Raw genomic sequence first — 57418 nt, forward strand, 5'->3', positions numbered from 1 at the left:
GGCGTTCGCCTTCAACGAACGCACCAGCTTCAGCATGTCGCTCAGCAACCGGCTCAGTGCCCGCGCCCGCACCCGCTACGACGGACAGCCCTGGAGCAAGGTCATCGGCAGCGACGCCAACTCGGCGCTGTTCAACCTGGGCGTGACCTACGCATTGAACGACCACGCGACGATGGTCGGGCTGCTGGGCATCGGGCTTACGCCTGATGCACCCGACTTCACCCTCGGCTTCCGCGTGCCCTATTCGCTGTAACAGGCGCCACGACCTACGCCGCTCCACCCGCGGCGGCACCGGCAAGGTGCCGTCGCGGCGTCAGGTGCGCAGGGCTTCCAGTTCGAGCTGGTGTTTCTTGCACAACCGGTAGACGGTGACCCGGGAAACGCGCAGGCGGCGCGCGCATTCGCTGACATTGAAGCCGGTGTCGCGAAGCGTGGTGAGGATGGCCTCGCGTTCGGCGTGCACCCGCAGCCGGCCAAGGCCGTCGCTCTCCCCGACCGTCGCGTCCTGCAGCTGCAGGGACGCCGCGTCGATCAGCTCGCTCTCGCACACCACCGCCGCGCGCCGCACGCGGTTGAGCAGCTCGCGGACATTGCCCGGCCAGCGATGGCCATGCAGCTGGCGCCGGGCCGTCGCATCGAAGCCCCGCGCCCGTACCCGGTGCTGTTCGCGGAACTGCGCGAGGAAGTGCCGGGCCAGCAGTTCGACATCGTCGCCGCGGTCGCGCAGTGGAGGCATGTGCAGCCGCAGCACGTCGAGCCGGTAGAAGAGATCCTGGCGGAAACGCCCCTGCGCCACGGCGTCCTCGAGGTCGACATGGGTGGCGGCGACCACGCGCACGTCGACCCGTATCGACTGGCGGCTGCCGATGCGCTCGAGGGTGCCTTCCTGCAGGACGCGCAGCAGGTTGGTCTGCGCATCGAGCGGCAGGTCGCCGACCTCGTCCAGGAACACGGTGCCCCCGTCGGCCGACTCGAACAGGCCGATGCGCCGGCCGGACGCGCCGGTGAACGCACCGCGTTCATGGCCGAACAGCTCCGCCTGGACCAGGTTCGGCGGCAGGGCGCCGCAGTTGATCGCCACGAACGGTCCATGCCGGCGCGGCGAAAGGTCGTGGAGCGCGCGCGCGGCCAGCTCCTTGCCGGTGCCGGTCTCGCCGGTGACCAGCACCGGAAGCTCCACCGGCGCGAACTTGTTGAGGCTCGCACGCACCTGCAGCAGCGCCGGACTGGCGCCGATCAGGCAATCGCCATGCGTACCCGGCGAGGGCACCTGGTCGCCCTCGACGATGCGCTGCAGGCGCTGGATCTGTTCCAGCGCCAGCGGCTCCTGCAGTTCCAGCAGGCAATTCTCGGGGGCCGGCGCGCCGGCGTGGCGATGGCCGGTCAGGGCCACGAGCGGAAGGTCGGGATGGCGCGACAGCAGCTCGCGCATCGTCACCAGCCATGCCGGATCCGCGTCGCGGAGATCGACCAGCGCGGCGACCAGGTCGCCACCGCGCAGGCCGATGCGGGCGCCGCCGGCGTCCTCGACCACGCGCAATTCCCACCCCGCGGCCGCCACCACGTCGCGTTCGTGATGGCCGGGTCGGCCCAGCCAGATGATGCAGCGCTTGCGTATGTCGGGAACGGCCGCCATGTCGTGCTCCTGGATATCCATCCGGGCTACGAGGCGGATAAACGTTCCCCCGCGGCCCCCGGGCAGGCTTCAGAGCCTGCCTGCGTGCGATGACAGCGTGCTGAAAACGCGACGCGGACGCCGCGACCGCCCGGAGGGCGGAGCGGCGCAGGTCGGGTATCCAGCCGTCGTCTCTATCGGCGCTGACAGATGAAAGGCGCGGGACGAGGGCAGTGACGGGCACGCGACAGGTCATCGTGCGTGCCCGGAAACAGGAATGGAGCGTGGTTCGACAGCATGAGCGGATTCCCCCGAATCGTGTCCCGCTGGACGGGACATTGGTGCATCAGTACTCAGGAGAACGCCGGATGACGCCGTCGCAGGCCAAAAAGCTTCATTCAGTTATGTGACGAATTGCGTCGGCTCACGGCGCCTTGGCGGGATACGCGATCATCAGGACCAGGTCCTCGTCGCCGACCTGCTGGATCGCATGGGTGCTGCCGGGACGGGTCAGCATGGCGTCGCCCGCGCCGACCTCGTGCACCTTGCCGTCGAGCACGTAGCGGCCGCGGCCCTGGAGGACATAGTAGATCTCGTCCTTGTGATGCAGGTGCAGGCCGATGCCGGCACCTTTGTGCAGGACGCGCTTGCGCATGACGAAGGCCAGGCCGGGTGCATCGGCGAACAGCGGGTACGCCGTGGTCTCCCCCGGACCTCCGTGCGGGCCGGGCTGCCGGCGGGCGACGTCGCGCTCGTGCACGACCGACGACGGCTGCGCCTGCGCAGCCAGCTCGGCGCGCGCGGTGGCCGGCGCGCCGCAGTCGGTGTCGCGCACGACGTGGGCGGCGAGCCCCGGATCCAGCGCCTTCCAGTCGCGCACAACCAGGCACGCGACCATCGTCGCGCCGGCCGTGCTGAAGTGGGTGTCGTCGCGAACGTCGCGCTCCGGCACGTGCTCGAAGTACGCCCTGGAGGGCTCGTCGCCGAGCGCACGCAACCAGTCGGTGCTGCTGGCGTTGAGGTCGATCAGCGCGACCTGCTCGCGCGCGGCGAGGTCGCGCACTGCACGGGTGTAGCGGGCGTGGGTGTCGAGCAGCGAGCCGAAATCCCACACGCGCCGCGACACCGGGGTGAGCAGGATCGGCGTGGCGCCCCGCTCGCGCGCCGCGGCCACGTAGCGCATCAGCCACTGCGGATAGGCCTGCTCGGGCTCGTTGTAGCGCCGCGGGTCTTCGTACTTGGCGTCGTTGTGGCCGAACTGGATCAGCAGCACGTCGCCCTTGCGCAGCTCGCGCGTGATCGGCTCCAGCCGCCCCTCTTCGATGAAGCTGCGCGAACTGCGGCCGCCCACCGCGTGGTTGCGGACCTCGAGGCGGGACGGATCCAGGAAGCCCTGCAGCTGCTGGCCCCAGCCGTTGCGCGGCGCCCGCTCGGGCCCGTACTCGGCGGCGGTGGAGTCGCCGGCGATGAACACCCGGCGCACCTGTGCCCGGGCGTCGCCGAAAGCGGCAAGGCTGGCAACGAACACGATGATCGGCAGCACGCGCATCGACATGTCGCTCGTCCGTGGAAGAAAAAAACGCCCCGCTTGCGGCTCGGCCGGGCGGGGCGGGGTCGGGACCGGATCCGGCCACGGATGCGGAGAGAGGGTGCATCCACCAGCCCGGCGGATGCGCAGCCGCAGCCGGTACGCGTCCCGACGTGGGGTTCAGCGCGCCAGCCAGCCGCCGTCGACCGGAATCACGGCGCCGTTGACGTAGTCCGACGCGGCGCTGGACAGGAACACCGCGGTGCCGCCCAGGTCGGCCGGTTCACCCCAGCGCGCGGCCGGGATGCGGTCGAGGATCGCCTTGTTGCGGTCCTCGTCGGCGCGCAGCTGCGCGGTGTTGTCGGTGGCCATGTAGCCCGGCGCGATCGCGTTGATGTTCACGCCCTTGGCCGCCCATTCGTTGGCCAGCAGGCGGGTGATGCCTGCAATGCCGCTCTTGGAGGCGGTGTACGACGGCACGCGGATGCCGCCCTGGAACGAGAGCATCGAGGCGATGTTGATGATCTTGCCGCGGCCCTGGGCGATGAAGTGCTTGCCCGCGGCCTGCGACATGAAGAACGCGGACTTGATGTTGACGTTCATCACGTCGTCCCAGTCCTTCTCGGAGAACTCGACCGCGTCGGCGCGGCGGATCAGGCCGGCGTTGTTGACCAGGATATCCAGGCCGCCCAGGCCGGCGACGGTCTCGGCCACGATCCGCTCGACCGGTTCGATGCTGATCAGGTTCGCTTCGATGTTGAGGAAGCGCCGGCCCAGCGCCTTGACCTTCTCGCCGGTCTCGTCGGCCGGCACGATGCCGGCGGCGGCGATGTCGGCGCCCGCGGCGGCCAGCGCCAGCGCGATGCCCTGGCCCAGGCCGGTGTTGGCACCGGTGACCAGCGCGACCTTGCCCTCGAGGCTGAACGGATTCGTCATGGTGGTTCCCTTCCTCTGCATGCGGATGTGGGGTGCGCCGCGCGGCATCCGCGCGGCGCGCTGGCGGTTTACTTGAGCTGGCAGATGTCCAGCACGTTCATGTCGGTGTAGTCCAGGTTCTCGCCGCCCATCGCCCAGATGAAGGCGTAGTTGCTGGTGCCCGAACCCATGTGGATCGACCACGGCGGCGACACCACCGCCTCGTCGTTCTGCATGACGATGTGGCGCTGCTGGTCCGGCTGGCCCATGAAGTGGTAGACGCGGTCGTTGGCGCCGAGGTCGAAGTAGAAGTAGACCTCGCTGCGGCGGTCGTGCAGGTGCGGCGGCATGGTGTTCCACACGCTGCCCGGCTTGAGCACGGTCAGGCCCAGCAGCAGCTGCGAGGACTGGCAGGTGGCCGGCACGATGAACTGGTAGATGGTGCGTTCGTTGCTGGTCTCCAGCGCGCCGCGCTCCAGCGCCACCGCGTCCTTGATCGACAGCTGCTTGGTCTCGAAGCGCGCGTGCGCCGGGGTCGAGGTCAGGTAGAACTTCGCCGGATTGGCGGCGTCGGCGGAGGCGAACACCACCTCCTCGCTGCCCATCGCCACGTACAGGCCGTCCTTCGGACCCAGCGTGTAGGCGGTGCCGTCGACGGTGACCGTGCCGGCGCCGCCGCCGACGTTGATCACGCCCAGCTCGCGGCGCTCGAGGAAAGGCTTGCCCGCGGCCGAGGCTGGCTCGGTCTGCTTCGGCAGCGAGACCGTCTTGCCCACCGGGGCGGCGCCGCCGATCACGAACCGCTCGTAGTGGGTGTAGTTCAGCCGCACCTCGTCGGCGGCGAACAGCTCGCCGATCAGGTACAGGTCGCGCAGCTCGTCGTTGCTGGCGCCCTGCATGACGCCGGGGTGGGTCGCGTAATAGGTCTTCTGGTACATCGGTCGGCTCCTGGGGGCGTGCGCCGGGCCGGGTGTCCGGTGGCCTCGGCTGTGCATTGGCAGGGGATTCTAGCGAAGGACGGTAACCGGTGTCATTCCGCGGTGCGGCAATTGGCCATGCCGGTCGCGGCGCGGGCCCGGATCAGGCGGGGGGCTGGCAGGAATCGCGGACGATCAGGTGCGGACGCACGCTGGCCACCGGCAACGGCGCGTTGTCGGTGCGGATCAGCATGGTCGCGGCGATCCGCCCGGTATCCCGGGTCTGGCGGCGCACCGAGGTCAGCGACGGCCACAGGCGGGCGGCCAGCGGACTGTCGTCGTAGCCGACCACCGACAGGTCGCGCGGGATGCTGATCCCGGCGCGCATGGCGACCTTGTAGACGCCGGCGGCCATCTCGTCGTTGCCGCAGAAGATCGCGGTTGGCCGGTCCTTGCCGGCGAGCAGCTTCTCGGCCGCGGCCACGCCCGACTCGAAGGTGTAGCTGGCCTCGATGATCCGCGACTTCGGCACCTCGATGCCGCGCCGGGCCAGCGTCCCGACGAAGCCCTCGGTGCGCTCGATCGCGGAGCGATAGGCCAGCGGACCGGTGATCAGGGCGATGTTGCGGTGGCCCAGGGTCAGCAGGTAGTCGGCCGCCTCGGCCGCGCCGTCGCGGTCGTGGGTGACGATCATGCGGCCGTCGGTGTCCTCGAAGCCGACCGGCACGATGCGGGTGTAGCGGCAGCTCATCTCGGCGAGCATGTCCGCCAGGTTCTGGTCCTCGGAGGCGCGCGGGATCAGCATCACCCCGTGCAGCTTCTGCTGCTGGACGAAGCGGCGCACGCCGTCGATGTAGCCCGGGCTGCGGGTGTCGCAGGGATGCACCACCAGCTCGAACCCCGACTCGCGCAGCGCGTCCAGCGCGCCGTACTGCATGTCGACGATGTACTGGGCGGTCGGGTTGTCGTAGACCATGCCGATCAGGAACGAGCGGCGGAACGCCAGGCCGCGCGCCAGCGGATCGGGCACGTAGCCGACCTCGCGCATCAGCGCCTCGACCTTCTCGCGGGTGTCCTTACGGACCAGCGGCGAGTGGTTGATGATGCGCGAGACGGTCTTCTTCGAGACCCCGGCCAGCCGGGCGATGTCGTTGATGGTGGCCGCCTTGCCTGCGGCGGGCCGGTCGGCCTGGAGAGAAGAACGCGCGGGCATCGGGATGGTCGGCGGAAAGGTCGGTCGATTCTAGCCGTGCGGCGGGACCGGTGTCCCGCCCGGGACAACGCCGGGCGGGGGGCCGGGACAGGAGGATCAGGCCCGCAGCGCGGCCGGCAGCCACAGCGACAGCTGCGGGAACAGCGCCACCAGCAGCAGGACGGCCAGCGCGGCCAGCCAGAACGGCCAGATCGTGCGCATGCTCTGGGCCACGGTGATCTTGCCGATCGAGGTGCCGATGAACAGCACCGAGCCCACCGGCGGGGTCACCAGGCCGATGCCGCCGGCCAGAACCATCACCAGGCCGAAATGGATGGGATCGATCCCGTACGCCTTGACCACCGGCAGGAAGATCGGCGTGCAGATCAGGATCTTCGGCGCCAGGTCCATGAACATGCCGAGGATCAGCAGGATCGCCACGATCATCAGCAGCACCGTGGTCTGGCTGTCGGCGACCGACTTGAGGAAATCCACCGCCGCCGCCGGCACCTGCAGGTAGGCCAGCAGCCAGCCGAACACCGCCGCGGTGGCGATCACGAACAGGATCACGCCGGTGGTGCGGGCGGCATGGACCACGGCGCCGCGGAACTCGGCCCAGCGCAGCTGCCGGTACAGGACGATGGTCACCAGCAACGCGTAGACCACGGCGATCGCCGCCGACTCCACCGCGGTGAAGATGCCGGCGCGGATGCCGACGAAGATCAGCAGGATCAGGCCCAGGCCCGGCAGCGCCGCGACCAGGCGCAGCACCACCGCGCGCCAGCCCGGGAACGCTTCGGTGCCGTAGCCGCGGTGACGGGCGACGGCATAGCCGGTGATCATCATCGCCACCGTCATCAGCAGCGCCGGGACGATGCCCGCGGCGAACAGGTCGGCGATCGACAGGCCGCCGCCGGCCGCGGCCGAGAACAGGATCAGGTTGTGCGACGGCGGGACCAGCAGCGCGACCAGCGCCGCGGTCATGCACACGTTGACCGCGTAGTCGCGGTCGTAGCCGCGGTTGACCATCTGCGGGATCATCGTGCCGCCGACGGCCGAGACGTCGGCCAGCGCCGAGCCGGACACGCCGCCGAAGAACAGCGACGACAGCACGCTGACCTGGCCCAGGCCGCCGCGCATGCGGCCGACCAGCGCCGCGGCCAGCGCGATCAGGCGCTCGGAGATGCCGCCGCGCAGCATCAGCTCGCCGGCGAAGATGAACAGCGGGATCGCGATCAGCGACACCGAGCCGGCGCCGGCCGAGATCTGCTGGACCAGCACGATCGAGGGCACGTCCAGGTAGAACAGGGTCGCCAGCGCGGCCACCGCCAGCGCGAACGCGACCGGGATGCCGAGCAGCAGGAGCAGGACGAACAGGCCCAGAAGAATGGCGATGGCCATGGATCAGGTTCCTTCGGTGCGGGCGGGCTGCAGGACCAGCCACGCCTTGTTGAGGGCGAACACGCAGATCAGCGCGCCGCCGATCGACAGTGGCAGGTAGTTGATGCTCTGCGGCATCGCCGCGCCCGCGATCTTGATGTCGAGGCCATCGAGCAGCAGCACCGCGGCCCAGGTGGCGATCAGCGCGCCGACGGCGGCCATCAGCAGGGGACGCAGCAGGTCCAGGATCCGGCGTGCCGTGGCCGGCAGGTGCTCCGCCAGCAGGTAGAAGCCGAAATGGCGGTCGGTGTGGACGCCGGCGGCGGCGCCGAAGCTGAGCGCGGTGCTGAGCAGCAGCAGCGTCACCGGTTCGGTCCAGCTCGGCGAATCGTTGATCACGTAGCGGGCGAACACCTGCCAGCCCTGGACCACCACCAGCCCGACGAGGGCGGTGGCGGCGATGGCGATGGCGATGCCGGCGAGTCGGTCCAGGGCGCGCTGGGCGGCGGCTTCAGCGCCGCGCGGCGCCGGGACGGTGGTGGCGGTCTCGGTCATGGTCTCGGGTCAGGCGAGGTCGCGGATGCGACGGTACAGGGCTTCGATCTCGGGCTTCTGGTGGTACTCGTCCAGCAGCGGCTGGGCGGCCTTCCGGAACGCCGCCAGGTCCACCTCGTTGGCCTTGATGCCGTAGTCGAGCACCGCCTTGCGCGCGGCGCCCTCGGACTCGTCCCACCTGGCGCGCATCACCGGCACCGATTCGCGCGCCACGCGCAGCAGCAGCTGGCGGTCGTCGGGGGCCAGCGACAGGAAGCTCTCGCGCGACATGATCAGCACGTCGGGCGCGTAGGAGTGCTGGGTCTCCGACCAGAACCTGGCGGCTTCGAAGTGGCGGCTGGAATGGAAGCTGCGCATGTTGTTCTCGGCGCCGTCGATCATGTGCGTTTCCATCGCCGAGAAGGTCTCGCCGAGCGACATGGGCGTCGGGTTCGCGCCGAGCAGGCGCACCAGCTTGATGAAGATGTCCGAAGCCGCCACGCGCATCTTCATGCCGTGCAGGTCGGCCGGCGCGACGATCGGGTGCTTGGTGTTGTAGAAGCAGCGCGCGCCGGAATCGTAGATCGCCAGGCCGACCAGGTCGCGGGTCTCGAAGCTGCGCAGCACCTCGTCGCCGACGTCGCCGTCGACGACCCGGCGCAGGTGGCCGATCGAGTCGAACACGTAGGGCAGGCACAGCGCCTGGGTCAGAGGGAAGGCGTTGTTCAGAGCGCCCGAGAACACGCGGGTGATGTCGATCACCCCGTAGCGGGCCATGTCGATCGCCTCGGCCTCGCGGCCAAGCTGGCCGGAATGGTAGAGGCGGATCTTCAGGCGGCCGCCGGTCTCGCGCTCGAGCGTCTGGCCGATCCAGCGCACCGCCTCGACGGTGGGGTAGTCGGTGACGTGCACGTCGCTGGCGGTGAGCACGCGGTGGCCCGCGGCGTCGATCTTGTCCGAGGAGGCGAACGCACGGCCGGCCATGGCCATCGGCAGCGCACAGGCGGCACTGGCGCCGCCCAGCAGCAGGCGGCGTCGGGTCAAACCGGTCATGCAGGCGTCTCCTGGCGGGCGGGCACGGCGTGGCAGTCGAGCGTGCCGTATCCGGTGAACACGATGCGCGCGCCCTGGCCTGCGGCGATGTCGTGGATGCCGGTGGCGTTGCCGGTGGCGATGTACTCGCCGGCCTTCAGCGGCCGGCCGCGGCGTGCCGAACGGGACAGCGCGAAGGCGAACGCCGCGCGCAGGCCGCCGGGCAGGCGCTGCGCGCCGCCGGTGCCGACGCTGGTGCCTTCGATGAGGGTTTCGGCGAGCAGTCCGGCCTCGTCCCGCGTGGTCCAGTCCGGCACTTCCGGGCCGAGGATCAGGCCGTTGTTGTTGCCGAAATCGGACACCACCACGCGCGGGCCGAGCTGGTTGATGGTGGCCAGCGGGCTGCTGGCGACCTCGACCCCGATGTACAGGGTCGCCGGCAGGGCGGCCGCCTCCTCGGGGGTCCAGTCGAGCTTGCCGTCGGGCGCATCGGCGTCCAGGCGCAGCACGTACTCGGCCTCCACCGCGCCGAACCCGCCGACGAACACCGGAATCGGGGTACTGCTACCGGTGGCATTCCACAGCTGGCGGGCGAAGATCGGCCCCAGCAGGCGCTCGTCCCCGGAGGCGTCGCGACGCTCCGGGGCGATGTAGCCGACCTTCCAGCCGACCACCCGGTCCGGCCATTGGGCGATGGCCAGGTCCTGCACCCGGTAGGCGGTGACCAGGTCGTCCGGAATGTGGCCGGGGAAGGCGTCGAGCGCCTCGCCGCGACGACGTGCGGCCACGAAGCGGTCCGCGATGGCGGCCAGCTCCGGCGGAGCCGGCGTATCGTCCTTGTGGCCCGTGACAGTGCTCAAGGTGTCTCCCCAGGAATATGCGCGTGGTGTGTTGCGCCGCGGATCGACAGCGGGCGCGGTAGCTGTATATGGTAAACCGGTGTCATGCCGCAATGTGCACTGCCGCAAAGGGCGCCTGCACGCTGCAACGCAACATCCGGAGGAGTCCATGCAGGTGTCCGATTTGCCGCCCGCGAACGCCCGCCTGGCGCGGCTGGCCCGGCTCGCGGCCGGGCTGCTGGTCCTGGCGCTGGCGGGTGCCGCCGCCGCGTCCCCGACGACCGTGCCGCTGTGGGACGGCACGCCGCCCGGGTCCGAAGGCCTGGCCCTGACCCAGCGCACCGTCGAACGGAGCAGCGACCCGGCCCGTCCCGACCGCTACGTCGAGGGCGTCATCGCGCCCTCGCTCACCGTCTACCGCCCGGCCCGCCCCGACGGGCGCGCGTTGCTGGTGGTGCCGGGCGGTGGCTACCAGCGCGTGGTCCTGGACAAGGAAGGCAGCGCGCTGGCGCCGGCGTTCGCCGACGGCGGAGGCGTGACCCTGTTCGTGCTCCAGTACCGCCTGCCCGGCGAAGGCCACCGCGGCGCGCGCGATGTGCCGCTCGCCGACGCCCAGCGCGCGATGCGCCTGATCCGTGCCCGCGCGCCGGAATGGGGCGTGGACCCGGCCAGCGTCGGGGTGATGGGGTTCTCCGCCGGCGGGCATGTCGCCGCCAGCCTCGCCACGCGCCACGGCGAACGCGTCTATCCGCCGCGTGACGCGGCCGACGCCGTGGACGCCCGCCCGGCCTATGCGGTCCTGGTCTATCCGGTGATCGACATGGGCGCGCATGCGCATCCCGGATCGCGCCAGCGGCTGCTGGGCGACGCGCCGGATGCCGGATCGGCGCGCGCATACTCGCTGCAGGAACGCGTCGACGCGCGAACGCCGCCGGTATTCCTGCTGCACGCGCAGGACGACACCGTGGTCACGGTGGAGAACAGCCTGCTGTTCGAGGCGGCGCTTCGCCGCGCCGGGATCGAACACGAGACCCACCTCTACGCGCACGGCGGGCACGGCTTCGGCGTGCGCGAGGCGCGCGGCACACTGGCGCTCTGGCCGCGCCTGGCGCTGGCCTGGATCGATGCGCACGCACCTTCACCCGCCGTACCCGCTTCCGATCGGACCCGCCATGCCGGATACCCCTGACCCATCCCCCGCGCCCTCCCGCTGCGACCGCCAGCGCCGGCGCCTGCTCCAGGCCGCCGCCGTGACCCCGGTCCTCGCGTTCGCCGCGCCATGGGCGCAGGCGGCCGCCGGCACCACGGCGGTCGCGGCCACGCGCAGCGGCCGGGTGCGTGGCAGCCTCGAGCACGGCGTGCATGCGTTCCGCGGCATCCGCTATGGCGCCGATACCGCTCCCGCGCGGTTCCAGCCGCCGCGCGCGCCGCAGTCCTGGCGCGGCGTCGCCGACGCGCTCGCCTACGGCGCGCCGGCGCCGCAGCGTGGCAAGGACGGTGCCGAGGGCAGCGAGGACTGCCTGTTCCTCAACGTGTGGACCCCGGGCCTGCGCGACGGCGCGAAACGCCCGGTGCTGGTGTACTTCCACGGCGGCGGCTACGACACCGGCTCCGGCAGCGATCCGCTCTACGACGGCGGCAACCTGTGCCGCCGGGGCGACGTGGTCGTGGTCACGGTAAACCACCGCCTCAACGCCTTCGGCTATCTCTACCTGGGCCTGCTCGGGGGCGGGGACTATGCGGCGTCCGGCAACGCCGGCCAGCTCGACCTGGTGCAGGCGCTGCGATGGGTGCGCGACCACGCCGCCGAGTTCGGCGGCGATCCCGGCAACATCACCGTGTTCGGCCAGTCCGGCGGCGGCGCCAAGATCGCCACGCTGATGGCGATGCCGGCGGCGCGCGGGCTGTTCCACCGCGCCTGGACGATGAGCGGGCAGCAGGTGACCGCGGCCGGCCCACGCGCGGCGACCCAGCGCGCGCAGCGCTTCCTGGAGACGGTCGGCATCGACCCCGCAGCGGCCGACGCACTTGCGCGGCTGCGCGCGCTGCCGCTGGCGGCGGTGCTCGAGGGCACGAACGCGCGCGACTTCTCGCGGGTCGAGGACACGCGCCTGTACTTCGGCCCGGTGATGGACGGCGACGTGCTGCCGCGGCACCCGTTCTGGCCGGATGCACCGGCGCAGTCGGCGGCGATCCCGATGGTGGTCGGCAACACCCGCGACGAGACCCGCGCCTTCCTCGGCAACGACCCGAAGAACTTCAGCCTGGGCTGGGACGAGCTGCCCGCGCGGCTGGAGCGTGCGCAGTTCGTGGACATCCGCGCCGACCTGGTGGTGGCGGAGTATCGCCGCCTCTATCCGCAGGCCACGCCATCGGACGTGTTCTTCGCCGCCACCACCGCCGGACGCTCCTGGCGCGGCGCGGTCGAAGAGCTCGAGGCGCGCGCGCGCCAGGCCGGGGCGGTCGCGCCCACCTGGGCCTACCAGCTGGACTGGGGCTCGCCGCTGGACGGCGGCAGGCTGCGCGCCTTCCACACCCTGGACATCCCGCTGGTGTTCGACAACGTGCGCCAGCCCGGCTCGCGCACCGGCGACGGCGACGACGCGCAGGCGATGGCCGATGCGATGAGCGGCGCGTTGCTCGCCTTCGCGCGCCACGGGGATCCCAACCATGCCGGCATCGCCCGCTGGGAGCCGTACTCGATGGCGCGGCGGCAGACGCTGCTGTTCGACCTGCCCGCGACGCTGGCCGACGACCCGCGTGGCGCCGAGCGCCGTTTCTGGCAACAGGCGCCGTTCGTGCAGCGCGGAACCCAGTAGCCGCCGGCGTGCGCGTCCCCCTGCTCCTGCTGCCCGGCCTGCTCTGCGACGAGCGGATGTGGCGCGGGCCGGCGGCCGCATTGGCGACCGTGGCCGAGCCATGGATTCCCGACCTCACCGCCGACGACAGCATCGCGGCGATGGCCGCGCGCGTGCTGGCCGCCGCGCCGCCGCGCTTCGCCCTGGCCGGCCTGTCGATGGGCGGCTATGTCGCGTTCGAGATCCTGCGCCAGCAGCCCGGTCGCGTGCAGCGGCTGGCCCTGTTCGACACCAGTGCCGCGCCGGATTCGGCCGAACGCGCGCGCCAGCGGCGCATGGGCATCGCCGCGAGCGGGCAGGGCCGCTTCGCCGGGGTGACGCGGCAGTTGCTGCCGCGCCTGATCCATGCGCGCCACGTCGGGGGCCCGGTCGGCCGCGAGGTGCAGGCCATGGCGGCCCGGGTCGGCGCGCAGGCCTACCGGCGCCAGCAGGCGGCGATCCTGGGCCGGCCGGACTCGCGCCCGCTGCTGCCGTCGATCGACATCCCGGCCCTGGTGGTCGTCGGTGCCGACGACGTCATGACGCCGCCGTCCGAGTCGGAAGTGATCGCCGCCGGCATCCGTGGCGCCACGCTGCACCGCATTCCGGACTGCGGCCACCTGCCGCCGATGGAAGCGCCGGAGCGGACCGCGGCGCTGCTGCGCGACTGGCTCCTTGCCTGACCGTGCGTCAGCGCGGCGCGCGCAGCGCGGCCAGCGGCACCCGGGTCACCGCGATGTCTTCCTTGTTGACCGCGTAGGCCACGTACAGGTGGTCGTTCCAGACCACGCTCTTCGGATAGTGGTAGCCCGCGCGCTTGTAGCGGCCGGGGTGGCGCAGCGGGGGCAGCGCGTCGCGGCCGCGCAGCAGCAGGCTGCGGTCGAAGTGGCGCCCGTCCGCCGACAGCGTGAGCGCCAGCGGGATCCGGGTGCGGTCGGCACTGGCGGCATTGACCAGGAAGGCGGTGCCGTCGGGCAGGTTGCCGGCGCTCTGCTTGGCGCGCGCGTCCGGCATCGCGGTCAGCGCCGGCGTCGACCAGTGCTCGCCGCGGTCGCAGCTCTCGCTGGCGAGCTGGCGGAAACTGCTGGCCTGGTCGCGGAACACCATGACCGCGCACTGCGTGCCGTGCGTGCCCGTGCGCAGGAACACGCTCGGTTCCAGCTCGCGGCTGACCCGGCCCTCGTGCGGCAGGTTGCTCATCGACCCGCGCCGCCAGCCGGCGATGCCGAGCGGGTCGTCGGTGAAGAAGGGCGCGACGATCATGCCGGGGCGCATGTGGAAGGCGGTGACAATGCGCCCGCCGGCCAGCGCGTGCGGATCCTGTTCGATGATGCCCTGGACCGGCTGGCCATCGGCATCGAGCACCGGCCGCGGCGGGGACCAGGCCACGCCGTCCTCGCTGCGCATGTAGGCGGTAACGCCACCGTCGCCGGACTGGAAGCCGGTGGGCCAGACGTTGAGGTAGGCCACCAGCGTGCGGCCGTCGGTCCACCAGCCGCCGTTGGAATGCATGGCACCGCCGCTGCCCGCCGCCGCCAGCACGCGCGGCACGCTCCAGCGCATGCCGTCGTCGCTGTAGCTGTAGAGGACCTTCGTGTCGGGCGAGTCCTCGTCCTCGCGCGAACTCTGCCACTGCGCGTACAGCCGGCCCTTGAAAGCCACCAGCACCGCGCCGTTGTTGAAGCGGTCCTGCGTGGGGAGCGGTGCGAACACGGTGAAGTGCGCCGTGCCGGGAGCGCTGCGAAGGCCGAGGTCGGGCGCAGCGGCATCGAACAGGCCGGGAGCGACGGTGTAGGGCGCCTGGCCGCCGGCGATGCCGCCTGACGCCGCATCCGCGCCGGCCGTGGCCGGCGCCATCGCGAGCGCAGCCAGCCAGGCGACGGCGATCCGCGCCGTCCACATGCCGCGCTCAGCGCACCTGGAAATCGTCGAAGTCGGCATGGCCCACGCGGGTGGCGGTGAAGGCCGGCGTGCCGGCGGGTGCCTGCGCGAACAGGCCCAGCTGTGCCCCCACCCAGCGACCCTGGGTGACCAGCAGTTCCTCGCCGGCCGGCACGAAATCGCGCCCGTCGAGGCTGTAGCCGAACCGCACCACCGCCTGCACCGCGCGGGTCATCGACGGCCAGTAGCGGGTCGGGTCCGCCGGCGGATCGACCGGCACCACCCGCGGCTCGACCCGGACCTGCAGCCAGAGCGGACGGTCGCCGGCCGCCTCGAGCACCACCTGCACCTGTTCGTCGCCGTGGCGGTCCGCCTGCGGCCGTCGCACCTGGACCAGGCGCACGCCGGCTTCGGTCTTCTCCAGCCCGATCCAGCCATACGACGCGCCGAACATCACCAGTCCCGCGCGCTCGCCCACGGCCGCCGGCGCGAAGCGCAGCTGCGTGGTGGCGGTGAAGGACAGGCCGGGCAGCTTCTGCGCGAGCACATGGCCGGCCTCCCACAGGTTGGCGGGCGAGGAGGCCGACTTCAGCCGCAGCACCCCGCTCGCGCCGGCGTCATGCCAGTCCTCCGAGGGATTGGCGTTCCACTGCCAGCCCGCGTGGACGCCGGCGTCGAAATGGTCGTCCACCACCGGCACCGCGCGCGGCTGCGGCGGCAGCGCCGGCTTGCGATGCCGCAGCACCGGCTGGCCGTAGTGCCGGCCGGGTTGCGGCTGGCCGACCAGCTGCCAGCCGTCGTCGTTCCAGCGCATCGGCTGCAGGTGCACGCGGCGGCCGTAGGCGTCGGTGTCCTGGAAATGGACGAACCAGTCCTCGCCGCCGGGGGTGTCGATCCACGCGCCCTGGTGCGGCCCGTTCACCGGCGTGTCGCCCTGGTCCATCACGTTGCGCGCCTCGTACGGGCCGAGGATCGACCGCGACCGGAACACGCCCTGCCAGCCGCCCTTGACCCCGCCGGCCGGCGCGAAGATGTAGTACCAGCCATCGCGCTTGTGCACCTTGGGGCCTTCGATCACCACCCACTGCTTGTCGCCGTCCGACGTCCGCACCGGCGCCAGCGCGTCGCCGTCGATGACGACGTGCTCCCCGCCCACCGTCTTCGTGCCGTCGGCATCGAGCCGCTTGAGTGCGACGACGTTGATCCTGCCCGAGCGCGACTTCGCGTACGAGTACGCCAGCCAGCCCTGGCCATCGTCGTCCCAGAACGGCGCCGGGTCGATCACGCCCTTCGCGTTCTCGACCAGCACCGGGGCCGACCAGGGACCGGCCGGGTCGGCCGCGGTGACGACGAAGATGCCGAAGTCCGGGTCCGGGTAGTAGATGCGGAACAGGCCGCCGTGGTGGCGGATCGACGGCGCCCACACCCCGCCGCCGCGGCGGGGCACGCGATGGTGCCCGTCCTGCGGCAGGCGCGGCAGCGCGTGGCCGAGCAGCGTCCAGTTCACCAGGTCCCGGGAATGCAGCACCGGCAGGCCGGGGACGCTGGTGAAGCTGGAGGCGGTGAGGTAGTAGTCGCCGCCGACCCGGACCACGTCCGGATCGGACCAGTCGCCGGCCAGGATCGGGTTGCGGTAGCTGCCGTCGCCCTGGTCGGGCGACCACACGCCCGCCGGCATCGGCAGCAGGCCGTCGTGGTCGCCGCCCGCCTGGGCGACGGGCGCCAGCGTGGACAGCAGCAGGCAGAACAGGGACGTGCGCAGCATGGTCGGCTCCGGTGGTCGCCGGCGCGGCGACGCCCACGCACGGCCCGCGGTCGCGCGGGGACCGGGGTCCCCGCGATGCGCTCAGTAGTCGAGCGCGCGGTACTTGAAGTCGCGGAAGTGGACCTTGCCGCTGCCGGCGGCATAGATCGCCGGCTTCAGCGCCAGGAACTGGCCGGCCACGTTGTGGTGGTAGCCGGAGACTTCCATCTGCACCGGGTACTTCTCCCAGGCCTTGCCATCGGTGCTGGTGTGGATGGTGACGATGTGCTGGTTGTTGGTGACGCGCAGCCACAGCCTGCCGCCCTTGCCCGGGGGCAGGCCGGTGGTCGGCCGCTCCTGGCCGTAGCGGTGCATCACGAACTTCTCGCCATTGCTGCCCACGCCCACGTACAGGCGGTCGCTGTAGAACAGCAGCGCGCCGCCGACGGCGCCCGGCTCGATCTCCATCTCCACTTCGAACTGGTAGGCCTTGTCGCCGGCGATCACGGTCAGCGGCGAGCTGTCGCGCGGGGTGCTGCCCTTGCCCTGCACGCTCATCGCGCCGTTGCCGAAGGACAGGCGCGCGTACTCGTCCTGGGCCGGGTTGAAGAACGACCACTGCTGGCCCAGGCGCGGGCCATCGAAGCGGTCCGACAGCGCCATGCCGTGCTGGCCCACCGAGGCGCCGCTGGGCTTCTTCATGGGCTGGCCGAGGTCGCCACCCTTGGCCACGAACCAGCCATCGTCGGTCCATTCGACCGGATCGAGCAGGGCCTGGCGGCCCAGCGTCCAGTAGCCGTTCTCGTAGCCGTGGTAGATCATCCACCAGCGGCCGTCGGTGCCTTCGATCACGGTGGCGTGGCCGCGCGACCACCACGGCTCACTGCGGTCGACGGTGCGGGTGATCGGGTTGTGCGGCGAGTTCTCCCACGGCCCGTGGATCGACTTCGAGCGCGCGGTGATCACCATGTGCCCGGTCGGCGGGCCGGCGGTGCCGCCGACCGCGGTGGTCATGTAGTACCAGTCGCCGCGCTTGTGGATCTTCGGGCCTTCCTGGGCGTAGCCCTCCACGTCCCAGGTCTCCGGGTACTTCCAGCCGTCGTAGACGTGCTTCGGTTCGCCGACCACGCGCAGGCCGTCGTCGGACAGCTGCACGTAGTCGCCGCCGGACAGGAACAGGTAGCGCTTGCCGTCCTCGCCGACCGCGTGGCCGGGATCGATGTACTTGCCCAGGCCGATGTTCACCGGCTCGCTCCACGGGCCGCGGATGTCGTCGGCCCACACCACGTAGTTGCTGCGGGTGCTGCCCTCGGTGCCGCCGGTGCGGGCCGGGAAGTAGATGTAGTAGCGGCCCTCGTGCTTGACGATGTCGGGGGCCCAGATCGAACCGACGTTCTTCGTGATCGCGTGGCCGAGCGGCTTCCAGTTGACCAGGTCGCGCGAATGCCAGATCGGCAGGCCCGGATAGGCGTCGAACGAGGACGAGGTCAGGTAATAGTCGTCGCCGTCCTTGAGCACGGACGGGTCGGGCCGGTCGCCGGCGAACACCGGGTTGAGGAAGGTACCGTCGCCGAGGTCGGCCTGGCGCTGGTGCTCGATGCCGCGCTTCCACGGGCTGGGCGCGTCCGCCGCGGAGGCGGCCAGCGGCAGCAGGGGAAGGGCGAGCAGCGCCAGGGCGCGAAAGGGGGAAAGGGCCATGGCCGGTCCTTGTGGTCAGCGGGGGATGACGATGCCGCGATAGGCGAACGGGCGCCGATGACACCGATGGTCAGGCGACCGTAGCAGACCCCGCCGCCCGCCGGCATCCTGCGCCGCAACACGCTCCGGCGCGGGGCACCGACTAAAGTCGGGCTTCCCGGTGCGATCCCGGCGGTGTACGCATGACACCGCTGGCCATCCTGCCGCCGCGCACCTTCCGGACCCGTTACGACCCATGCCTGCCGTCTCCCGCCTGTTCCGCCCCCTGTCCTGCCTGCTGCTCGCGTTGGCCACGCCCGCCTTCGCCGCGCCCGACCCGTCGGTCACCGAGCGTCCGCCGGTCACCCCGGTGCGGGCCAGCAAGATCGTGCTGGTCGGCGATTCGACCACCGCGGTGCAGGGCGGCTGGGGCCCGTCGTTCTGCGGCGACCACGTCGCCTCGTTCGTGGCCTGCGTGAACCTCGCCCGCGGCGGGCGCAGCACCTACAACTACCGGGCCGAGGGCTCGTGGGACATCGCCCTGGCCGAGATGCGCCCCGGCGCATACGCCGGCGGGGTGTACGTGCTGATCCAGTTCGGCCACAACGACCAGCCGGGCAAGCCCGGTCGCTCGACCGACCTGGCGACCGAATTCCCGGACAACCTGCGCCGCTACGTGCGCGAAGTGCGTGCCGCCGGCGCGGTGCCGGTGCTGCTGACGCCGCTGACCCGGCGCCAGTTCAAGGACGGCGGGCTGGTCGACGACCTCGCGCCGTGGGCCGAGGCCACCCGCCGCGTCGCGGCCGACCTGCAGGTGCCGCTGGTGGACCTGCACGCGCGCAGCGTGGCCGCGGTGCAGGGCATGGGCCCGGTGCAGGCGATGCGCTTCGCCCAGGCACGCGCGCTGCCGGAACAGGTGGTGGCCGCGCAGGCCGGGACCACCATCGGCGCACCGCCGGCCGCCCCCGCCACGGCCGCGGCGGCACGGACCACCCCGCCCACCGGGCAGGACAACGCCGCGGCCGAGCCGATGGGCACGCCCAAGGCCGCGTTCGACTACACGCACCTCGGGGGCGAAGGCGCCGGTTTCTTCGCCGCGATCGTCGCCGACGAACTCGCGCGGCAGGTGCCCGCGCTGCGCCGCAACCTGATTCCGTGAGGCGCGCTTCCCACCGCCGTACGCCGCGGGCGGTCGCTGGACCGCGCCAGGACCGGAACGGACCCCGCGCATGAAGCCCACGCCGACCCCCATCACCGCCGCGCTGGCGGGCGTGTTCGCGGCGGTGGTCATGCCGGCGCTGTGGCCGCGGCTGGGCGACGACACCCTCGACTGGATACTCGCGTTCCTGCTGGTGGTCGCGCTCCCGGCGCATGCACTGGTGGTGGGCTTCGGCCCGCCCCGCGACCCCGCGTGCCGGGCCGGGCTGGACGCCGCCCTGCTCAAGCGGGTGGCGGCGTGGCTGCTGGCGGCGCTGGCCACGATCGCCGTGCGGCAGGCGCTGGTGACCTAGCCCGCTCGCCGCGGCGCACGCCGGCCCGGCCCGCGCCGTTCCCCGACGCGAGGAAAGAGGCCGGGCGGACCCGGCCTCGACCCCGGCGATCGGCAATTCCGGTGTCAGCGCACCGGGCGGCGGTTGTTCAGGCGGGTGACTTCCTCGGCTTCGCCTTCTAGCGCCACGCGCACGTGCAGGCCGTCCGCATCGCGGCCGCCCAGCGGCAGCGACACGTTCGCGGTCTTCGGCAGCAGGTCGGTCGGCGCGGCCAGGGCGGGCAGCGCCACGCGCGCCAGCTCGCGTCCGCCTCCGTCCTCCAGCACCGCATAACCGACGCCGGTCGCCACATGGCCCAGGCTGTGCACGGTCACCTCGACCGCGTCGCCGGCCACGCGCACGTCGCCCCGGCCGATGCCCAGGTCCGGCCGCGTCTCCACCGGCGTGCCCGCATGCAGCCGCTCGAACTCCATCACCACCGCCTGCATCGGCGGGAACAGCACGTCGACCGACGCGCTCTTCTCCAAGGTGAACTCGCGGCTGGACGACTTGCCGTCGATGCGGTCGTCGCCGTCGCGGTCCACGCCCCAGGTCATGCGCCAGGTGCCGGGCTCGACGTTCCACCCGGTCATGGTCGCCGGGTGCGCCTTGCGGTCGACGTTGAAGCCGACCACCTTGAAGCGGTCGCGGCGCGCGTCGGGCATCAGGATCGCCACCTGCTCGGCGCCGCCGTCGCGGGCGAAGCGCCAGCTGACGGTATGGCCCGGCCAGGACTGGTTGCGCTCCAGCGCCACGCCGCCCAGGCGCTCGCGCTGCAGCAGCTCGCTGGCAGACTCCACGCGGTCCGACCACCAGTGGCCCTCGGTGACCATGTACTCGCGCAGCGCCTTGAGCTCGATCGACTCGGCATGCATCGCCTCGAGGTACTTCTTGTCGCCGGTCTGCTGCCACGCGGCCAGCGCGGCGAAGCCGGTGTCGCCCTTGTCCGCGGCGGCGACCAGGGCCTTGCCCCAGTCGTGCTCGCGGCCGAGCACGCCGATGTAGTTCTCGCCCAGGTTGGACAGGCTGCCCGGGCCGCTGCGCCCGACGCGGTAGTCCAGCGCCTTGAGGTACTTGTCGTCGCCGGTCCAGCGCCACGCGGTCCAGAACAGGTGCATGGTGTCGCCGCCGCCCGAGCCCTTCACCAGTTCGCCGCCGCGGGTCTTGCCGGTGGCCCAGTGGATCTCGTTCGGCAGCACCCAGGCGCCGTCGTCGGCGGTGTAGGCGTGGGCGAGGTAGCTGTCGGCGAGGCCGGTGACCAGCTTGCGGCCGGTCGGATCGGCGTTCCAGCCGCCGACCAGGAACGCCGGATGCAGCGCCGGGAACGAATACGGCTTCTGCCACTGCCAGTTCGGGTCGCGGTAGACCTTGTTGCCGCCGAACCAGTTGCTCGACCACAGCAGGTGGCCCTGCGGGTTGGGCAGGATGATCTTGCGGTCGTAGTCCCTGACCGTTTCCATCAGCCGCTCGACGGTGAGCGGATCGCCCCAGTTGAGGTAGAGCATCGCGCTGTTGGCGTTGATGCCTTCCTCGTAGGCGTGCAGCTCGTCGGTCTCGATCGTGCTCAGCCCGCCGGTGAACATGCCGTTGCGGTAGATCGCATCGGAGACTGCGGTCAGCGAGGCGTTGAGCTTGTCGGGCTTGATGCCCATCAGTGCCGCGCCAGGCCACTGCTGCACGAGGTCCGAATCGTCGGACAGGCCGCCGCCGAAATCGCCGTACCCGACCTGGCGGTTGTCGATCCACCAGTCGATGAAGCGGCGCACGTACTTCAGGTCCTCGAGCTGGCGGAACGCCCACAGCGGCACGTCCTTCGGCGCCTGCGGCTGCGCGAACGGCGGCCGGCCCTGGCTGTTGTAGCTGATGTAGTTCCAGTAGCGGCGGCCCTGCTCGTGGTCCGGATCGACCCGCAGCAGGTCGCTCAGGTCGGCGTACACGCGCGCGTACAGGCGCTGGCGCTTGGAGGTGGTGTGTTCCTCGACCAGGAAGCCCCAGTTGTCGCGGACCTGGTTGAAGCGGTCGGCGAGGTGCTGCTTCTTCGCCTCGGCGCGGTCCTTGAACACCAGCCTGACCTCGGCGCCGTCGAGCGAGGCGGCGTTGAAGCCGGGCGCGGCGGAGGCGACGCTGATCCACAGGCTGTCGGCGGTCAGGATGCGGTCGCGCAGGTCCAGCCACAGCGTGCGCTTCTGCTTGGGCGCCACCGCGACCGAGACGTCGATCATGTCGCGCGCGGGCCAGATCGGGTCCTTGACCCGGATGTTGAGCGGGATCAGCCCGTCCTTCGCCGCCGGCAGGTCCAGCGCGGGAAGGTCGATGGCCACGCCGTCGAGCCCGTCGTGCATGTTTTCCCAGCTGTAGGCCCAGCTGCGGATCAGCGGCTGCGCGGCGGGCGCGTCGGCCACGCCGGACGGCACCAGCACGTGCACGACCGGGTCGGGGGAGGCGGGCAGGGTGTCCGCGCCGCGCTTGCGCGAACCGGCACCCTTGGGCAGCGCCATCACCGTGCTGCGTCCGGCGGGCAGGAAGCGGCCGTCGATGTACTGCCGCAGCGCCTGCACGTTGCCGTAGTCGGGCAACACCTTGCTGTCGATGGTGTAGGCCTGCTTGACCGTGCCGGCGGGCTCGGCCGCGTCGGTCACGTTGTAGGCCCAGATCTCCTGGATCGGGGTCTCCGGCGTGGTGTTGGTGAAGCGCACGTGGCCGCCGCGGCGCGCCGGGAACTGGGCGACGCTGCGGACGATGCCCTGCTCGCGCGTGAACAGCGGCGCCTGTTCCGCGCCGGACGGGCCGTGGCTGGCCTGGCCGTAGGCGGCGCCGCGGATCTCGAAGCGGTTGAACGGCTCGTCCGGCATCGCCAGGTCCAGCGCCTGGCCGCCTTCCACGTAGGTGTTCCAGTCCGGCAGCTGGAAGTAGTCGTCGCGGCCGGGCAGGCGCGAGCGGTTGTACACGCCGGGCCAGGTGGTTTCCGGAATGCCGTCGCTGCCCTTCCACATCCACTGCTTCTTGTCCTTCACGTCGTCGAAGCCGACGTGGCGGATCGAAGTGGTCGCCGCCACCAGTTCCGGCGGTGCTCCGTGGGATTCCCATCCATGGCGGTGGTTCCACGCGGCGCGCCGGGCGTCGTCGCCGACCGCCACCGCGCTCGCCGGCCGCGCCGCGGCCAGGTCCGCGCGCCGCGCCAGCGTCGCCACCCCGGGGCCATCGAGCATGCGGTCGTACACCCGGATCTCGTCGAAGTCGCTGCCGCGCAGGAAGTTGTAGCGGCTCTGCACCTGGTACGGCGCCATCACCCGCCCGGCCAGGCCGAGCTGGTCGAGCGCGGCGTCGTAGTCGGCGGTGGTCTCCTCCCGTGCCACCTCCCGGCCGTCCACGTACAGGCGCACGCCCCGGGTCTCGTCCCAGGCGAAGGCCAGGTGGGTCCAGTCGCCGGCGCCGGGCGCCTGGTCCAGCCTGAACGACACCCGCGTGCGGGCGAGGTTGGCGTCGGTGACGAACGCATCGAAGCCGTGGCCGTTCCAGTCGATGCGCAGCCAGGCCATGTCCCAGCTGCTGTGGTCGGCGTAGCCGACCCGGAAGATCACGAACGGCGCTTCGCCCACCGCGTAGCGCGGGCGCCAGAAGAAGGACAGCGTGCCGCGCTCGGCATAGATGTTGCCCGGCGCGTTCCAGGCCAGCACGCCGTCATCGGCCCATTCGATCGCGCCGCCCTGCACGCCGGTGGGCACGATCTTCACCCGGTCCTGGAAGTTCGGCACCGCCTCGCCCCCGGCATGGTCGGCGACGAAGCCTTCGTCGGCCGAGACCCGGAACAGCAGCTGCGGCCCGGCATCGGCGGTGCGCGCGGGCGCGGGCAGCGCCAGCAGGACGGCGGTGGCGAGGGCGGCGAGCAGGGCGGGACGCATGGGTTCAGTCATCGGATCGGTCTTCCACGTCATCAACGATAAGGCGTAACGGAGTCACGGCGCCGGCGCATGGACCTGTCGCCAGCGCGGGAGTTCCGTGGCCAGCACCGGCTCGGGCCAGGTGCCATGCCAGGCATAGCCGACGCGGCGCTCGTTGGGCAGCTCGGCGAACGCGACCGGGCGGCTGTCGCGGTCCACGAACAGCGGCTGCTGGCGCTCGAGGTCGTAGAAGCGCGCCCACAGCGACGCCCCGGGCGCGGCGACCAGGCGCACGTCCTTGCCGCTCTCCTCGCCCGCGGCCTCGATCCGCTCGACCGCCACGTCGCGCAGGCGGTGGCCGTCCATCCAGCGCGCCGCCGATTCGATCGCGGCGATCGTGCGCGCATCCGGGTGCGGCTGGCGCATCAGCAGGCGCATCACGCCGACCGATTCGGCCACGGCCAGCGACGGCAGTTCGTAGGCGCGGGCCTTGGCCGGCTGCAGCGTGTGCTCGTCGTACTGGGCGGCCCAGATCGTCGGCGTGCCGTCGAGCTGCACCTGCAGGGCGAGCAGCAGGTCGATGCCGCGCCGGGCCGCCGCGGCCGCGCGTTCGCCGTAGGCCGGCGCCAGCGCGGCCAGGCCGTCGCGGCCGGCCGCGATGTCCTGCAGCAGGGTCACCACCCGCACCATCGCATCGTCGTTGAGCGTGATCTGGTGCCGGTAGGACGAGTGGTCCGGGTAGAACTGCGGCCAGCCGCCATTCGGGTACTGGGCGCGGAGCAGGTACTCGACGCCGCGGCCTGCCGCGGCCAGGTACGCGGGATTGCCGGTGCGCGCATGGGCCTGGGCCAGGTACGCGATCTCGCCGGTGGTGGCCTTGTTGTCGATGGTCGCGTCGTCGCGGCGGCCCGGCCCGCGCAGCGCGGCGCGTTCGGCTTCGTCGTAGCGTCGCCCGTAGTCGACCTTCTTCCCGTGGTAGTGCTTGGACCAGCCGCCCGAGGCGGTCTGCAGCAGCAGCATGTTCTCGGCCACCGGGTCGGTCGGCGGCGGCGCGGCAGGCGTCGCGCCGGCGGAAGCGGAGGCGGCGAGCAGCAGCGCCAGCAGCAGGCGCGGGACGGTCACGGTGCCCATTCGAACGGTCTCCAGTGGCCCAGGATCGCTTCCCGGGAGTAGGTGGATGCCTGCGCCGGCGGGAGCGCGTGCGACCAGGGCACGCGCCCGGCGGTCGCGGCGCCCGCACCGCGGTTGCCGGCCTCGGCGAAGAAGGCGCTCGCCTGGCGTTCCGGCCTGCCCCAGTCGTGCCAGCCGGCGGCAAGTATGTGCGCGCCGAGCTCGCTGTCGAGGAACGCGACCCGCGCGTGGTCCCGCCATGGGCGCCCCAGGTAGACGGCGTCGACGCCCTCGGCGGCGGTGAGGGTGCAGTCGCGGAAGACCAGCCCGTGGGGATGGTCCCGGGGCGTGGCCGCGGCGGTCACGTAGCCGTTGCCGACCGAGTGGATCCGGCAGTCCTCGAACAGCGCGGTGCCGGCGCCGAAGATGAAGTCGACCGTGCCATGGACCTCGCAGCCGCCGAACCACGAGAGGCTGTCGTGCCCTTGCAGGTAGAGCGTGTCCTGGTGGCCGAGGAAGCGGACGTCGCGGAACGCGGCGCGGGTCCCGACCACGGCCAGGGCCACCGCCTGGCCGACCGGGCCTGCGTCGTTGGCGATGGTCAGGTGCGCGGCGCTGAAGTCGTCCGCCCGCACCGTCACCGTGGCCGAGGCGAAGGTGCCGAACGGCTTGCCGGTGCGCGGGTCGATGCGCGAGGCGTGGTTGTCGAACACCAGCCGGGTGCGGCCGCTGCCGGCGCCCACCAGTGCGATCGGCGGCGCACCCGCGGGCACGTCCACCACTTCCCGCCAGGTGCCGGCGCCCAGCCGGAGGGTGGTGGCTTCGCCGCCGGCGACCACGCCGTCGATCGCGGCCTGCACGCTGCGGTACTGCCCGCTGCCGTCCAGCGCCACCACCCGTTCGCGCGGCGAGGCATGCAGCCCCCCCGCGGCCAGGCATGCGAGCAGCGCCGGAAAGAAGCCGCCCGCCGGTCGCCACCGGCGCGTGCGCACCGGTGGGACGGACGGGCGGAAGTCCCGCCCGCCGGGGGAGGCCGGTTGCGGGCGGGTCATGCGGTCAGAACGTGTAGCGCACGCCGACGTAGTACTGGCGGCCGTTCACGGTGTAGCGGTCGGCCAGGCCGAGCGCGGAGTCCACGTAGCGGCTGTCGGCGGTGTCGGTGAGGTTGATCGCCTCGAACGTCGCGGTCAGGTGGTCGGTGAAGCGGTAGGACATGTTGAAGTCCACGTTCTGCACCGAATCCTTGCCGGTCACGTCCGCGGTCACCAGCTGGTTGCCGTCCAGGTCCCACACGTTCTCCTGGCTCAGGATCTCGCTGATGTAGCCGTCGCGGTAGCTGGTCGAGATGCGCGCGCTGAACTTGCCGTCGTCGTAGTAGAGGGTCGCGTTGTACGAGTTGGGCGACAGGTTGAGCAGCTGGTTCTCGGTGACGGTGGTGACCACGGTCGTGTTGTTGCTGCCGGCGGTGCTGAACAGGTACTGGATTTCCGAATCCACGTGCGTGTAGTTCATCTGCACGCCGAAGTTGCCCCAGAAGCCGGGCAGGAACTTGAACATCTGCTGGTAGGTCAGTTCGTAGCCCTTCAGCGGGCCGCCCGGGGTGTTGTAGTAGCTCTGGACGTTGAACTCGGTCTCCGGAGTGAAGCCCTCCGGCAGCAGGTCCAGCGAGTAGCCCATGTCCTCCCAGGTGGTGATCAGGCGGGTGCGCTGGATGTAGCTGTCGATGTCCTTGTAGAACACCGCCGCGGAGACCAGGCCGCCTTCCTGGAAGTACCACTCCGCGCTCAGGTCGTAGTTGGTCGAGCGGAACGGCTCGAGCTGCGGGTTGCCCATGTTGATCGAGTAGGTGCGGCCGTCGTCGAAGTACTGGGTCGGGCCGCCGCTCACGCCGGGCGAGAGGTACAGCAGCGCCGGGCGGGCCATGGTCTCGGCCGCGCCGAAGCGCAGGACCACGTCCTCGGTGACGTCCCAGGCCATGTTCAGCGCCGGCAGTACGTCGGTGTAGCTGTGGTCCACGGTGGTGCCCACCAGGAAGCGGTCGCCGGGCGCGGAGGTCGCGTTGGCGACGCCGAAGAACGCCTGGCAGTCCGGCGAGTTCTGCGCCGGGTTGGTGGCGTTGCAGGGCGCCCAGCCCGATGCGCTGATCTGGGTCTCGACCACGCGCACGCCGAGGTTGCCGCGGAACGCGCGCTCGAGCAGCTCGGTGTTGAAGTCCAGCTGCAGGTACGTGCCCAGGCTGGTCTCGTTGACCTCGAAGTTGTTGTTCGAGGCGCCGAAGTGGCCGACGCTGGCCAGGCGGTAGTCGCCGCCGAGCAGGCCGTTGTTGCAGTTGCAGTAGATGTCCAGCAGCTCGGCCACCTTGCCGAAGTCCGGCGCCAGCCAGCTGCCCGGCGCGCCGGACAGGTTGCGGCCGAAGCCGTCCAGGGTGGTGCTGAGGTCGCCGACGCCCACGCCGGCGGGCAGCGCCTGGGCCAGGCGGCCGTAGCTGATGTGCCGGTATTCCTCCGAGGACATGTCGTAGTCCTTGTAGGCCAGGCCGGCGCGCAGGGTGAAGGTCGGGTTGAGGTTGAACTGCAGGTCGACCTTGGCGGTGTTGAAGCTGTTCTCGACGTACTGCGGGTTGAGGCGGACCTCGCTGATGTTGCCGCCGCGCGCGGTGCCGTTGGCGTTGACCGGCGCGTTGCCGTAGCCCAGCCAGGACCAGGCCGACGGGTCGTTCAGGGCGAACGGGAAGGTCATGCGCGGCATGTCCGGGTTGCCGCGCATGTCGAGCACGAAGCCGTCGAGGTTGGAGTTGTCGAAGCTGACCAGCGAGAACACCGGGCGCTCGTAGTCCGAGCTCGAATGGCCGAGCACCGCGTCCAGGCGCACGTCGTCGTTGAACGCGTGCTCCAGGGTCAGGCTGTACTGCTGGAACTTGGTCGTTTCCTCGATCTCGGTGGCCTCGGTGCGGAAGTCCACGTTGTCGAACACGCCGTAGGTCAGGCGGTTCATGGCGTCGACCTCGGCCTCGCGCACCACGATCTGGGTCTTGCCGCCGAGGTTGGCGGCGCGGTGCAGGTTGGCGCCCAGCGAATCCTCGCGCTGGTCCTTGCCCAGTTCCGAGTACATCGCGTCGAAGCTGAGCAGGGTGTCGTCGCTCGGGCGCCACTGCAGCGCGCCGGTCACGCCGATGCGCTCGATCTCGCTGGCGGTGCGGATGTAGCGCGGGTAGCGCGGGATCCACGCGTTGGTCGCGGTCTCGTAGGCGGCGATGTTCTCGGGGGTGGCGGCCGGCCGCGGCAGGCCGGTGCCGCACGCGGTCGAGCTGATCCCGTAGGTGCCCCAGCCGTTGTTGCGGGCGATGTTGGCCGCGCTGCCGGTCTCGTTGGCGAGCGGGTTGCGCGGGGTCTGCGGGTTGTAGCCGACCGGCGAGCAGAAGCCGTAGGTGCCGTTGTTGGCCGCGGTGCTCTGGTTGGAGTTGCGGTGGTTGCCGTGCTCCCAGCGGACCGGGTTGTAGCCTTCCTCGAACACGGTGCGCTTGCTGTACGAGGCCGACAGCAGGGCGCCGAAGGTGCCGTCGCCCCAGCTGTTGCTGACCAGGGCGGAGACGCGCGGGTCGAACTCCTCGGTCAGCTCGCCGTAGCCGACCTGGGCGCTGGCCGCGGCCTTGAAGCCGTCGTAGTCGAACGGGCGCGAGCCGCGCAGGTCCACGGTCGAGCCCAGCGAGCCTTCGTCCATCTGCGCCGACTGGGTCTTGTTGACCTTGACCTCGCTGAAAAGCTCGGAGGCGAAGGTGTTGAAGTCGAAGCCGCGGCTGCGGTTGACGCCGCCGGTGCCGGTGCCGGCGGTGGACAGCGCCTCCAGCCCGTTCAGGCGCACCCGGGTGAAATCCGAGCCCAGGCCGCGGATGGAGATGCGCTGGCCCTCGCCGCCCTCGCGGTCGATCGACACGCCGGCGATGCGCTGCATCGACTCGGCCAGGTTCAGGTCCGGGAACTTGCCGATGTCCTCGGCGAAGATCGCATCGACCTGCTCGGTGGAGTAGCGCTTCTCGTCCAGCGCCTTCTGCACGCTCTGCCGGTAGCCGGTGACCGTGACCTTGTCCAGCGTGGTCGCGTCCTGGCCCGCCGGGGCGTCGGCGGCGGCGGTCTCCTGCGCCGCGACCGGGGCGGCCAGGGCGAACGCGATCGCGGTGGCGAGTACGGTAACCGGTGTCTTTCTGCCGAACGTGCGCTGTTGCATCACTCGATCCCCTCCCAGGGTATGCGTGGTCCTGCCGGACGGATGTGCCGGGGCCGGACGTGGCCGACGGACATGGCCGGTGTCGATGACACCGATGGTCAAACGGAACCGTAACAGCGCCCCGGGGCCATGGCATCTTGCAGCGCACCACGAAGGTGCGTCGTGGCTGAAGCGTTCCGCGGCCGCGTGCGGCGGGAGGCAAAAAAAAAAGCCGGGACGGCATCGCCGTCCCGGCCCGGGCGCGTGCGGCGCCGTATCAGAACTTGTAGCGGATCCCCATCAGGTACTGGCGGCCGGTCTCGCTGTAGTCCAGCGGCAGCCGCGAGCTGGCGCCGACCCACGATTCGGTCGACGGTTCGTTGGTCAGGTTGATCCCTTCCAGGCTCAGCTCGAGGTTCTCGCCGATCTTGTAGCGCACCGACGCGTCGACGAAGGTCGTGCCGCTCTGGCCGTGCACGTCGCTGGTGAAGCCCTGCTCGGTGCCGGGCACCTGGATCAGGTAGTCGTCGCGGTTGGTGGCCGACACGCGCCAGGCGAAGGCGTCGCCCTCGTAGAACAGGGTGGCGTTCCATGCATGGCGCGACAGGCCGGTGAGATCGGTGTTCAGCGAGTTGGCGCCGGTCGCGGTCAGGTACTGGATCTGCGAATCGACGAAGGTGTAGTTCAGCTGCACGCCGAGGTTGCTCCACAGCCCCGGCAGGAAGGTGAACGGCTGGATGTAGTTCGCTTCCAGGCCCTTGAGCGGGCCACCGGGGGTGTTGACCGGCGTGGAGAACACGAAGTCGTCGGTCGGGCTGACCCCGGCGTCGATGGCGATGCTGTCGGGCAGGCCGCTGGTGTTGAACGGCCGCACCTCGCGGGTGGTCTGCACGAAGCTCTCGATGTCCTTGTAGAACAGGCCCAGGCTCAGCAGCCCCGCTTCCTGGAAATACCACTCGCCGGTGAGGTCGTAGTTGGTCGCGCGGATCGGATCGAGGTTGGGGTTGCCGCCGGTGATGTTGCGCGAACCGCCGCTGACGCTCACCGTGACGCCCGGGGTCAGGCTGCCCAGGCCCGGGCGGCTCATCACCTTGGCCGCGCCGAAGCGGACCAGCAGGTCCGGCGCGACCTCGGCCACCAGGTTCATCGACGGCAGGGTGTCGCTGTATTCGCGGTCGGCGGTGATCGGCGTGAGCACGCCGGCGATCGTGGCGATGCCGGTCGAGCTCTGCTTGGTCTTGACGTAGCGCACGCCGAAGTTGCCCGAGAACGGGATGGTGCCCAGGTCGGTCGAGAACTCGCCCATCAGGTAGGCGCCGCGGTCTTCCTCCTCCACGCTGCGGGTGCTGGCCGCGAACGGGCTGAACGCCCAGGTGCCCTCGCCGCTGAAGATGCCGAACTCGTTGGCGATGGCATCGAAGTCGGGCACCACCCAGGTGCCGGGCGAGCCGTTGATGCCGGACAGGCCCACCAGCTGGGTCATGTCCACCGGCACGATCCGGGTGCCGTTGGCGAAGTTGGGCACGGTGGCCTCGTTCGCGGTGCGGCGGGTCTCGCTGGAATCGAAGCCGTAGTCCTTGGCCAGCACGCCGCCCTTGAGGCGGAAGCCCGGGCTGATGCTCCAGTCGAAGTCGAGCTGGCCCACGTCGAAGTCGTTCTGGACCTCGTTGGCGCGCATGCGGATGGTGGACAGGGTCCAGCCGTTCGGATCGGTCGGCGAGATGCCGTAGTCGAGCACCGGCGCCCACCTGTCGCCGCGGTAGTCGTAGCTGTAATTGTCGACGTTCAGCTTGTCCATCATGATCGTCGTCTGGATCGGGTTGCTGTGCTTGGACGAGGACGTCCCCAGCTTGCCGCTGATCGAGAAGACGTCGCTGAACTCGTGCCGGCCGCTCAGGCTGAGCTGCTTGAACTCCGTGTCCCACTCGTCGTAGCGGTTCTCCGCGCGGACGTCGACGTCGTCGAACTCGCCGTACAGCAGCGCGCCGGTGGCCGGGTCGACGTAGCCGTCCTTGACGATGGTCTGCGGCTTGCCGCCCTGCGAGGCGGCACGGCTGAACGAGATCGCCTCGATGTAGCGTTCCTTGCGGGTGGCGTCGATGTTGGAATACAGCGCGTCCAGCGAGAACTCGGTGCGATCGGTCGGCTTGAACTGCAGCGAGCCGGTGATGCCGGTCCGCTCCTGGTGGTGCTCCATCAGCGTGTAGCGCGGGAAGCGCGGGTGGAACACGCTCGCCGACTGGGCCTGGGTGAACGGCGAGGACGGATGGAAGCCGCCGTTGCTGGGGCCGTTGGCCCAGCGGCCGCTGCCGGTGCCCTCCTCGATCCAGTCGCGTTCCGAATAGGCCACCGAGAGCAGCGCGCCGAAGCGGCCGTCGGCCCAGGTGTTGGCGACCAGCGCGGCCACGCGGGGGCTGGCCGCGCCCGCCATCTCGCTGTAGCCGGCCTGCGCGCTGGCGGCGGCGGTGAAGCCGTCGAAGTCGAAGGGCTTGGAGGTGTTGAGGTCGACCGTCGCGCCGAGCGAGCCCTCCTCGATGTCGGCCGAGGCGGTCTTGCGCACGATCATCTGCGAGAACAGGTCCGAGGCGAAGACGTTGAAGTCGAAGCCGCGGCTGCGGTTGGTGCCGCCGTTCTGGTCGGTGCTGCCGACCGTGGTCAGCGCCTCCATCTCGTTGATGCGCACGCGGGTGAAGTCCGGGCCGAGGCCGCGGACGGAGATGTTGCGGCCCTCGCCGCCGTCACGCGTGATAACCACGCCCGGGATGCGCTGCAGCGATTCGGCCAGGTTCAGGTCCGGGAAGTCGGCCACGTCCTCGGCGACGATCGCGTCCACCACCCCGGCCTCGCCGCGCTTGATGTCGATCGCGCGTTCCAGGCTGGCGCGGTAGCCGGTCACGACCACGGTATCGAGGTCGGTGGCGTCTTGGGCCGCCGGGGGCGGGGTTTCCTGTGCGGTGGCGGGCGCCACCAGGGCCAGGCCGATGGCCATGGCGAGCAGGGAAACCGGTGTCTTGTAACGGGTCGTGGCGTGCTGCATGGATCGTTCCCTCCCAGGAATGCTCGACGCGGGTGCCGTGCCGGGACGGCCCGCCGCCGGCTGGGCCAGAGGGCGGTGACACCGATAGTCAGCCGGAACCTAGCAGCGGTCCCGGGGGGCCGCATCTTGCAGCGCAGCAGCCCGGCCGCCAGGCCGCGCCCGCCGCCGGAAAAGAAAGAGCCGGGGCGACATGGTCGCCCCGGCTCCCGGGTTGCAGCACTGCCAGCGGGTCAGAACTTGTAGCGCATGCCGATCATGTACTGCCGGCCGGTGTGCGTGTACACGCTGGAACGGTCGCCGACCGAGTCGACCCACTGGTCGTTCCACTCGTCGGTCAGGTTCAGGCCCTCGATCGAGAACTGCAGGTTCTCGTTCACGTTGTACGAGAACGAGGCATCGACCGTCAGCGTTTCCTTGGTGCCTTCCACGTCGTTGCCGTCGCGGCCCGGGAGGGTGGTCAGGAAGTCGTCGCGGTAGGCGGCCGAGGCGCGGGCCGAGAACTTGCCGTCGTCGTAGTACAGGGTCGCGTTGTAGGCGTTCTCGGACTGGCCGACCATCGGGCCCTTCGCCGCCGGCGCACCGGTCGAGCTCAGGTACTGGATCTCGGAATCGACCCAGGTGTAGTTCAGCTGCACGCCCATGTTGCTCCAGAAGCCGGACAGGAACGAGAACGGCTGCTGGTAGTTGATCTCGTAGCCCTTCAGGTCGCCGCCGGGGGTGTTGAGCGGCTGGGTGAAGTCGAAATCATCCGACGGGGTGGCGCCGGTACCCGCCAGCAGTTCCGGCGGCAGGCCCGAGGTCGAGTACGGACGGGTTTCGCGCGAGGTCTGGATGTAGCTGTCGATGTCCTTCCAGAACAGGCCGACCGAGAGCAGGCCGCTGTCCAGGAAGTACCACTCGGCGCCCAGGTCGATGGTGGTGGCGCGGAACGGATCCAGCTTCGGGTTGCCGGTGGTGACGGTGCGGGCGCCGCCGGCCACGGAGACGGTCGCGCCCGGGTTGAGGAAGCCCAGGTTCGGGCGCGCCATCACCTTGGCCGCGGCCAGGCGGATCAGCACGTCCGGCACCACTTCGGCCGACAGGTTGAACGACGGCAGGGTGTCGCTGTACTCGTGCTCGACGGTGGTCGGGGTCGGCACGCCGCCGACGAACGACCAGCCGTTGCTGGTCAGGTCCGTCTTGACATAGCGGACGCCCGCGTTGCCGTTGACCGGCACGTTGCCCAGGTCGAAGCCGAACTCGGCCATCAGGTAGGCGCCGCTGTCCTTCTCGTTGACGTCGCGGTTGTTGGCGGCGATCGCGGAGAGGTTGTCGTAGACGCTGTAGATGCCGCTGTTGCTGTAGATGTCCAGCAGCTCGTCGAACGCGCCCACGTTCGGGCCGACCCAGCGTCCGGTGGTGGTGCTGATGTCGCGCAGGCCGACCTGCTGCATCAGCCCGGCGAGGGTGGCGGCCGGGATGGACGGCACCACCGTCTCGGAGGCGCGGCGCCATTCGCGGCTGGTGTAGGTGTAGTCCTTGTAGTTCAACCCGCCCCTCAGGCTGAACGAGCTCGCCATGTTCCAGTCGAAGTCCACCTGGGCGTTGTCGAACTTGTTCTCGACCCACTGCGGACGCAGGCGGATCTCGGCCAGGGTCCAGCCGTTGGGGTCGAGCGGGTTCACCGAGCCGTAGGAGAACGACGGCAGGCGGCTGTTGTTGCGGTAGTCGTAGACGTAGCCCTGCGCGTTGTTCTTGTCGATGATGACCGTGGTCTGCACCGGGTTGTCGTAGGTCGACTTGGACTGCCCGACCAGGCCCGACAGGGTGAAGTTGTCGCTGACGTCGAAGTCGCCCGACAGGCCCCACTGCAGGAAGTCGGTGTTCTGCTCGTCGGTGCGGGACTCGGAACGCACGTCCACGTTGTCGAACACGCCGTAGACCAGGTTGCCGTTGCCGTCGACCACGCCGTCGCGGACGATGGTCTGCGGCTTGCCGGTGCCGCTGCGGCTGAAGGACACCGCTTCGAAGTAGTCTTCGGTGCGGTTGGCGTCGAAGGTCGCGTAAAGCACGTCGAGGTTGATGCTGGCGCGGTCGCTGGGCTTCCACTGCAGGGCGCCGGTGACGCCGACGCGCTCCTGGTCGTGCACCATCACGCCGTAGCGCGGGATGCGCGGGTGGAAGGTGGTGGCCAGGCGGGCCGGCGCGAACGGCGAGCTGGCGGCGAAGCCGCCGTTGCTGGTGCCGTTGGCCCAGCGCACGCTGCTGTGGCCTTCCTCGACCACCGTGCGGTCGGTGTAGGCGACCGAGAGCAGGGCGCCGAAGGTGTTGTCGGCCCAGGTGTTGCTGACCAGCGCCGAGGCGCGCGGCGCGGCCTTGCCGGCCAGGTCGCTGTAGCCGGCCTGGCCGGAGACCACCGCGGTGAAGCCGTCGTAGTCGAACGGGCGCGCGGTGCGCAGGTCGACCGTGGCGCCGAGCGAACCTTCCTCGATGTTGGCCGCGCTGGTCTTGCGCACCACCAGCTGGCTGAAGAGTTCGGAGGCGAAGGTGTTGAAGTCGAAGCCGCGGCCGCGGTTGACGCCGCCCGACGCATCGGTGCCGCCGCCGGTGGCCAGCGCTTCCACGCCGTTGATGCGCACGCGGGTGAACTGCGGGCCCAGGCCGCGCACGGTGATGGTCCGGCCTTCGCCGCCATCGCGGTCGATCGACACGCCCGGGATGCGCTGCAGCGACTCGGCCAGGTTCAGGTCCGGGAAGTCGGCGATGTCCTCGGCGACGATCGCGTCGACCACGCCGGCTTCGCCGCGCTTGATGTCGATCGCGCGCTCGAGGCTGGCGCGGTAGCCGGTGACGACGACGGTATCCAGGTCGGTCGCGTCGGCGGCGGGCGCCGGTTCCTGCGCGGCGGCCGCGTCCTGGGCGAACGAAGACGGCATGTACAGCGCCAGGCCGATCGAGGCGGCCAGCAAGGTAACCGGTGTCTTCCGGCGGATGTTCCGGGTGTGCATATCCCCTCCCAAAGGAAATACTCGTGGTTCGCGTAGGGCGAAAACGGTCATTGCCAGCGCATGACACCGCTGGTCAAACGCGAAGCTAACACTTGCCCGACGCCGCTTCATCTTGCAGCGCAGCACGCGGCCGGCGGCGCCACGCCGGCGCCGGACCCGCATCGGGGCTAGAATGACACCGCTAGCCAACGGCGCGTTGCCGGCGCGGCATGCCACCATCGCGCCTCGTGCGCGCCACAGAATCAGGAGGGGAGATGGCCCGGGTCGTGTGTTTCGGTGAACTGCTGCTGCGCCTCAGCGCGCCGGGTCGCGAACGCCTGCTGCAGAGCCCGCAGCTGGACGTGCGGATCGGCGGCGCGGAGGCCAATGTCGGCGTGTCCCTGTCCCACTTCGGCCACCAGGTCGCGGCGGTGGGCACGGTGGCGGACAACGCGCTGGGCGAAGCGGCGACCGGGGAGCTGCGCCGTTACGGCCTGGACACCTCGGCCATGCGCCGCGTGCCCGGTCGCATGGGCCTCTATTTCCTGGCCCCGGGGGCGATCCACCGCCCGGCCGAGGTCCTGTACGACCGCGCCGGCTCGGCCTTCGCCCTGGCGCCCGCCGATGCCTACGACTGGCCTGCACTGCTGCGCGGCGCCGACTGGCTCCACCTGTCCGGGGTGACGCCCGCGCTGGGCGCCAACACCGCCGCCGCCGCGCTGGCCGCGGCCCGCGCCGCCCGCGCGGCGGGGGTCAAGGTCTCCTTCGACGGCAACTTCCGGCCCAAGCTGTGGGAGGTCTGGAAGGGCGACGCGAAGGCGATCCTGTCCGAACTGATGGCCGAGGCCGACGTGCTGTTCGCCGACTACCGCGACATGGGCGTGGTCCTGGGCGGGCAATACCCGCAGGCCGGTGCGCTGGCCCGGGTCGAAGCCGCCGCGGCCGATGCCTTCGCCGCGTTCCCGCACCTGCAATGGATGGCCTGCACCATCCGCGAACCGCGCAACGTCGATGCCCATGCCCTGTCGGGCGTGCTGGTCGGGCGCGACAGCGGCACCGCGCTGGCGCCGCAGGAGGAAGTCGGTCCGATCGTGGACCGTATCGGCGGCGGTGACGCCTTCGCCGCCGGCGTGCTGCACGGGCTGGCCGGCGGCTGGGCGCCGGAGAGGACGATCCGCTTCGGCCTGGCCGCCGGCTGCCTCAAGCATTCGATCCCGGGCGACTTCAACCTGGTCTCGGAGGCGGACGTCGAGGCGCTGGTCGGCGAGGGCCGCTACGACGTGAAGCGCTGATCGCGGCGCGGCTCGAGGTGCTTGGGGTGGCTAGGACGGGCTTCCGAAGCGCACGCCGTTGAACGTGTGGGTGCAGCAGGCGCAGTCCGGCTGCATGTCGCGCGCGTCCAGGCCCGGGTCGACCAGGCACAGGACGCCCCGCGCGTCGACATAGAGCCCGCTGAAGTAGCTCGATTCACCGACCCGGACGATGCCCCGCCGCTCCGCGTCGGTCCGGGCGACCAGCAGGAACACCGGCTCGGTCGTGTCCAGCCGGGCCTTGGCCTCGGCGAAGACCTCGTCCCAGGCGCGTCCGACCTTGGACAGCAGGAAACGGAACAGCGGCGTGTAGTCGCGGCCATGCCGTTGCCGGCCGTGCATCGAGGCATGGGTGGCGTCCGCGTCGGCATCCCTGGCATGCCGGGTGTGGCGGTACTCGCCGCCCTGCCCGTGGCGGACGCCGTGGGTGCGCGTGTTGACGGAGCGGTACAGCGGTTCGCGGCGGTCGGTAGGGCGTGGCACGGCGTGGCGTCCGGTCGTCAGATGATCCGCAGCGTGATGGCCTTGAGCACCGCGCGCGTGCGGTCGCGGGTGCCGAGCTTGTCGAGGATGGTGGAGACGTAGTTCTTCACCGTGCCCTCGGCCAGGAACAGGCTGCGGGCGATCTCCTTGTTGGAGTAGCCGCCGGCCAGCAGGCGCAGGATCGCCACCTCGCGCTCGCTGAAGGCGTCGTGCGGCGGCGCCTCGTCGTGGAAGCGGTAGCGCGCCCGCACCGGGTCGGTGCTGACCGGCGCCAGCAGGGTTTCGCCGGCCGCGACGCGGACGATGGCCTGGTGCAGGTCCTCGGGGGCGGCGTCCTTGAGCAGGAAGCCCTGCGCCCCGGCCTCGCGGGCGTCCAGCAGCAGCTCGCTGTCGTCGAAGGTGGTGAGCAGCAGCACCGGCGTGCGGTCGCCGGTGGCGCGCAGGTCGCGCAGCGCGGCGATGCCGTCCAGGCCGGGCATGCGGATGTCGCTCAGGACCACGTCCACCGGCTGCAGCTGCAGCGCGTCGAGCAGGTCCTGCCCGTCCTCGGCCTCGAAGGCGACCTCGATCCCCAGGCGCTCGAGCAGCGCGCGCAGGCCCGCGCGCACCAGCGCCTGGTCGTCGGCCAGCGCGACGCGCAACCGCCGGTCCGCCGCGGTCACGCCGGCAACCGCGCCGACAGGTGCAGGCCGCCGCGCGGCGTGCGACCGACCTGGAGCGAGCCGTCGAGCGCGGACAGGCGTTCGCGCATGCCGGCGATGCCGTTGCCTTCGCGGATGACGGCGCCGCACTGGCCGTCGTCGTGGATGTCGATGCGCAACCCGCTGTCCCCGTTCTCGATCCGCAGCCACACCTGTTCCGCGCCGGCGTGGCGTGCCGCATTGGTCAGCGCTTCCTGCGCCAGCCGCAACACCGTTTCGGCGACCGCCGGATCGGTGACGCGCACCCCGGGTGCGATTGTGAGATGCAGCGACGGCCGCGGGAAGGGGGCGGCCAACGCGCGCAGGGCCGTGGCCAGGTCCAGGCCGCGGTCGTCGCGCAGCGACTGCACCACCTGGCGGATGTCGGCCAGCAGCTCCCCGGACAGGCGCTCGGCCACCGCCACTTCCTCGCGCCGGCCCAGCGCCGGGTCGGCGGCCAGCGCGCGCAGGTTCAGGCGCATGGCGGTGAGCTTGTGCCCGGCCACGTCGTGCAGCTCGCGGGCCACCCGCAGGCGCTCGGCGTCGCGCGCGCTGTCGGCCAGCAGCGCGCGGGTGGCGAGCAGGTCGGCGTTGACCCGGGCCAGCGCGTCGCGGGACTGCTCGGCCGAGCGGGCGTAGTGGACGCAGATCGCCGCCAGCGACTGGAAGCCCATGTTGATCAGCACCACCGAGAGCGGCGCGTCGAAACCCGCTTGCCGCAGCAGCACGTAGAACGCCGCGTTGACCAGCAGCGCCGCGGTCACGGCCGCGCGCGGCGGCCATACGGTGAACGCGCACGCGACCCAGATCACCAGCAGCACCTGCGTGGCGCCGACCTTGTAGCTCAACCCGCTCAGGCCGAGCACCACTGGCGGCATCGCCAGCAGCACCACGTGCTGGGTGCGTCGCCAGGCGTCCGGCAGCAGTTGCATGAGCACGAACAGCAGCAGGAAGCCGCCGAGCAGCGCGAACGAGGCCGGGCGCACCGCGGCATCGACGAAGCGGAACGAGTAGGCGACGGTGAGGATGGTCAGCAGCCCGGCCAGGGGCAGGGGCTGGAGCAGGGTACGGAGCATCTGGCGCATGGATCCATGCTCGGCCCGCCCCGCGCGGCTGGCAATGGCCTTCGATCAGATGGTGACTTCCGGCACCCTGCCGGCGCGGCTCACGCGCCGGGCAGCGACTGCCGCAGCCGGTCGATCCCCTCCCACGGATCCTTGCGCAGCCGCGACGCGCGCTGCAGCGCCTTGTCGGGGGTGAACGCCCCCGGCCGGTCGAACCTGCCCAGCTCCTCCCAGCGCAGCGGCACGGCCACGGTCGCGTGCTCGCGGGCCCGCAGCGACCAGCTGGCCACGCTGGTCGCGCCGCGGGTGTTGCGCAGCCAGTCCAGGAAGATCCGCCCGGTCCGCTGCGCCTTGCGCGCGCTGGCCAGCCAGCGCTCCGGCGCATGCGCCTCCATCGCGCGGGCGAAGGCCTCGCAGAAGTCGCGCGCCTGTTCCCACGGCACCGCCGGCGCCAGCGGCACGACCACGTGCAGGCCCTTGCCGCCGCTCATGCGCAGGAAGCTGTCCAGCCCCGCTTCGCGCAGGCGCGCGCGCACCTCGCGGGCACCGTCGCACACCGCCTTCCACGACACGCCCTCGCCGGGGTCCAGGTCGAACACCAGGCGGTCGGCGCGCTCGGGATCCTCGACCTTCGCGCCCCACGGATGGAACTCGAGCACGTTCATCTGCACCAGCTGCAGCAGGCCGGTGGCGTCGTCGATCCAGACGTAGTCCTCCACCCCGCTCTTCTGCCGCAGCGGCAGCGCATGCACCGCCTCGCCGAAGCCGGCGCCGTGGTGCTTCTGGAAGAAGCACTGGCCGGCCGCACCGTCGGGACAGCGCACCAGCGACAGCGGCCGTCCGGCGATGTCGCGCAGCAACCACGGTGCGATGGCGCGGTAATAGGCCGCGACCTCGCCCTTGGTCAGGCCGTCTGCCGGATAGACCACGCGCTCGGGATGGGTGATCACCACCTCCGCACCGTCCGCCGGGGCGGACTTCCGCGCCGTGCGGGGGCGGCGCTTGCCGGCCTCGGCGGGGGGCGCGGCCTTGCCCGCCTTCGGCCGCGTGCCTGCCTTGGCCCGTGTGGACGGCGGCTTCGACGACGCCAGGTCGGCCATGGCCTTGTCCTCCCTCAGCGCGCGGAAGCTGGCCTGCCGCAGCAGGCCTTCCTTGGCCCACCCGCGGAACGCCACTTCCACCACCAGCCGCGGCTGCAGCCACTGGACCTTGCGCGGGTTCAGCGGGATGTGGGCGGGCAGCTCGACCGTGGCGCGGTCGGTTTCGAGTTCGCGCATGCGCCGGTGCATCGACCGCAGTGCCTCGTCGCCGAAACCGGAGCCCACCCGGCCGACGTAGCGGAGGCTGCCACCTTCCGGGCGCGCCAGCAGCAGCGAACCGAAATGGCCGCGCGCGCCCTTCGGCGCGGTATAGCCGACGACGACGAACTCGTCGCCCTCCTCGTGCTTGACCTTGATCCAGTCCTGGCCGCGGCCGCCGCTGTAGCGTGCGTCCACGCGCTTGCTGATGATGCCCTCGAAGCCGGCGGTGCCGCTGGCGGCGAACACGTCCGCGCCGTGGCCGATGACGTGGTCGCTGTAGGCGAGCACGCCGGGCGTCTCGCCGAGCAGTTCGCGCAGCAGCAGCTTGCGCGCCAGCAGCGGCGTCGCGGACAGGTCGACCCCGGCCACGCCGGGCAGGTCGAACACGACATAGCGCAGCGGCTGCCGGGAGCTGCCCTCGAGCACGCGCTGCAGCGCCGAGAAATCGCTGTGGCCCCGCTCGTCGAGCACCACCAGCTCGCCGTCCAGGTGCGCCTCCGACACCGGCAGCGCCTCGATCGCACGGGCCACGTCGGGCACCCGCGCGGTCCAGTCCAGGTCGTTGCGCGAGCGCAGCCTCGCCGTGCCGTCGGCCATGTCGGCCAGCAACCGGTAGCCGTCCCACTTGATCTCGTGCAGCCAGCCGTCGCCGGCCGGCGGCGCCTCGCGCAGCGTGCACAGCTCCGCGGCGAAACCGGCCGGGTGCGGGCGGTCGCGCGCGCCGTCCAGCGCCAGCGCGCGCTTGCGCCAGCCCGCGTCGCGGCGGGACGGCGTGCGTGCCCGCGGGTTCCGCCCCGGTTCCCTCGGGCCGGCCTGCGCCTTGCGCCCGGGGGGCGCGGAGGAGGCGGCCCGCGCCCGCCCGCCGCCCCGGGGCGCGCGTGCCGTGTCCACCAGGTCGTCGGCCTCGATGTCGGCGGCGTGCTCGTCGCTGCGCTTGATCAGCAGCCACTGCGGCTGCCGTCCGGGCTTGCCGGTGCGCACCAGCTTCCACGCCCCGCGGAGCTTGCCGCCGTGCAGCTCGAAATCCAGCGAGCCGCGGGCGATCGCCGCCAGCGGCTCGTCCTGCGGGGTCCAGGTGCCCTGGTCGAAGATGTCGACGTGGCCGGCGCCGTAATGGCCTTCGGGGATGTCGCCCTCGAAGCCGGCGTAGTCCAGCGGATGGTCCTCGACCTCCACCGCCAGCCGCTTGTCGCCGGCGCGCAGCGACGGACCCTTCGGCACCGCCCAGCTCTTGAGCACGCCGTCGGCCTCCAGCCGGAAGTCGTAGTGGCGGCGCGACGCGTGGTGGAGCTGGACCACGAATATCGGTTGCCGCCTGGCGCCCCGCCGCCGCGACGCGCCCTGAGGTTCCGGCGTCGCCGCGAAGTCGCGCTTGCGAGCGTAGTCGTGCAGCGACATCGCGGCTTACCCCGCCTTGCGCCGGCCGGCCGCCTTGCGGGCCGGCGCCTTCTTCGCCGGCGCCTTGCGCGCGGCCTTCTTGGCGGCGGCCTTGGTCGCCTTGGCCGGCGCAGCCTTGGTCGCCGCCTCCTTCTTCGCCGGCGTGCGCTTCTTGGCGTCCAGGCTCTGCTGCAGCAGGGCCATGAAGTCCACCACGTTGGTGGTGGCCTCCTCCGGCGCCTCGTCCTGGTCCTCGATCTGCGCGGTGCCTTCCTTGCTCTTGATGCGCTTGCGGATGATCGCCTGCAAGCGGTCGCGGAACTCGTCCTTGTAGTCGTCCGGGTTCCAGCTGCCGCTCATCGAGTCGATCAGCTGCTCGGCCATCTGCAGTTCCTTGGCCGTGACCCGGTAGTCGGAGGCGTTGCCTTCCGGCAGCGGGTAGTCGGCCGGGTCGACCAGTTCCTGCGGATAGCGCAGCAGCATCAGGACCAGCGCGTCGCCCTGCGGCATGACCGCGGCGAGGTATTCGCGCGTGCGGATCACCACCCGGGCGATGCCGACGCGGTTGCCCTTGCGCAGGGTCTCGCGCAGCAGCACGTAGCCCTTCTCGGCCTTCTTCGCCGGCACCAGCACGTAGGGCTTCTCGTAATAGCGCGGGTCGATCGCGGTGGCGTCGATGAAGGTCTCCACCTCCACCGTCTCGTGGCTTTCCGGGGCGGCGGCCTTGATGTCCGATTCCTCCAGCACGACGTAGCTGCCCTTGTCGTACTCGTAGGCCTTGACCACGTCCTTCCAGGGCACCTCCTCGCCGGTCTCGGCGTTCACCCGCTCGTAGCGCACCGGCTTGCGGTCGCGCGAGTCCAGCATGCGGAAATGCAGGTCGGTGCGGCGTTCGCCGGACATCAGCGACACCGGGACGTTGAGCAGGCCGAAGGACAGGGTGCCGGTCCAGATCGGGCGGGCCATGGAAGCGGTCTCTCGCGCGGGCGGGAGCAGAGGGGTAGCACGCGCGCCGTGGGCCGTCCGTGATGGCTCCCCCGGCTCACGGATGCGTCACGCGGGGGTCACGCGCGCTTTCCGGGGCCGGTCCGAGCATGGCGGCATCGAGAACCCCCGGAGGCAGCCATGGCCAGTCGCGACCGCAAGGATCCGCCGCCGCCCGGCAGCGGGCCCTGCGAACCGGAAGCGCCGCACGAGCGGCGGGAGCGCAAGGAGCACGAGAGCCGCAACCAGGACGAGGCGCTGGAAGAGACCTTCCCGGCCAGCGACCCGGTGTCGCCGTTCGTGCCGGCCAAGGTGCCCAAGTAGCCCGCCGCGCCCGCGCCGTTGCGGCGCCAGAAAAAAAGGCCCGGCGATGCCGGGCCTTTCGCGTGCGGCGAAGGCCGTGCGATCAGCCGCGGCTCACCGCGGCCACCGCCTTGGCGACGTACTCCAGGTTGCCCTGGTTGAGCGCCGCGACGCAGATGCGCCCGGTGCCCACGGCATAGATGCCGAACTCGTCGCGCAGGCGGTCGACCTGGGCCTTGGCCAGGCCCGAGTACGAGAACATGCCCGCCTGCTCGCGGATGAAGGCGTATTCCGGGTGGCCCTGCTCGGCCAGCTTCTGCACCAGCCCCTCGCGGAGGGCGTGGATCCGCTCGCGCATCTCCGTCAGTTCCGATTCCCACAGGGCGCGCAGCTCCGGGCTGGTCAGCACGCCGGCGACCAGCGCGGCGCCGTGCGCCGAGGGGCTCGAATAGATCGTGCGGATGATCCGCTTGACCTGCGACTGCACCGCCTTGGCCTGCTCCGCGCTGGCGGCCACGATCGACAGCGCGCCCACGCGTTCGCCATACAGCGAGAACGACTTGGAGTACGAGCTGGCGACCACGAAGCTGTCGATCCCGGCCTCGACCAGGATGCCGATGGCAGCCGCATCCTCGGCGATGCCCTTGTCGAAGCCCTGGTAGGCCATGTCGATGAACGGGAACAGCTGCCGCTCCTTGAGCAGCGCGGCGACCTGCTTCCACTGCTCGACGGTCAGGTCGGCGCCGGTCGGGTTGTGGCAGCACGCGTGCAGCAGCACGGTGGTGCCCGGCTGCAGCGTGCCCAGGTCGGCGAGCATGCCGTCGAAGTCCACGCCGTGGCTGGCCGCGTCGAAGTAGGTGTAGTCGACGATGTCGAAGCCGGCGGCGGTGAACACCGCGCGGTGGTTTTCCCAGCTCGGGTTGCTCAGCGCCAGGGTGGCGTGCGGCAGCACCTTGCGCAGCAGTTCGGCGCCCACGCGCAGCGCGCCGGAGCCGCCCACGGTCTGGGTGGTGGCGACGCGGCCGGCGGCCAGCAGCGGCGAGTCCTTGCCGAACAGCAGTTCGCGCGTGGCCTGGGTGTAGGCCGGCAGGCCGTCGATCGGCAGGTAGCCGCGCGGGCGCGCGGCCGCGGCCAGCGACTGCTCGACCTGCTGCACCGCTTTGAGCAGCGGAATCCGTCCCTGTTCGTCGTAGTAGATGCCCACGCCCAGGTTGACCTTGGTGGCGCGGGAGTCGGCGTTGTAGGCCTCGGTCAGGCCCAGGATCGGATCGCCCGGGACCAGTTCGACGTTCGAGAAGAAGGACACGGCTTGGCTCTGTGTTCGATGGGGAGGGAAGCGGGTCGCGCCGGGTCGCCGGCGGGGGCGCAGCGCCCGGGGACCGCGCGCGCCATGCTATCAGGCCGCCGCGGCGGCCTCGACCGTTTCCGCTGTGACGAGGCCGCGGCCGGGGCCGCGCCTGCGCCTCAGAAGCGGTACAGCACGCCCACCCGCAGGCCGCTGTTGCGCATCTGCAGGCGGCCGGTGAACGCCTCGCGCTCGGTCCGCGCGTCGATGTCGCTGAGGGTGTAGTCGAGCATCAGGCCGACCCGCGCCCACGGATGCCATTCGACGCCGGCGCGCGCATAGATGACGTCGCCGTCGATGTCGTTGATCTCGGTGGAAAACCAGCCGGCATCGGCCGAGACGCGCCAGTCCTCCGCGGGCGTCCAGCGCCACGCGGCGCCGAGCGTCGGCGCGGGCAGGTCGGCGCTGACCGAATCCTCCAGCGTGCCGCCGGCGACCGGATCGCCGTTGACGTCGGCCTCCAGCTCCAGGCCCAGTTCGATCCTGTACCAGGTCACGCCCAGGCGTGGCCCCAGCGCCCAGTTCCGCTGGCTGAAGCCCCACCAGGTGTAGTACGCCTCCACCGCATCGACGTCGTAGTGGCCGCGGACCGTGGCCGCGGCCGCGTAGACGTTGTCGTCGAAGACGATGTCGCGCTCGAGCCGCCGGTCGGCCTCGACCGCGTTGCGGAAATACGACAGGCCCACTTCATGCCGGTCGAACGGCCGCCAGGTCAGCCTGGCGAAGCCGATCATGTCGTCCGCGTCCAGGCCCAGGTCCTTGGACAGGTCGATGCTGGTGCCGCCCAGCGCGTCGCCGTCGACCCGGACCCGCGTGTCGAAGCGGGTGACGTAGCCGCCGACGCTGGCGCTGAAGGTGTCCAGCGGTTCGATCGCGGCCGCGGTGCCCGGCGGGATCGCCAGCGCGGCCAGCAGCAGGCGCTTCGTGCGGTACGGTGCGTAGGCCATGTTCCCCCCTGTTGGATGGCCGCGGGGCGCGCGATGTCCCGCGCCGCCGGCGTGTTCCGACTATAGCCGCGTGGCGCTAGCGTCCGGCGGCCGCGGACGGCTGCCATTCGATGCCCACCAGCAGGCTGCGCCCCGGTCCCGGTTCGTAGTACCGGCCATTGGCCTCGTTGACGATCACCGAGCCGATGTAGCGACGGTCGAGGAGGTTGTCGAGGCGGGCGAAGCCGCGCAGGCGGCCCCGGCCCGCGGTCCAGGTCCGCGCGGCCTCCAGGTGCAGCAGGCCGTAGCCGGGCGCGGTGGCGGTGCCGCGGTCGTCGGCGCTGACCGCGGCCACCGCCTGGCCTTCCAGCGCCGCGTCCCAGGGCCCGCTGCGCCACTGCAGGCGGGCCTGGCCGAAGCGGGCGGGCACGCCGGGAATCCGCGTGCCGGCGTCGACGGTCGCGCCGGGGACGGTGAAGGCGTCGCGGAAGCGGGCGTCCAGCCAGGTGGCGGCGACCTGCAGCGACCACGCCTGCGTGAACGGCACCCGCGCCGAGAGCTCGGCGCCCTGCCGGCGGGCCCGGCCCACGTTGCGGAAGCTGCTGCGGCCGCCACTGTTGCGCGCCACCGCCAGCTCGTCGTCGGTGTCGGCCCGGAACAGCGCGGCCTCCACCGCCGCCCCCGCCGCGTTGCGCCACTTCGCGCCCAGCTCCAGGTTGCGGCTCACCGCCGGCTGCAGGTCGAAGGCCAGTCCGGCGCCGCCGTCGGCGCGGTAGGCCAGTTCGTTGAACGTGGGCGTCTCGAAGCCGCGCCCGGCCGACAGGTAGACCCGGAGGTCTTCGTGCGCGGCGAACACCAGGCCGGCCACGGGCGTGGTCTGCGAGTACTCCACCCGGCCGCTGTCGTCGGGATTGGCGGCGGTGACGTAGTGGTCGGTGGATTCGAAGCGCACGCTGCTGTGGCGGGCACCGGCCTGCAGCGACCAGCGCGGTGCGAACTGCCACCACGCCTGCGCGTACTGGTCGATGCTGTCGATCACGTCGCGCTGGTCGCGTCGCAGCGCCCCGCGCACCCCGGTGACCGTGCCGCCGTCGCTGCCGCGGACGAAGTTCTCGTAGCCGCGCCGCTGCTGGCGCTGGCGGTCGGCGCTGGCGCCGACCGTGAACTCGAGCGTGCCGCCACCGGCCTCACCCTGCCAGGACGCACGCGCATCGGCACCGCCGTAGCCGCTGTCCAGGTCGACCACGCCGCCGGCGCTGAGCGGGCTGGCCTGCGCGGCCACCGGCACCGACAGGTACTGGACCACGCCGCGGCGGCCGCCGTAGCCGGTCACGCGCAGCTGGCCGGCCTCGCCCAGCGGCTGCCTCCAGTTCGCGCCGAGCTGGTCCTGGTCGACCGACTTGCGCGTGTCGAACAGCAGCGCCGCCGCCGGCGCCTGGCGCGGATCCTCGGCCACCTGGGCCCAGGTCAGCCCCAGCGGATCCTGCGCGTCGGGCGACCGGAAGTGGTTGCCGACGAGTTCCAGCCGGCCGCCGCCGGCGAAGTCGCGGTGCAGTTTCAGGTTGGCCGATTCGCGCCGGGCCGCGCTGTGCTCGCGGTAGCCGTCGGTGTCGAACAGCGACGCGGCCAGGTGGTAGCCGGTGCCGGCGGCGATGCCGCGCAGCCGCGCGCTGCCGGACAGGCTGCCGTAGCGGGCGGCGGTGCCGCGCAGGTCGGCCTGCGGCGGATCGGTGCCATCGGCGCTCCACAGCTGGACCACGCCGCCGGAGGAGTTGCCGTACAGCGCCGAGAACGGCCCGCGCATCACCTCGACCCGGTCGCCGGCGGCGAGCGCGAAATGCGAAAGCTGGCCCTGGCCGTCGGGCATCGTCGCCGGGATGCCATCCGCGTACAGGCGCACGCCGCGGACGCCGAAGGTGGAACGCGCGCCGAAGCCGCGGATCGACAGCTGGGTGTCCTGGGCGAAATTCTGGCGGTCGCGCGCCAGCAGCCCGGGCACGCCGCCCAGCACTTCGGACAGGTTGACCTGCGCCCGCGAAGAGCCCGCGCCCACGTCCACCGCGTCGAGCGAGGCGGGCAGCTCGAAGGCGGGCGCCGACTCCACCCGCGCGGTGACCATCACCCGTGGCAGGGTCGGGGTGTCCTCGGCGGCGACCGCGAGGCACGGGACGGCGAGCAGCATGCAGGCGGCGGGCCGCCGGAGTCGTGGGGTCATGCGCACAGTGTACGGGCGGCGCGTGCATCCCCCGCGAGGCCGCACGCGCCGTGCATGCGGCGTTGCGCCCGCGTGGACTCCAGGCGCCATCGCGCGCTTATGAGCATTTGGCCTCATGCCGATCGGCCATGTGCATCTGCCGAAGCGTTGCGACGGAAACGGCCCCGGATAACCGACGCTTTACCCATCCCGGCGCCGGCGCAGGTGTACTGCGTTCCCGCCACCGCTGGAGGGCACGAGCATGCGGATCACGATCATCGGCGCCGGCTTCGCCGGCAGCGTCCTGGCCACCGAACTGGCGCGCAGCGCGCCGGCCGGCGTGGACCTGTGCCTGGTGGGCACGCCGGACGGCTACGGCCGCGGCGTCGCCTACGGCGAGGCGCGCCCCGAACACCTGCTCAACGTGCGCGCCCGCGAACTGGGCGCCACCCAGGACCAGCCGGCGGAGTTCGCCCGCTGGCTCAACCTCACCCGCCGCGCGGAGGAAAGTTTCCTGCCGCGGCTGGTGTACGGCGAGTACCTCTATTCCCGGCTGCAGTCGGCCGCGCAGGTTTCGCTGGCCGGCTTCAACCAGGTCCAGCAGGAAGCGGTGGCGGTCGACCGCGAGGGCGGCGCGTTCCGCGTGCTGCTGGCCGACGGTTCGGACTTCCTCACCGACCGCGTGGTGCTGGCGGTGGGCACCCTGCCGCCGCAGCGGCTGCAGGGCGTGGGCCCGCGCCTGCTGGTCGATCCGGGCTACGTGGCCTGGCCGTGGCAGCGCAACCTGCACGGCGAGGACGCGCTGGCGCGGGTGCCCAACGACGCGCGCGTGCTGGTGGTCGGCACCGGCCTGACCATGGCCGACACGGTCGTCACCCTGGTGCGCCGCGGCCATCGCGGCCCGATCACCGCGTTGTCGCGCCACGGCCTGCTGCCGCGCGCGCACCTGGCCGAGCCGGGCCCGGCGATCGCGTTGCCGCCGACCGTGCTGCACGCGCTCAACAGCGCCGACGTGCGCCTGCTGCTGCGCGCGCTGCGCAGCCTGGCGCCGATCGTGCCGGACTGGCGCGCGCTGGTCGACGCGCTGCGGCCGTACCTGCAGGGCTACTGGAAGACCCTGCCGGACGAGGAGCGCGGCCGCTTCCTGCGCCACCTGCGCTCCTACTGGGAAGTGGTGCGCCACCGGCTGGCGCCGAGCGTGGACGAGGAGCTGCGCCAGCTGCAGGCCGACGGGCAGCTGCGGATCCGCGCCGGCCGGCTGCTGCGGGCGCGGCGTGGCGAGGCCGCGGTCGAGGTCGTCCTGCGCGAACGCGGCCAGCCGCACGCGCTGGCCGAACAGTACGACGTGCTGGTCCGCGCCACCGGCCTGGATACCGACGTGGAGCGCACCAGCCATCCGCTGGTCGGACAGCTGCGCGACGCCGGCACCATCAGCGCCGATCCGTTCGGCCTGGGCCTGCGCGCCACCGCGCAGTTCGAGGTGCTCGACCGGCACGGGGCGACCGTGCGCGGGCTCTACTGCCTCGGACCGCTGCTGCGCGGGCAACTGTGGGAAATCACCGCCGTGCCGGAACTGCGGGTGGCCGCGCGGCAGCTCGCGCAGCAGCTGCTCAAGGCCCCGGCCGCGTCGGCGAAGGTGGCGCGCGAACCGCTGCCGCGCGCGGCGCGTGCGCTCTGACCCGGATGCGTCCGGTCAGACGTCCCCGCCGTCCGCCCAGCCCTCGCCGGTGCCGCGCTGGTGCACGGCATCGCCGTCGCGCACGTCGCCGGCGGCGATCGTGTCCTGCGTGGCCAGCCGCGCGTAGATCGGGGTGAAGTCCGGCGCGGTGGCCTGCATCAGCTGCTCGAAGCTGTCGATGACGAAGTAGGTCTTCTGGAAGGTGTCGATCCGGTAGCGGGTGCGCATGATCCGCTCCAGGTCGAAGCCGAGCCGGTTCGGCGCGGCCGACTCCAGCGAATGCAGCGATTCGCCCTTGGAGGAAACGATGCCGGCGCCGTAGATGCGCAGGCCGTCGGCCTGGCGGATCAGGCCGAACTCGACCGTGTACCAGTACAGCCGGGTCAGGTTCTGCAGCGCATCCGGGCCGATCGCGTGCGCCTTCACCCCGCCGGCGCCGTAGGCCTGCATGTAGTCGGCGAACATCGGGTCCATCAGCAGCGGCGCGTGGCCGAACAGGTCGTGGAACAGGTCAGGCTCGGCGATGTAGTCGATCTGGTCCGGGCGGCGGATCCACCAGGTGACCGGGAAGCGGCGGTTGGCCAGGTGGTCGAAGAAGTCCAGTTCCGGCAGCAGGCCTTCCACGCCCACCAGGGTCCAGCCGGTGGCCGCGCCCAGCACTTCGTTGAGCTGGTCGAAGCGCGGGATCGCGCGCGCGTCCATGCCCATCGCGTCCTGCGCCTGCAGGAACTCGTCGCAGGCGCGCCCGGCGAGCAGCTCGCGCTGCCGCCGGTACAGCGTGCCCCAGGTGGCATGGTCGGCGGCGCTGTAGTCCAGCCAAGGCTGCTCGACCACGGCCGTGGTGTAGACCGGCACGTAGCCCTTGTCGGTCTGCATGCCCTCGGCGGGCTTGTACTCGACGCGGCGCGGGACGGGGCTTTCGGACATGGCGGCGGGCTTTCCGGGGGCGAGCGCCCAGCGTAGGCCCGATCCGGCGCAACAGGCTTGCAAAGTTGCAGGAATTGTCCGGCTGCGTGCAATCTTGTTGCGTAGATGAATGTTGCGAGGCAACAAATGGCCGCGACCGCCACCTTCGACCGCACCGATCTGCGCCTGCTTGCCCTGCTGCAGCGCGATGGCCGCGCCAGCAACGCCGACCTCGCCGCGCAGGTGAACCTCTCGCCGTCGGCCTGCCTGCGCCGGATCCAGCGACTGGAGTCGACCGGGGTGGTCGCCGGCTACGCGGCCCGGCTCGATCCGCAGGTGCTGGGCCTGGGCCTGCAGGCCTTCGTCCGGGTGCAGCTGGAAAAGCACGGCGCGCCGGGGATCGAGCGTTTCATCGCCGCCGTGCAGGAGTGGGAGGAAGTGGTGGCCTGCCATGCGCTCACCGGCGACATGGACTACCTGCTGCAGGTCTACGTACGCGACCTCGAGCACTTCTCGCGCTTCCTGCTCGACCGCCTGCTCAACGCCTCCGGCGTGGCCGACGTCAATTCCAGTTTCGTGCTGCGCACGGTCAAGGGTTTCACCGGGCTGCCGCTGCCGGCGTGAGGCCCGCGCGGACGGAGGCCGTGCGGCGTTCCCGGGCGGGCCGGCGCGCTCGCCGCGGGCGGGCCGTGTTTCCCGCAGCACCCGGCGCCAGGATGCGGCGATCCCCGGCGGAGGATGGACATGCGCATGCAGGCTGCAGTCGCATTGCTGGTGCTGGCACCGCCCGTGGCCCCGGCCCACGGCCCGGAGGGCTACGAACGCGGGATCCACCAGGCCAGCGCGCTGCTGCCCGGGTGCCGGCAGGAAGCCGAAGCGCGCTATGTCGGCCGCGGCGAGACCCGGCGGCAGTGGAGTGCGCGTTACAGCGATCGCGCCAACATGCGCTCGGTCGAGGGCCGGTTGCGCGTGGACGGGCGCGACGTGACCGTCCGGTGCCGCATCGCCCGCGGCGCGCGCGAACAGTACGCGACGATCGAGTTCGACGACCCGCAGGCCCGATGCCGGGCGCCACGCCTCCGCGGGTGGCCCCGGCGCGGAGGCCGGTGGATCCGGCGGCCTCCGCGGAGCGATGGAAGGACCGCGGTGCCGGCGTGCTCAGAAGCGGTTGTCGCCGTCGAGGATCCGTCCGAGCCCGCCGAGCACCGAGCCCTCGCCCCGGTTCTGCCCGCCGCCCTGCGGCGCCGCGGCCAGCATGCGCCCGGCCAGGCGCGAGAACGGCAACGACTGCAGCCAGACCTTGCCCGGCCCGGTCAGGGTGGCCAGGAACACGCCTTCGCCGCCGAAGAACATGCTCTTGATCCCGCCCACGGCGCGCACGTCCATCGACACGCTGGCGTGGTAGCCGACCACGCAGCCGGTGTCGACGTCCAGGCGCTCGCCCGCGGCGAGCTCGCGCTCGACCACGCAGCCGCCGGCGTGGATGAAGACCCAGCCGTCGCCCTCGAGCTTCTGCATGATGAAGCCCTCGCCGCCGAACAGGCCGGTGAGGATGCGCTTCTGGAAGTGCACGCCGATCTGCACGCCGCGGGCGCCGGCCAGGAAGCTGTCCTTCTGGCAGATGATCCGGCCGCCGTGTTCGCCCAGCTTCATCGCCAGCACGGTGCCCGGATAGGGCGCGGCGAAGGCGACCCTCGCCTTGCCGGCGCCGGCATGGGTGAACACGGTGGTGAACAGGCTCTCGCCGGTGACGACGCGCTTGCCCGCCGACATCAGCTTGTCCATGAACCCGCCGCCCTGGCTGGCCGGGTGGCCATCGCCGAACACGGTGTCCATCTGCACGGCCGCGTCCTTGAACATCAGCGCGCCGGCCTCGGCGATCGCGCTCTCGCCCGGATCCAGCTCCACTTCGACGAACTGCATCTCCTGGCCGTGGATCCGGAACTCGATGTCGTCGGCGCGGCTGCGGCCGGGCGGGCGCGGCGGCGGTGGCGGGGTACCCGCGGGATCGCCGGGGACGCCATCGACCAGTTCGGCGACGCTGCGCACCGGCAGCCAGTCGCCCATGCCTTCGCGCCAGGCCAGCAGCGCGGGATTGCGCAGCGCCTGGGCGCGGGCGGCGTCCAGGTCCATCGGGCCGCTGCGGCGGTTGCTGGCGGGGTCGTGCAGGTACCACTGGCTCATCCGGCCTCCTGGGCGTGGGGACAGGGGCGAATGTAGGCGGGCGACGCCCCGGCCCGCAGGTGCCGGAAGTCGCGCCGTGCGCGCCCGCGCGCCTGCCGCGCTACAGCGCTCCGGCCAGCGGCTGCGCCAGTGCCTTCGCTTCGGCCGCGCAGTCGCGCGCCGGCGCCAGGCCCCGCGCGCGCGCGGCGGCCAGCTCGCTGGCGGCGGCCGACACGTCGGCGCGGAACGCCGGATTCGACTGCAGCCGCGCGAACGTGCCGGAGGCCATGAAGCGGCCCTGCAGCACGTCGCTCTGCCAGTGCACGTTGCACACCAGCCGGCTTTCGCCGAAGTGGCGGCCGCGCGCCAGCAGCGCATCGGTGCGTTCCGGTGCCGCCTGGGCCAGCACCAGCGCCCAGGTCCAGCCGATGGCCACGTGGCCGGACGGGTACGAACCATTGCCGCGCAACGCCGCTTCGTCGGCCGGGGTGCAGGTCGGCGCGCCGTTCTCCACGAACGGGCGCGGGCGCCGATGGCGTTCCTTGGCGGCGCGGGTGGACGTGGCCGCGTCGGTCAGGGTGCGCCGCAGCAGCCGGTAGGTCGCCGGCGTGCGCTCCGGGTCGATGCCCACGCCGAGTGCGCAGGCGAAGGTGCCGGCGGCGAAGGGAAAATCCAGGTCGGCGTCGCGCGTGGCCTGCTCAAAGCGCGGGGTGCCGCGCAGCGCGAGGGCGGCGTGCATGACCGCCCGGTCCTGTGCCAGCGCCGCGGAACCCGCGGCCGGCGGCGCCGGCACCAGCGCCGCGCTGTCCGGCACCTCCGCGGCCGCGAGGTAGCCGGCCAGCACGCCGGGCCGGATCTCGCGGACCGCGTCCTGGGCAGGCGGCTGGGTGGTCGCCGCCGGCGTGGCCGAGCAGGCGGCCAGCACGAACAGCGAACACGCCGCTCCGGTCAACCGGATCGCCCGCTCCCGGCGGACGCTGGAACGCTTCATCGGGTGGTCTCCTGGGTCGCGGCGTCCAGCCCGTCGCGCAGGGCGTCGAGCAGCTGGTCGTCGATGTCGTGGCGGTGTTCCCAGTACATCATGCCGCCGAGTCCGCGTTCGCGGACGAACGCAGCCTTGGCCGCCAGCGACTGCGGATCGTCGTAGCTGACGAAATGGCGGCTGCGCGCGTTCCACAGGTATGGCGCCTGCGCCTCGGCGTCCCAGTGGCGCACGTCGCCGTCGCGCCCCGGTCGCTCGCGCAGCACGCGCCAGGGCACCGAGTCGACGAAACGGCCGTAGGGCTGGTACAGGCCGTCGCGCGCGGGCGCCACCTCGGCGAACTCGCGCCCGTAGAACGCCACGCCGACATGGATCTTGCGCGGCGGCACGCCCGCGGCGAGGAACTCGTCCACCGCCTGCACCGTGGTGCGGCTGCCTGGCGGCGCGTGGCGCGAACGGTCCAGCCCGGTGTGGTGCCCCGTAGTGGGACCCAGGCTGCCATGGAAGTCGTAGGTCATCAGGTTGATCCAGTCGAGCACGCGCCCGATGCGGGCGAGCTCCAGTCCCTGCGCGGCTTCGCCGTCGGCCGCGGCGATGGTGAGCAGGTAGCGGCGGCCGTCCTGCCAGCCGGCCTCGTCCAGGCGCGCGCGGACCTCCTCGAGCATCAGGCTGAAGTTCACGCGGTCCTCGGGGCGATGGCTGATGCCCGGTCCCGGCAGGGTCGGGTATTCCCAGTCGATGTCGATGCCGTCGAGCCGGTGCTCGCGCATCAGCCGCACCGCGCTGTCGGCGAAGCGCGCGCGCGACTGCGGAGTCAGCGCGGCCTCGGAGAAGTGGTCCGCGCCCCAGCCGCCGATGGAGACGAGGATATCGAGGTCGGGATTGTCGCGGCGCAGCGCGGTCAGTCCCGCGAGCGAAGCGGACGCGGTGTCGCCGGGCAGGTACACCTCGCCGCGTGGATCGACCAGGGCGAAGGCGAAGTTGATCGCGTCGAGCTTGCCGGCGCTGATCGCCGGAAGCGTGGGTCCATCCATGACGTAGCCGACCAGCTTCAGCCTGGGCGCTCCCGCGCCCGGCGGCGAAGCCGGCACGGCGGCGGGCAGGAGCAGTGCCAGCGCGAGCAGCCCGCGCAGCAGCCGTGTCGCGAAGCGGGACTGCAGGTCGGTCATGGTGTCGCTCGGGTGTTCCGGGGGCGGTCACTATAGCGACGCCACGCGGGGCTCACGTGCCAGGTGCGGCGATGTCCGGTTGCTGGCGCGCGCCTGTCCAGCGCAGGTCCGTGCCGGTGGCGCGCACGGACTCCGCGCGCATGCGAGCGGTCAGGCTGCCGACATCAGCGGCGGCCCGAGGTCCACGCGTTCAGTCACGCCGGTCCCGCGGTGGCCGCTGCACGAACGGCAGGACCTTGCCCTGCCCGGGATCGCCGTCGTCGCGGTGCCACAGCACCGGCACCGTCCCCGGCGAAGGAGGCTCCAGGCCGTCGCGTTCGTCGTCGCGCCGCTGGGCGGCTTCTTCCTCCAGCTCCCAGCTGTAGCGCTTGCGTGGCGGCAGCGGGTCCAGCCGCCGGAACAGCACCCCGGCGAGGACGCCGGCGAGCGCCCCGCCCAGGTGCGATTGCCACGAGATGCCGTCGCCATGCGGAAGCACGGTCAGGACCGAGCCGCCGTAGAACAGCAGCGCCACCATCCCGGCGGCGATGGACGGCCGGTCGCGGCGCAGCAGGCCCAGGGTGGTGACCATGAACATCAGCCCGTGGGTCACCCCGCTGGCGCCAAGATGGCGGCTGCCTGCTTCGCCGAGCACCCATGCGCCGAGGCCCGAGCCGAGCCAGAGCAACGGCAGCGCACGCAGCGTCGCGCGCGGATAGACGCTGCCGGCCAGCGTGCCCAGGATCAGCAGCGCCGTCGCATTGGCGGCCAGGTGCGCCACCGATCCATGCAGCAGCGGCGCGGTGAGCATGCCGAGCAAAGACGCCGCGTCGCCCGGCGATACCGCCATCGCGTCGACCGGCAGCCGCGGCTGCAGCGCGAACACGACCAGCAGCAGGGCCACGAAGCCGAAACTGAGGTTGAAGGCCAGGAGCAGCCGGCGGCGGTCGCGCTCGGCGTCGTTCGGCGGGTGCGGGGCGCTGGTCATGATCCCTCCATGGTCTCCCTTCCATGGCGATGGGGCCGGCGCGAATCAAGGGCGGGCAAAAAAACGGGCGCGGTTCGCACCGCGCCCAAGCTTGCTCACCCTGCTGGGAGAGAGACAGGAGAGAGAGCGTCCCTACTACTTCACCTCGAACTCCTTCGACTGGACGACCGATCCGTCGAGGGAGATTTCGACCTTGTAACGTCCGGCGGGGAGGCCGTCCGGCTTGCTGATCTGGAACGCGGTGACGCCATCGCCGGTGAGGTTCAGGTCGCGGCTTTCCTCATGCACGGTCTGGCCGTCCTGGAACGTCCACTTCGCCGACAGCTTGCCCGGCACGCTGGCCGAGGCATCGGCGGTGCGGGTCGCGACCGAGGCGTAGATCGTGTCCCTGGGCGCGAACGTGGTGGCCGGGGCGGCCACGCGGTTGTCGGCGCCGACACTGTTGCCCAGGTCGACGGTGGTGACCGCGGCGGCGGGCGTGCTCGCGGCGGGCGGGGTGATGGGCGCCGGCTCCGGCGTCGTGGCGGCGGGCGCGGGCGGCGGCGTCGGCTCGGGCTTCTTGCACGCGGACAGCGCCAGGGCAGTCGCCAGCGCGGCGGAGAGCGGATACAGGATGCGGGTACGGCTCATGGGGTGTCCTTCCTTGCCTGTCAGTCGGAGAAGCGCGATCACGGCTGCGCCGGGGGAATCCGGAGGACCTGGCCGGGACTGATCCGGTCCGGGTCGTCCAGCTGGTCGCGGTTGGCCTCGAAGATCTGCGGCCAGGCGCTGGCCTTGCCATAGAACTGGCGGGCGATGGCCGAGAGCGTGTCGCCCTTCTCGACGGTGTACGTCTGCTCGGGCGGGTTCAGGATTTCCTCGGTGGAGCGGACGCCACCCTGTACGTTCGAAAAGTCGGGACGCTCGCTCTCGGTGCTGCGCACGCCGCCCTGGACGTTGGAGAAATCCGGCTTGTTTCCGCTGGCCATGCGCGCGACCCTCTTATCACCGAAGTCGCGGCCACGGTCTCACAGGCTCCGTTAACAAAGCATCTGGAGCTCGTGAAGTGTTTATTGGCCCGCGCCGTGCGGGCGCGGCACGTTATTGACGCAGGTCACGCATCGCCGTGGGCGCGGGCAGGCCGGCGGTGGCGCGCCACGGATTGATGTCCAGTCCGCCGCGCCGCGTGTAGCGCGCTTCGACCGACAGTTGCGCCGGCCGGCAGCGCGCGAGCACGTCGAGGAAGATGCGCTCCACACACTGCTCGTGGAACTCGGCGTGCTCGCGGAAGCTGACCAGATAGCGCAGCAGGCCGGTGCGATCGATGCGCGGCCCGCGGTAGCGCAGGTGCACGCTGGCCCAGTCCGGCTGCCCGGTGACCGGACAGTTGGACTTGAGCAGGTCCGACCGCAGGTATTCGTCCACGCGCGCGCCTTCGTCGGCCGACAGGTGCCCGGCGTCCGGCGGACCGTATGCATCGAAGTCGGCATCGATGCCGTCGAGGGACTCGCCCGCATCGGCCGGGGCCATCGGCGGCAGGCCGAAGGCCACCGCGACCGGCGCCCCGGCGCAGGCCGACAGGTCGGCGGCGATCCGCGCGCGCAACGCGTCGTCGTCGTCGAAGCGGGTGGCATTGAGCGAGTTGAGGTAGAGCTTGAGCGACTTGGACTCGACCAGGTTCGGCGAGGTGGCCGGCACCTGCAGGGTGGCGGTGGCGACGCGCGGCTTGCCGCGGCGGTCCAGCCAGGACAGTTCGTAGGCATGCCAGCGGTCGTGGCCGGCGAACGGCAGCGGGCCGCCGGCCACGCCGAGTTCGGCGCGGGCGCCGGCCCGGGGAATCGGGAACAGCAGCGACGGGTCGTAGCCGGTCGGGTAGGCGACCTCGCGACCGAGGCTGGAATCCTGGGGGGTGTTCATGCAGCCATTCTAGGCGCCCGTCCCCCAACCCCGGCCAAGCAGCCGTGCGGCCTTCAGCGCGGGGCCAGCGCGATCAGCCCGATCGCCGCCACCGCCAGCGCGATCGCGACGCGGTTGAGCCACGAGGTCTTCTCGCCGAACGCCAGCACGCCCACCGCGGTGCCGAGCACGACCACGCCGATGTTCATGGTCGCGAACACCACCGCCGGGCTGTCGGGCAGGGCCTGGTGCGCGCGCACGTAGAAGACGATGTTGCCGAAGTTGAGCACGCCCAGCAGCAGTCCGGCGCCGACGTGGCGCAGGCCCGGGCGCACGCCGTGGCGCAGGCGCCGCCAGCCCTGCCAGGCCAGCATGCCGCCGAAGGCGAGGACGAAGGCGACCAGCAGCGCGGCGGTCGCCGGCGTGCCCGACAGCGCCAGCCGCTTGAGCAGCACGTCCACCGCGGCGAAGCCGACCCATACCGCGAGCAGCAGCAGCCAGCCGCGCCGGTCGGCGGCGTCGCGTACCGGCCGGGCCACGATCCCGGCGACGGCGAGCAGGCCCAGCGCCAGTCCGGCCAGCTTCAGCGGCCCGGCACGCTCGCCGAAGAACACGAAGGCCGCCAGCAGCGACAGCAGCAGCGACAGACGCTGGGCCACGTCGGTGCGGACGATGCCGACACGGCGGACCGCGGCCGCCAGCACCAGGAACAGGGTCGGCAGGACCGCTGCCAGCGCCAGCAGTTCCGGCCACGGGGCGCCGGGCTGGCGCAGCGAGGCGTGGGGCGGCTGCAGCAGCCACGCGCACAGCAGCGCGGCGGCCAGGTAGTTCCAGGTCACCATCTGGCCCACGTCCCAGCCACGGCGCGGGGCCAGCTTGAGCAGGACCGACACC

The 57418-nt window shown here is 71.7% G+C and carries 45 protein-coding genes (2 of these 45 only partly in view); 10 read left to right on the plus strand and 35 right to left on the minus strand.

Annotated elements, in window-relative coordinates; genetic code table 11:
- Positions 1–253, plus strand: the final stretch of a protein-coding gene (locus ACA089_RS12385; RefSeq protein WP_372017204.1) for a transporter family protein. Its footprint begins 1091 nt before the window's first position; 253 of the gene's 1344 nt are visible here — the last part of the coding sequence; its start codon lies beyond the left edge, outside the window; the stop codon is at positions 251–253.
- 60 nt (positions 254–313) lie between these two features.
- Here ACA089_RS12385 and ACA089_RS12390 read toward each other — a convergent pair whose 3' ends face one another.
- The 9 genes from ACA089_RS12390 to ACA089_RS12430 all read right to left on the minus strand — a co-directional run bounded on the left by ACA089_RS12390 (position 314) and on the right by ACA089_RS12430 (position 9973).
- Entirely contained in the window at positions 314–1636 is a 1323-nt protein-coding gene (locus ACA089_RS12390) for a sigma-54 interaction domain-containing protein (RefSeq protein WP_372017206.1), read from the minus strand.
- A 403-nt stretch (positions 1637–2039) separates the two neighbouring features.
- On the minus strand, positions 2040–3164 hold the full coding sequence (locus tag ACA089_RS12395; RefSeq protein ID WP_372017773.1) for a GDSL-type esterase/lipase family protein: 1125 nt from the start codon (positions 3162–3164) through the stop codon (positions 2040–2042).
- Positions 3165–3323: 159 nt separating this feature from the next.
- Positions 3324–4079 (minus strand): 2-dehydro-3-deoxy-D-gluconate 5-dehydrogenase KduD, encoded by a 756-nt coding sequence (gene kduD, locus ACA089_RS12400; protein WP_372017207.1) that lies wholly within the window; start codon positions 4077–4079, stop codon positions 3324–3326.
- Between the two features lie 68 nt (positions 4080–4147).
- The gene (kduI, locus tag ACA089_RS12405; protein ID WP_372017209.1) at positions 4148–4996 is read right to left on the minus strand and encodes a 5-dehydro-4-deoxy-D-glucuronate isomerase; all 849 of its coding nucleotides are present in this window, start codon (positions 4994–4996) and stop codon (positions 4148–4150) included.
- Between the two features lie 142 nt (positions 4997–5138).
- Positions 5139–6188, minus strand: coding sequence for a LacI family DNA-binding transcriptional regulator (locus tag ACA089_RS12410; RefSeq protein WP_372017211.1), 1050 nt, complete (start codon positions 6186–6188; stop codon positions 5139–5141).
- Between the two features lie 96 nt (positions 6189–6284).
- Positions 6285–7568: a TRAP transporter large permease gene (locus ACA089_RS12415; protein ID WP_372017213.1), complete on the minus strand. Its 1284-nt coding sequence runs from the start codon at positions 7566–7568 to the stop codon at positions 6285–6287.
- Positions 7569–7571: 3 nt separating this feature from the next.
- The gene (locus ACA089_RS12420) at positions 7572–8102 is read right to left on the minus strand and encodes a TRAP transporter small permease (protein WP_372017215.1); all 531 of its coding nucleotides are present in this window, start codon (positions 8100–8102) and stop codon (positions 7572–7574) included.
- A 9-nt stretch (positions 8103–8111) separates the two neighbouring features.
- Positions 8112–9134, minus strand: coding sequence for a TRAP transporter substrate-binding protein (locus tag ACA089_RS12425; protein WP_372017216.1), 1023 nt, complete (start codon positions 9132–9134; stop codon positions 8112–8114).
- Positions 9131–9973 (minus strand): 2-keto-4-pentenoate hydratase, encoded by an 843-nt coding sequence (locus tag ACA089_RS12430; RefSeq protein ID WP_372017218.1) that lies wholly within the window; start codon positions 9971–9973, stop codon positions 9131–9133. Before ACA089_RS12430 ends, ACA089_RS12425 begins: the two co-directional genes overlap by 4 nt.
- A 148-nt stretch (positions 9974–10121) precedes the next feature.
- On the opposite strand from ACA089_RS12430, the gene ACA089_RS12435 reads away from it, so the two are divergent.
- From ACA089_RS12435 to ACA089_RS12445, 3 genes are read left to right on the plus strand one after another with little or no spacing between them, the layout of a single operon-like run.
- On the plus strand, positions 10122–11141 hold the full coding sequence (locus ACA089_RS12435) for an alpha/beta hydrolase (protein ID WP_372017220.1): 1020 nt from the start codon (positions 10122–10124) through the stop codon (positions 11139–11141).
- Complete coding sequence (locus ACA089_RS12440) at positions 11125–12771, plus strand: carboxylesterase/lipase family protein (protein WP_372017222.1); 1647 nt, start codon at positions 11125–11127, stop codon at positions 12769–12771. Before ACA089_RS12435 ends, ACA089_RS12440 begins: the two co-directional genes overlap by 17 nt.
- Positions 12772–12779: 8 nt before the next feature.
- Entirely contained in the window at positions 12780–13472 is a 693-nt protein-coding gene (locus ACA089_RS12445) for an alpha/beta fold hydrolase (RefSeq protein ID WP_372017224.1), read from the plus strand.
- A gap of 7 nt (positions 13473–13479) precedes the next feature.
- On the opposite strand, the gene ACA089_RS12450 is transcribed toward ACA089_RS12445, so the two are convergent.
- The 3 genes from ACA089_RS12450 to ACA089_RS12460 all read right to left on the minus strand — a co-directional run bounded on the left by ACA089_RS12450 (position 13480) and on the right by ACA089_RS12460 (position 18112).
- Positions 13480–14691, minus strand: coding sequence for a sialidase family protein (locus ACA089_RS12450; protein WP_372017226.1), 1212 nt, complete (start codon positions 14689–14691; stop codon positions 13480–13482).
- Positions 14692–14698: 7 nt separating this feature from the next.
- Positions 14699–16435, minus strand: coding sequence for a glycoside hydrolase family 43 protein (locus ACA089_RS12455; RefSeq protein WP_372017228.1), 1737 nt, complete (start codon positions 16433–16435; stop codon positions 14699–14701).
- A gap of 81 nt (positions 16436–16516) precedes the next feature.
- Positions 16517–18112: a family 43 glycosylhydrolase gene (locus tag ACA089_RS12460; protein ID WP_372017230.1), complete on the minus strand. Its 1596-nt coding sequence runs from the start codon at positions 18110–18112 to the stop codon at positions 16517–16519.
- 235 nt (positions 18113–18347) lie between these two features.
- On the opposite strand from ACA089_RS12460, the gene ACA089_RS12465 reads away from it, so the two are divergent.
- Positions 18348–19250, plus strand: coding sequence for a rhamnogalacturonan acetylesterase (locus tag ACA089_RS12465; RefSeq protein ID WP_372017232.1), 903 nt, complete (start codon positions 18348–18350; stop codon positions 19248–19250).
- A 70-nt stretch (positions 19251–19320) separates the two neighbouring features.
- Positions 19321–19602 carry a hypothetical protein gene (locus ACA089_RS12470; protein WP_372017234.1) on the plus strand — a complete coding sequence of 94 codons (282 nt, stop codon included), beginning with the start codon at positions 19321–19323 and terminating at the stop codon, positions 19600–19602.
- 104 nt (positions 19603–19706) lie between these two features.
- Here the strand turns inward: ACA089_RS12470 and ACA089_RS12475 are convergent, their stop codons facing one another.
- The 6 genes from ACA089_RS12475 to ACA089_RS12500 all read right to left on the minus strand — a co-directional run bounded on the left by ACA089_RS12475 (position 19707) and on the right by ACA089_RS12500 (position 34838).
- A complete protein-coding gene (locus ACA089_RS12475; RefSeq protein WP_372017236.1) occupies positions 19707–23534 on the minus strand; it encodes a LamG-like jellyroll fold domain-containing protein in 3828 nt (1275 codons plus the stop codon).
- A gap of 42 nt (positions 23535–23576) precedes the next feature.
- Positions 23577–24632 carry a pectate lyase gene (gene pelA / locus ACA089_RS12480; protein ID WP_372017238.1) on the minus strand — a complete coding sequence of 352 codons (1056 nt, stop codon included), beginning with the start codon at positions 24630–24632 and terminating at the stop codon, positions 23577–23579.
- A complete protein-coding gene (locus ACA089_RS12485; RefSeq protein ID WP_372017240.1) occupies positions 24620–25603 on the minus strand; it encodes a pectinesterase family protein in 984 nt (327 codons plus the stop codon). Before ACA089_RS12485 ends, pelA begins: the two co-directional genes overlap by 13 nt.
- Positions 25604–25667: 64 nt before the next feature.
- Positions 25668–28835, minus strand: coding sequence for a TonB-dependent receptor (locus ACA089_RS12490; RefSeq protein WP_372017241.1), 3168 nt, complete (start codon positions 28833–28835; stop codon positions 25668–25670).
- Positions 28836–29091: 256 nt separating this feature from the next.
- Positions 29092–31851 (minus strand): TonB-dependent receptor, encoded by a 2760-nt coding sequence (locus tag ACA089_RS12495; protein WP_372017243.1) that lies wholly within the window; start codon positions 31849–31851, stop codon positions 29092–29094.
- Positions 31852–32081: 230 nt separating this feature from the next.
- A complete protein-coding gene (locus ACA089_RS12500; RefSeq protein ID WP_372017244.1) occupies positions 32082–34838 on the minus strand; it encodes a TonB-dependent receptor in 2757 nt (918 codons plus the stop codon).
- A gap of 254 nt (positions 34839–35092) precedes the next feature.
- On the opposite strand from ACA089_RS12500, the gene ACA089_RS12505 reads away from it, so the two are divergent.
- On the plus strand, positions 35093–36109 hold the full coding sequence (locus ACA089_RS12505) for a sugar kinase (RefSeq protein ID WP_372017246.1): 1017 nt from the start codon (positions 35093–35095) through the stop codon (positions 36107–36109).
- Between the two features lie 30 nt (positions 36110–36139).
- Here ACA089_RS12505 and ACA089_RS12510 read toward each other — a convergent pair whose 3' ends face one another.
- The 5 genes from ACA089_RS12510 to ku all read right to left on the minus strand — a co-directional run bounded on the left by ACA089_RS12510 (position 36140) and on the right by ku (position 41998).
- Positions 36140–36610 carry a hypothetical protein gene (locus tag ACA089_RS12510; RefSeq protein ID WP_372017248.1) on the minus strand — a complete coding sequence of 157 codons (471 nt, stop codon included), beginning with the start codon at positions 36608–36610 and terminating at the stop codon, positions 36140–36142.
- A gap of 17 nt (positions 36611–36627) precedes the next feature.
- Positions 36628–37272, minus strand: coding sequence for a response regulator transcription factor (locus tag ACA089_RS12515; protein ID WP_372017250.1), 645 nt, complete (start codon positions 37270–37272; stop codon positions 36628–36630).
- The gene (locus ACA089_RS12520) at positions 37269–38375 is read right to left on the minus strand and encodes a sensor histidine kinase (RefSeq protein WP_372017251.1); all 1107 of its coding nucleotides are present in this window, start codon (positions 38373–38375) and stop codon (positions 37269–37271) included. The genes ACA089_RS12515 and ACA089_RS12520 overlap by 4 nt, the downstream gene beginning before the upstream one ends.
- An 80-nt stretch (positions 38376–38455) precedes the next feature.
- On the minus strand, positions 38456–41053 hold the full coding sequence (gene ligD, locus ACA089_RS12525; RefSeq protein ID WP_372017253.1) for a DNA ligase D: 2598 nt from the start codon (positions 41051–41053) through the stop codon (positions 38456–38458).
- 6 nt (positions 41054–41059) lie between these two features.
- Positions 41060–41998 carry a non-homologous end joining protein Ku gene (gene ku, locus ACA089_RS12530; protein ID WP_372017255.1) on the minus strand — a complete coding sequence of 313 codons (939 nt, stop codon included), beginning with the start codon at positions 41996–41998 and terminating at the stop codon, positions 41060–41062.
- A 159-nt stretch (positions 41999–42157) separates the two neighbouring features.
- Here ku and ACA089_RS12535 point away from each other — a divergent pair, with 159 nt between their 5' ends.
- Positions 42158–42340 carry a hypothetical protein gene (locus ACA089_RS12535; RefSeq protein ID WP_372017796.1) on the plus strand — a complete coding sequence of 61 codons (183 nt, stop codon included), beginning with the start codon at positions 42158–42160 and terminating at the stop codon, positions 42338–42340.
- 82 nt (positions 42341–42422) lie between these two features.
- Here ACA089_RS12535 and ACA089_RS12540 read toward each other — a convergent pair whose 3' ends face one another.
- From ACA089_RS12540 to ACA089_RS12550, 3 genes are all read right to left on the minus strand, one after another.
- Entirely contained in the window at positions 42423–43625 is a 1203-nt protein-coding gene (locus ACA089_RS12540; RefSeq protein WP_372017257.1) for an amino acid aminotransferase, read from the minus strand.
- A 158-nt stretch (positions 43626–43783) separates the two neighbouring features.
- Entirely contained in the window at positions 43784–44611 is an 828-nt protein-coding gene (locus tag ACA089_RS12545) for a hypothetical protein (protein ID WP_372017259.1), read from the minus strand.
- A gap of 76 nt (positions 44612–44687) precedes the next feature.
- Entirely contained in the window at positions 44688–46805 is a 2118-nt protein-coding gene (locus tag ACA089_RS12550; RefSeq protein WP_372017260.1) for a TonB-dependent receptor family protein, read from the minus strand.
- Between the two features lie 241 nt (positions 46806–47046).
- Between ACA089_RS12550 and ACA089_RS12555 the strand changes: the two genes are divergently transcribed.
- On the plus strand, positions 47047–48462 hold the full coding sequence (locus ACA089_RS12555) for an FAD/NAD(P)-binding protein (RefSeq protein ID WP_372017262.1): 1416 nt from the start codon (positions 47047–47049) through the stop codon (positions 48460–48462).
- A 15-nt stretch (positions 48463–48477) separates the two neighbouring features.
- Here the strand turns inward: ACA089_RS12555 and phhA are convergent, their stop codons facing one another.
- A complete protein-coding gene (gene phhA, locus ACA089_RS12560) occupies positions 48478–49389 on the minus strand; it encodes a phenylalanine 4-monooxygenase (RefSeq protein WP_372017264.1) in 912 nt (303 codons plus the stop codon).
- 126 nt (positions 49390–49515) lie between these two features.
- Between phhA and ACA089_RS12565 the strand changes: the two genes are divergently transcribed.
- Entirely contained in the window at positions 49516–49992 is a 477-nt protein-coding gene (locus ACA089_RS12565) for an Lrp/AsnC family transcriptional regulator (protein ID WP_372017266.1), read from the plus strand.
- A 534-nt stretch (positions 49993–50526) separates the two neighbouring features.
- Here ACA089_RS12565 and ACA089_RS12570 read toward each other — a convergent pair.
- From ACA089_RS12570 to ACA089_RS12605, 8 genes are all read right to left on the minus strand, one after another.
- The gene (locus ACA089_RS12570; RefSeq protein ID WP_372017268.1) at positions 50527–51552 is read right to left on the minus strand and encodes a TIGR00266 family protein; all 1026 of its coding nucleotides are present in this window, start codon (positions 51550–51552) and stop codon (positions 50527–50529) included.
- Between the two features lie 100 nt (positions 51553–51652).
- Positions 51653–52522: an acid phosphatase gene (locus tag ACA089_RS12575; RefSeq protein ID WP_372017270.1), complete on the minus strand. Its 870-nt coding sequence runs from the start codon at positions 52520–52522 to the stop codon at positions 51653–51655.
- A complete protein-coding gene (locus ACA089_RS12580; protein ID WP_372017272.1) occupies positions 52519–53682 on the minus strand; it encodes a glycoside hydrolase family 18 protein in 1164 nt (387 codons plus the stop codon). The genes ACA089_RS12575 and ACA089_RS12580 overlap by 4 nt, the downstream gene beginning before the upstream one ends.
- Before the next feature lie 190 nt (positions 53683–53872).
- On the minus strand, positions 53873–54649 hold the full coding sequence (locus ACA089_RS12585; RefSeq protein ID WP_372017274.1) for a rhomboid family intramembrane serine protease: 777 nt from the start codon (positions 54647–54649) through the stop codon (positions 53873–53875).
- Between the two features lie 135 nt (positions 54650–54784).
- On the minus strand, positions 54785–55279 hold the full coding sequence (locus tag ACA089_RS12590) for a hypothetical protein (RefSeq protein WP_372017276.1): 495 nt from the start codon (positions 55277–55279) through the stop codon (positions 54785–54787).
- 38 nt (positions 55280–55317) lie between these two features.
- A complete protein-coding gene (locus ACA089_RS12595; RefSeq protein ID WP_372017278.1) occupies positions 55318–55617 on the minus strand; it encodes a LysM peptidoglycan-binding domain-containing protein in 300 nt (99 codons plus the stop codon).
- A gap of 112 nt (positions 55618–55729) precedes the next feature.
- Entirely contained in the window at positions 55730–56545 is an 816-nt protein-coding gene (gene queF / locus ACA089_RS12600; RefSeq protein ID WP_372017280.1) for an NADPH-dependent 7-cyano-7-deazaguanine reductase QueF, read from the minus strand.
- Between the two features lie 53 nt (positions 56546–56598).
- A protein-coding gene (locus ACA089_RS12605; RefSeq protein ID WP_372017282.1) for an EamA family transporter crosses the window boundary here: on the minus strand, positions 56599–57418 show its 3' portion. It continues 38 nt past the right edge of the window; only the last 820 of its 858 coding nucleotides appear in the window; its start codon lies off the right edge, out of view; the stop codon is at positions 56599–56601.

It is taken from the genome of Pseudoxanthomonas fibrivorans (assembly GCF_041464125.1).
Taxonomy (GTDB): Bacteria; Pseudomonadota; Gammaproteobacteria; order Xanthomonadales; family Xanthomonadaceae; genus Pseudoxanthomonas.

Coding starts and splice junctions, on each gene's coding strand:
- ku (WP_372017255.1), bottom strand. CDS start 41,998: ATGGCCCGCCCGATCTGGACCGGCACCCTGTCCTTCGGCCTGCTCAAC.
- ACA089_RS12555 (WP_372017262.1), top strand. CDS start 47,047: ATGCGGATCACGATCATCGGCGCCGGCTTCGCCGGCAGCGTCCTGGCC.
- ACA089_RS12585 (WP_372017274.1), bottom strand. CDS start 54,649: ATGACCAGCGCCCCGCACCCGCCGAACGACGCCGAGCGCGACCGCCGC.
- ACA089_RS12390 (WP_372017206.1), bottom strand. CDS start 1,636: ATGGCGGCCGTTCCCGACATACGCAAGCGCTGCATCATCTGGCTGGGC.
- ACA089_RS12410 (WP_372017211.1), bottom strand. CDS start 6,188: ATGCCCGCGCGTTCTTCTCTCCAGGCCGACCGGCCCGCCGCAGGCAAG.
- ACA089_RS12415 (WP_372017213.1), bottom strand. CDS start 7,568: ATGGCCATCGCCATTCTTCTGGGCCTGTTCGTCCTGCTCCTGCTGCTC.
- ACA089_RS12500 (WP_372017244.1), bottom strand. CDS start 34,838: ATGCACACCCGGAACATCCGCCGGAAGACACCGGTTACCTTGCTGGCC.
- ACA089_RS12490 (WP_372017241.1), bottom strand. CDS start 28,835: ATGCAACAGCGCACGTTCGGCAGAAAGACACCGGTTACCGTACTCGCC.
- ACA089_RS12420 (WP_372017215.1), bottom strand. CDS start 8,102: ATGACCGAGACCGCCACCACCGTCCCGGCGCCGCGCGGCGCTGAAGCC.
- ACA089_RS12595 (WP_372017278.1), bottom strand. CDS start 55,617: ATGGCCAGCGGAAACAAGCCGGATTTCTCCAACGTCCAGGGCGGCGTG.
- ACA089_RS12590 (WP_372017276.1), bottom strand. CDS start 55,279: ATGAGCCGTACCCGCATCCTGTATCCGCTCTCCGCCGCGCTGGCGACT.
- ACA089_RS12470 (WP_372017234.1), top strand. CDS start 19,321: ATGAAGCCCACGCCGACCCCCATCACCGCCGCGCTGGCGGGCGTGTTC.
- ACA089_RS12520 (WP_372017251.1), bottom strand. CDS start 38,375: ATGCGCCAGATGCTCCGTACCCTGCTCCAGCCCCTGCCCCTGGCCGGG.
- ACA089_RS12580 (WP_372017272.1), bottom strand. CDS start 53,682: ATGACCGACCTGCAGTCCCGCTTCGCGACACGGCTGCTGCGCGGGCTG.
- ACA089_RS12450 (WP_372017226.1), bottom strand. CDS start 14,691: ATGTGGACGGCGCGGATCGCCGTCGCCTGGCTGGCTGCGCTCGCGATG.
- ACA089_RS12495 (WP_372017243.1), bottom strand. CDS start 31,851: ATGCAGCACGCCACGACCCGTTACAAGACACCGGTTTCCCTGCTCGCC.
- ACA089_RS12440 (WP_372017222.1), top strand. CDS start 11,125: ATGCCGGATACCCCTGACCCATCCCCCGCGCCCTCCCGCTGCGACCGC.
- ACA089_RS12505 (WP_372017246.1), top strand. CDS start 35,093: ATGGCCCGGGTCGTGTGTTTCGGTGAACTGCTGCTGCGCCTCAGCGCG.
- ACA089_RS12575 (WP_372017270.1), bottom strand. CDS start 52,522: ATGAAGCGTTCCAGCGTCCGCCGGGAGCGGGCGATCCGGTTGACCGGA.
- ACA089_RS12425 (WP_372017216.1), bottom strand. CDS start 9,134: ATGACCGGTTTGACCCGACGCCGCCTGCTGCTGGGCGGCGCCAGTGCC.
- ACA089_RS12535 (WP_372017796.1), top strand. CDS start 42,158: ATGGCCAGTCGCGACCGCAAGGATCCGCCGCCGCCCGGCAGCGGGCCC.
- ACA089_RS12570 (WP_372017268.1), bottom strand. CDS start 51,552: ATGAGCCAGTGGTACCTGCACGACCCCGCCAGCAACCGCCGCAGCGGC.
- kduI (WP_372017209.1), bottom strand. CDS start 4,996: ATGTACCAGAAGACCTATTACGCGACCCACCCCGGCGTCATGCAGGGC.
- ACA089_RS12475 (WP_372017236.1), bottom strand. CDS start 23,534: ATGACTGAACCCATGCGTCCCGCCCTGCTCGCCGCCCTCGCCACCGCC.
- queF (WP_372017280.1), bottom strand. CDS start 56,545: ATGAACACCCCCCAGGATTCCAGCCTCGGTCGCGAGGTCGCCTACCCG.
- ACA089_RS12435 (WP_372017220.1), top strand. CDS start 10,122: ATGCAGGTGTCCGATTTGCCGCCCGCGAACGCCCGCCTGGCGCGGCTG.
- ligD (WP_372017253.1), bottom strand. CDS start 41,053: ATGTCGCTGCACGACTACGCTCGCAAGCGCGACTTCGCGGCGACGCCG.
- ACA089_RS12565 (WP_372017266.1), top strand. CDS start 49,516: ATGGCCGCGACCGCCACCTTCGACCGCACCGATCTGCGCCTGCTTGCC.
- pelA (WP_372017238.1), bottom strand. CDS start 24,632: ATGGGCACCGTGACCGTCCCGCGCCTGCTGCTGGCGCTGCTGCTCGCC.
- ACA089_RS12455 (WP_372017228.1), bottom strand. CDS start 16,435: ATGCTGCGCACGTCCCTGTTCTGCCTGCTGCTGTCCACGCTGGCGCCC.
- ACA089_RS12465 (WP_372017232.1), top strand. CDS start 18,348: ATGCCTGCCGTCTCCCGCCTGTTCCGCCCCCTGTCCTGCCTGCTGCTC.
- ACA089_RS12545 (WP_372017259.1), bottom strand. CDS start 44,611: ATGGCCTACGCACCGTACCGCACGAAGCGCCTGCTGCTGGCCGCGCTG.
- ACA089_RS12395 (WP_372017773.1), bottom strand. CDS start 3,164: ATGCGCGTGCTGCCGATCATCGTGTTCGTTGCCAGCCTTGCCGCTTTC.
- ACA089_RS12550 (WP_372017260.1), bottom strand. CDS start 46,805: ATGACCCCACGACTCCGGCGGCCCGCCGCCTGCATGCTGCTCGCCGTC.
- phhA (WP_372017264.1), bottom strand. CDS start 49,389: ATGTCCGAAAGCCCCGTCCCGCGCCGCGTCGAGTACAAGCCCGCCGAG.
- ACA089_RS12460 (WP_372017230.1), bottom strand. CDS start 18,112: ATGGCCCTTTCCCCCTTTCGCGCCCTGGCGCTGCTCGCCCTTCCCCTG.
- kduD (WP_372017207.1), bottom strand. CDS start 4,079: ATGACGAATCCGTTCAGCCTCGAGGGCAAGGTCGCGCTGGTCACCGGT.